Annotated in this window: 40 protein-coding genes and 1 pseudogene; 25 read left to right on the forward strand and 16 right to left on the reverse strand. The window is 74.1% G+C overall.

The genetic code is table 11. The features are described from left to right. Positions 1 to 299: pseudogene (locus HGCM_RS20475) on the reverse strand (hypothetical protein); the annotation flags it as partial. A gap of 256 nt (positions 300 to 555) precedes the next feature. Here HGCM_RS20475 and ctaC point away from each other — a divergent pair. Genes ctaC through HGCM_RS11280 form a run of 3 tightly spaced genes read left to right on the forward strand, consistent with a single transcriptional unit; the run spans position 556 to position 3,667 of the window. Continuing rightward, positions 556 to 1,455, forward strand: a complete 900-nt coding sequence (ctaC, locus tag HGCM_RS11270; protein WP_026075422.1) for an aa3-type cytochrome oxidase subunit II — start codon at positions 556 to 558, stop codon at positions 1,453 to 1,455. Further along, a complete protein-coding gene (gene ctaD, locus HGCM_RS11275; protein ID WP_019136940.1) occupies positions 1,455 to 3,272 on the forward strand; it encodes an aa3-type cytochrome oxidase subunit I in 1,818 nt (605 codons plus the stop codon). Before ctaC ends, ctaD begins: the two co-directional genes overlap by 1 nt. Continuing rightward, positions 3,269 to 3,667 (forward strand): cytochrome c oxidase subunit 4, encoded by a 399-nt coding sequence (locus HGCM_RS11280; protein ID WP_019136941.1) that lies wholly within the window; start codon positions 3,269 to 3,271, stop codon positions 3,665 to 3,667. Before ctaD ends, HGCM_RS11280 begins: the two co-directional genes overlap by 4 nt. Positions 3,668 to 4,032: 365 nt before the next feature. On the opposite strand, the gene HGCM_RS11285 is transcribed toward HGCM_RS11280, so the two are convergent. From HGCM_RS11285 to ctaE, 5 genes are all read right to left on the reverse strand, one after another. Further along, positions 4,033 to 4,662, reverse strand: a complete 630-nt coding sequence (locus HGCM_RS11285) for a superoxide dismutase (protein ID WP_019136942.1) — start codon at positions 4,660 to 4,662, stop codon at positions 4,033 to 4,035. Positions 4,663 to 4,772: 110 nt separating this feature from the next. After that, the gene (gene qcrB / locus HGCM_RS11290; RefSeq protein ID WP_019136943.1) at positions 4,773 to 6,521 is read right to left on the reverse strand and encodes a cytochrome bc1 complex cytochrome b subunit; all 1,749 of its coding nucleotides are present in this window, start codon (positions 6,519 to 6,521) and stop codon (positions 4,773 to 4,775) included. Beyond that, complete coding sequence (qcrA, locus tag HGCM_RS11295) at positions 6,518 to 7,537, reverse strand: cytochrome bc1 complex Rieske iron-sulfur subunit (RefSeq protein ID WP_019136944.1); 1,020 nt, start codon at positions 7,535 to 7,537, stop codon at positions 6,518 to 6,520. The genes qcrB and qcrA overlap by 4 nt, the downstream gene beginning before the upstream one ends. Beyond that, complete coding sequence (gene qcrC / locus HGCM_RS11300) at positions 7,534 to 8,331, reverse strand: cytochrome bc1 complex diheme cytochrome c subunit (protein WP_019136945.1); 798 nt, start codon at positions 8,329 to 8,331, stop codon at positions 7,534 to 7,536. Before qcrC ends, qcrA begins: the two co-directional genes overlap by 4 nt. Before the next feature lie 67 nt (positions 8,332 to 8,398). Next, on the reverse strand, positions 8,399 to 9,046 hold the full coding sequence (gene ctaE, locus HGCM_RS11305; RefSeq protein ID WP_081596395.1) for an aa3-type cytochrome oxidase subunit III: 648 nt from the start codon (positions 9,044 to 9,046) through the stop codon (positions 8,399 to 8,401). A 295-nt stretch (positions 9,047 to 9,341) separates the two neighbouring features. On the opposite strand from ctaE, the gene HGCM_RS20215 reads away from it, so the two are divergent. Next, positions 9,342 to 9,764 (forward strand): response regulator, encoded by a 423-nt coding sequence (locus HGCM_RS20215; RefSeq protein WP_019136948.1) that lies wholly within the window; start codon positions 9,342 to 9,344, stop codon positions 9,762 to 9,764. Then, on the forward strand, positions 9,761 to 10,810 hold the full coding sequence (gene trpD / locus HGCM_RS20220; RefSeq protein ID WP_019136949.1) for an anthranilate phosphoribosyltransferase: 1,050 nt from the start codon (positions 9,761 to 9,763) through the stop codon (positions 10,808 to 10,810). The genes HGCM_RS20215 and trpD overlap by 4 nt, the downstream gene beginning before the upstream one ends. 33 nt (positions 10,811 to 10,843) lie before the next feature. Here the strand turns inward: trpD and HGCM_RS11320 are convergent, their stop codons facing one another. Together HGCM_RS11320 and HGCM_RS11325 are read right to left on the reverse strand one after the other, a co-directional pair. Further along, complete coding sequence (locus HGCM_RS11320; RefSeq protein WP_019136950.1) at positions 10,844 to 11,125, reverse strand: Lrp/AsnC family transcriptional regulator; 282 nt, start codon at positions 11,123 to 11,125, stop codon at positions 10,844 to 10,846. Positions 11,126 to 11,173: 48 nt separating this feature from the next. Continuing rightward, positions 11,174 to 13,024 (reverse strand): DEDD exonuclease domain-containing protein, encoded by a 1,851-nt coding sequence (locus tag HGCM_RS11325; protein WP_019136951.1) that lies wholly within the window; start codon positions 13,022 to 13,024, stop codon positions 11,174 to 11,176. 113 nt (positions 13,025 to 13,137) lie between these two features. Here HGCM_RS11325 and HGCM_RS11330 point away from each other — a divergent pair, with 113 nt between their 5' ends. After that, positions 13,138 to 13,344: a hypothetical protein gene (locus HGCM_RS11330; protein WP_019136952.1), complete on the forward strand. Its 207-nt coding sequence runs from the start codon at positions 13,138 to 13,140 to the stop codon at positions 13,342 to 13,344. A gap of 87 nt (positions 13,345 to 13,431) precedes the next feature. On the opposite strand, the gene HGCM_RS11335 is transcribed toward HGCM_RS11330, so the two are convergent. After that, complete coding sequence (locus HGCM_RS11335; RefSeq protein WP_019136953.1) at positions 13,432 to 15,240, reverse strand: AMP-dependent synthetase/ligase; 1,809 nt, start codon at positions 15,238 to 15,240, stop codon at positions 13,432 to 13,434. A gap of 210 nt (positions 15,241 to 15,450) precedes the next feature. Here HGCM_RS11335 and HGCM_RS11340 point away from each other — a divergent pair, with 210 nt between their 5' ends. Next, positions 15,451 to 16,395, forward strand: a complete 945-nt coding sequence (locus HGCM_RS11340) for an ROK family glucokinase (RefSeq protein WP_019136954.1) — start codon at positions 15,451 to 15,453, stop codon at positions 16,393 to 16,395. A 48-nt stretch (positions 16,396 to 16,443) separates the two neighbouring features. Here the strand turns inward: HGCM_RS11340 and HGCM_RS18885 are convergent, their stop codons facing one another. Then, complete coding sequence (locus tag HGCM_RS18885) at positions 16,444 to 17,028, reverse strand: hypothetical protein (RefSeq protein ID WP_019136955.1); 585 nt, start codon at positions 17,026 to 17,028, stop codon at positions 16,444 to 16,446. 166 nt (positions 17,029 to 17,194) lie between these two features. On the opposite strand from HGCM_RS18885, the gene HGCM_RS11350 reads away from it, so the two are divergent. From HGCM_RS11350 to HGCM_RS11360, 3 genes are all read left to right on the forward strand, one after another. Further along, positions 17,195 to 17,974 carry a lysophospholipid acyltransferase family protein gene (locus tag HGCM_RS11350; RefSeq protein ID WP_040399078.1) on the forward strand — a complete coding sequence of 260 codons (780 nt, stop codon included), beginning with the start codon at positions 17,195 to 17,197 and terminating at the stop codon, positions 17,972 to 17,974. A gap of 124 nt (positions 17,975 to 18,098) precedes the next feature. After that, positions 18,099 to 19,319, forward strand: coding sequence for a pyrophosphate--fructose-6-phosphate 1-phosphotransferase (locus HGCM_RS11355; protein WP_019136957.1), 1,221 nt, complete (start codon positions 18,099 to 18,101; stop codon positions 19,317 to 19,319). Then, positions 19,316 to 20,668 (forward strand): class II 3-deoxy-7-phosphoheptulonate synthase, encoded by a 1,353-nt coding sequence (locus HGCM_RS11360; protein WP_019136958.1) that lies wholly within the window; start codon positions 19,316 to 19,318, stop codon positions 20,666 to 20,668. Before HGCM_RS11355 ends, HGCM_RS11360 begins: the two co-directional genes overlap by 4 nt. Positions 20,669 to 20,761: 93 nt before the next feature. On the opposite strand, the gene pknB is transcribed toward HGCM_RS11360, so the two are convergent. Both pknB and HGCM_RS11370 read right to left on the reverse strand, forming a co-directional pair. Further along, on the reverse strand, positions 20,762 to 22,753 hold the full coding sequence (pknB, locus tag HGCM_RS11365) for a Stk1 family PASTA domain-containing Ser/Thr kinase (protein ID WP_026075425.1): 1,992 nt from the start codon (positions 22,751 to 22,753) through the stop codon (positions 20,762 to 20,764). Between the two features lie 87 nt (positions 22,754 to 22,840). Then, a complete protein-coding gene (locus HGCM_RS11370; RefSeq protein WP_019136960.1) occupies positions 22,841 to 24,013 on the reverse strand; it encodes a LysM peptidoglycan-binding domain-containing protein in 1,173 nt (390 codons plus the stop codon). 155 nt (positions 24,014 to 24,168) lie between these two features. Between HGCM_RS11370 and HGCM_RS11375 the strand changes: the two genes are divergently transcribed. Then, positions 24,169 to 24,570 (forward strand): Rv2175c family DNA-binding protein, encoded by a 402-nt coding sequence (locus tag HGCM_RS11375; protein WP_019136961.1) that lies wholly within the window; start codon positions 24,169 to 24,171, stop codon positions 24,568 to 24,570. Between the two features lie 28 nt (positions 24,571 to 24,598). Here the strand turns inward: HGCM_RS11375 and HGCM_RS11380 are convergent, their stop codons facing one another. Then, complete coding sequence (locus HGCM_RS11380) at positions 24,599 to 25,711, reverse strand: polyprenyl synthetase family protein (protein ID WP_019136962.1); 1,113 nt, start codon at positions 25,709 to 25,711, stop codon at positions 24,599 to 24,601. A 9-nt stretch (positions 25,712 to 25,720) separates the two neighbouring features. Beyond that, positions 25,721 to 26,239, reverse strand: a complete 519-nt coding sequence (locus tag HGCM_RS11385; RefSeq protein ID WP_026075426.1) for a hypothetical protein — start codon at positions 26,237 to 26,239, stop codon at positions 25,721 to 25,723. 133 nt (positions 26,240 to 26,372) lie between these two features. Here HGCM_RS11385 and HGCM_RS11390 point away from each other — a divergent pair, with 133 nt between their 5' ends. The 8 genes from HGCM_RS11390 (at position 26,373) to HGCM_RS11425 (ending at position 32,801) form a co-directional block, all read left to right on the forward strand. Then, on the forward strand, positions 26,373 to 27,491 hold the full coding sequence (locus HGCM_RS11390; RefSeq protein ID WP_019136964.1) for a DUF4192 domain-containing protein: 1,119 nt from the start codon (positions 26,373 to 26,375) through the stop codon (positions 27,489 to 27,491). Between the two features lie 70 nt (positions 27,492 to 27,561). After that, positions 27,562 to 27,954: a universal stress protein gene (locus HGCM_RS11395; protein ID WP_019136965.1), complete on the forward strand. Its 393-nt coding sequence runs from the start codon at positions 27,562 to 27,564 to the stop codon at positions 27,952 to 27,954. Between the two features lie 313 nt (positions 27,955 to 28,267). Continuing rightward, on the forward strand, positions 28,268 to 29,881 hold the full coding sequence (locus tag HGCM_RS11400) for an RNA polymerase sigma factor (protein ID WP_019136966.1): 1,614 nt from the start codon (positions 28,268 to 28,270) through the stop codon (positions 29,879 to 29,881). Positions 29,882 to 30,000: 119 nt separating this feature from the next. Further along, the gene (locus tag HGCM_RS11405; RefSeq protein WP_026075427.1) at positions 30,001 to 30,342 is read left to right on the forward strand and encodes an ArsR/SmtB family transcription factor; all 342 of its coding nucleotides are present in this window, start codon (positions 30,001 to 30,003) and stop codon (positions 30,340 to 30,342) included. Further along, positions 30,329 to 30,886: an SRPBCC domain-containing protein gene (locus tag HGCM_RS11410; protein ID WP_019136968.1), complete on the forward strand. Its 558-nt coding sequence runs from the start codon at positions 30,329 to 30,331 to the stop codon at positions 30,884 to 30,886. The genes HGCM_RS11405 and HGCM_RS11410 overlap by 14 nt, the downstream gene beginning before the upstream one ends. Next, positions 30,883 to 31,164 (forward strand): YciI family protein, encoded by a 282-nt coding sequence (locus HGCM_RS11415; RefSeq protein WP_019136969.1) that lies wholly within the window; start codon positions 30,883 to 30,885, stop codon positions 31,162 to 31,164. Before HGCM_RS11410 ends, HGCM_RS11415 begins: the two co-directional genes overlap by 4 nt. A gap of 52 nt (positions 31,165 to 31,216) precedes the next feature. Further along, the gene (locus HGCM_RS18110) at positions 31,217 to 31,903 is read left to right on the forward strand and encodes a TetR/AcrR family transcriptional regulator (protein WP_147572824.1); all 687 of its coding nucleotides are present in this window, start codon (positions 31,217 to 31,219) and stop codon (positions 31,901 to 31,903) included. Positions 31,904 to 31,913: 10 nt separating this feature from the next. Next, positions 31,914 to 32,801: an alpha/beta fold hydrolase gene (locus HGCM_RS11425; RefSeq protein ID WP_019136971.1), complete on the forward strand. Its 888-nt coding sequence runs from the start codon at positions 31,914 to 31,916 to the stop codon at positions 32,799 to 32,801. A gap of 128 nt (positions 32,802 to 32,929) precedes the next feature. Here the strand turns inward: HGCM_RS11425 and HGCM_RS11430 are convergent, their stop codons facing one another. Next, positions 32,930 to 33,139 carry a DUF7455 domain-containing protein gene (locus tag HGCM_RS11430; RefSeq protein ID WP_019136972.1) on the reverse strand — a complete coding sequence of 70 codons (210 nt, stop codon included), beginning with the start codon at positions 33,137 to 33,139 and terminating at the stop codon, positions 32,930 to 32,932. Between the two features lie 212 nt (positions 33,140 to 33,351). Between HGCM_RS11430 and HGCM_RS11435 the strand changes: the two genes are divergently transcribed. The 4 genes from HGCM_RS11435 to HGCM_RS11450 all read left to right on the forward strand — a co-directional run bounded on the left by HGCM_RS11435 (position 33,352) and on the right by HGCM_RS11450 (position 38,983). Then, positions 33,352 to 35,481: a DNA gyrase/topoisomerase IV subunit B gene (locus tag HGCM_RS11435; RefSeq protein ID WP_019136973.1), complete on the forward strand. Its 2,130-nt coding sequence runs from the start codon at positions 33,352 to 33,354 to the stop codon at positions 35,479 to 35,481. Positions 35,482 to 35,704: 223 nt separating this feature from the next. Next, the gene (locus HGCM_RS11440; RefSeq protein ID WP_019136974.1) at positions 35,705 to 37,012 is read left to right on the forward strand and encodes a peptidoglycan-binding domain-containing protein; all 1,308 of its coding nucleotides are present in this window, start codon (positions 35,705 to 35,707) and stop codon (positions 37,010 to 37,012) included. Between the two features lie 69 nt (positions 37,013 to 37,081). Further along, complete coding sequence (locus HGCM_RS11445) at positions 37,082 to 38,095, forward strand: GNAT family N-acetyltransferase (RefSeq protein ID WP_019136975.1); 1,014 nt, start codon at positions 37,082 to 37,084, stop codon at positions 38,093 to 38,095. Positions 38,096 to 38,215: 120 nt separating this feature from the next. Beyond that, positions 38,216 to 38,983, forward strand: coding sequence for a lysoplasmalogenase (locus HGCM_RS11450; protein ID WP_019136976.1), 768 nt, complete (start codon positions 38,216 to 38,218; stop codon positions 38,981 to 38,983). Between the two features lie 68 nt (positions 38,984 to 39,051). Here the strand turns inward: HGCM_RS11450 and HGCM_RS11455 are convergent, their stop codons facing one another. Beyond that, positions 39,052 to 41,526, reverse strand: coding sequence for a DNA gyrase/topoisomerase IV subunit A (locus tag HGCM_RS11455; RefSeq protein WP_019136977.1), 2,475 nt, complete (start codon positions 41,524 to 41,526; stop codon positions 39,052 to 39,054). 99 nt (positions 41,527 to 41,625) lie between these two features. Here HGCM_RS11455 and HGCM_RS11460 point away from each other — a divergent pair, with 99 nt between their 5' ends. Beyond that, complete coding sequence (locus HGCM_RS11460; RefSeq protein WP_019136978.1) at positions 41,626 to 44,310, forward strand: GNAT family N-acetyltransferase; 2,685 nt, start codon at positions 41,626 to 41,628, stop codon at positions 44,308 to 44,310. A 54-nt stretch (positions 44,311 to 44,364) separates the two neighbouring features. Further along, on the forward strand, positions 44,365 to 44,940 hold the full coding sequence (locus tag HGCM_RS11465; RefSeq protein ID WP_019136979.1) for a DUF5998 family protein: 576 nt from the start codon (positions 44,365 to 44,367) through the stop codon (positions 44,938 to 44,940). Positions 44,941 to 44,945 lie beyond the last annotated feature (5 nt).

Consider the following 44,945-nt stretch of genomic DNA (forward strand, 5'->3'; position numbering starts at 1 on the left):
TCGGTGCGGGCACCGACCACCGCGGCGACGGCCTCGCGGGCGCCGTCGAGCAGCATGCGCGCCCGGCGTCCCTCGGCGTGCAGCCGTCGCGGGTCGGCCCAGCCCTGGTCGAGCGCCTCCACGAACGCGTCGCGCGCGGCCGGCAGGAGGGGCGCGCGCCCGCCGCCGTCGAGCACGACGCGTCGCCGGGGGCCCGACCGGGCCCCGGACGCCGCACCGCCGGCACGGCCGGAGGTGGTCTGCGTCACATCCGCCGGGCCCGCGGTGCGTCCCGACGTCGTGCTGCGCGGCTCGTCCACCCCGGCACGGTAGCCCGAGCGGCGCGTGTCCATGCGGGCCGGGGCCTCGCACCGCCCTGACGCGCCGCGACGGGGCCGCGGCGACGAGGCCTCGGTGTTGATGACATCACGTCGTCATCCCGTGTTGCGCAGGCCGTGTGACCGTTCTGTGCGCGCTAGGCTGCTCGGGTCGAGGACGTAGGTCCCAGGTGCCGTTCGCCCCCGCGTGGTCCACACGAGGAGCGGCGTCGCCCGGGACGCGAGTGGAAGGCCCCCCGTGCACGCGGACACCCCCCGTCGCAAGCGGCGTCCGGTCCTGGCCTGGACCGGACTCGCAGCGATCGTCGTGGTGGCTCTCAGCGGATGTTCCGCCGAGGTCCAGCGAGGATGGCTGCCCGGCAACTCCGAGGCCGAGGTGACCGACCAGACCGGTCGTGTCGTCAGCCTGTGGGTCGGGTCGTGGATCGCCGCCCTGATCGTCGGCCTCATCACGTGGGGCCTCATGCTGTGGTGCGTCGCGGTGTACCGCAAGCGCCGGTCGGACGACCGGCTGCCCGTGCAGCTGCGCTACCACGTGCCGCTCGAGGTCATGTACATCGTCCTGCCGATCCTCATGGTCGGCGTGCTGTTCTTCTACACGAACCGCGACATGACGGCGATGACCGACACCGGCGGTCCCATCGAGAACCACGTGCAGGCCATCGGCAAGCAGTGGAGCTGGGACTTCAACTACCTCGACGACGACGCGTACGAGACGGGCGTGCAGGCGCAGGACGTCGGCGAGGCCCGCACGGGCGTGCTCGCCGAGCAGGTCACGCTGTGGCTCCCGGTCGACGAGCGCACGCAGTTCACGCTGGACTCGCGCGACGTCATCCACTCCTTCTGGGTGCCGGAGTTCCTCTTCAAGCTCGACATGATCCCGGGCCGGACGAACACCTTCGTCGTGACCCCGACGCGCGTCGGGGAGTACCGCGGCAAGTGCGCCGAGCTCTGCGGCGAGTACCACTCGTCGATGCTCTTCAACGTCAAGGTGGTCGAGCGCGCCGAGTACGACGCCCACATCGCGGAGCTCAAGGCCCGGGGGCAGAGTGGTTCCCTCGGCCTGGAGTGGAGCCGCGAGCAGGACCTGAACAGCGTGAACGAGCAGGATCTTCACGACGCGAGCGAGGAGGGCTGATGGTCGCCACGGCCGAGCACGTCCCTGGCCTGACGCCCACCCGGCAGACCCTCGGACGGACGATCGTCAAGTGGATCACCTCCACGGACCACAAGACGATCGGCTACATGTACCTGATCACGTCGTTCGCGTGGTTCGCGATCGGCGGGATCCTGGCGCTGCTGATCCGCGCCGAGCTGTTCATGCCCGGCATGGACGTGTTCGCCTCGCGCGAGCAGTACAACCAGGCGTTCACGATGCACGGCACGATCATGCTGCTGCTGTTCGCGACGCCGCTGTTCGCCGGCTTCGCGAACGTCATCATGCCGCTGCAGATCGGCGCGCCCGACGTGGCGTTCCCGCGGCTGAACATGCTCGCGTTCTGGTTCTTCTTCTTCGGTGGCCTCATCGCCGCCTTCGGGTTCTTCACGCGCGGCGGGGCGGCCTCCTTCGGGTGGTTCGCGTACGCGCCGCTGTCGAACTCGGCGTTCTCGCCCGGCATGGGCGGCGACCTGTGGGTCTTCGGCCTGGCGCTCGGTGGTTTCGGCACGATCCTCGGCGCGGTCAACTTCATCACCACGATCGTCACGATGCGCGCGCCCGGCATGACGATGTTCCGGATGCCGATCTTCACCTGGAACACGCTCGTCACGTCGCTCCTGGTGCTGATGGCGTTCCCGCCGCTGGCCGCCGCGCTGTTCGCGCTCGGCGCCGACCGCACCCTCGGCGCGCAGGTCTTCAACCCGGAGAACGGCGGCGCCATCCTGTGGCAGCACCTGTTCTGGTTCTTCGGCCACCCCGAGGTCTACATCATCGCCCTGCCGTTCTTCGGCATCGCGACCGAGATCCTGCCGGTCTTCAGCCGCAAGCCGATCTTCGGCTACAAGGGTCTGGTCTACGCGACGATCGCGATCGCGGCGCTGTCCGTGACCGTGTGGGCCCACCACATGTACGTGACGGGAGCGGTGCTGCTGCCGTTCTTCTCGTTCATGACGATGCTCATCGCCGTGCCGACAGGCGTGAAGTTCTTCAACTGGATCGGCACGATGTGGCGCGGCAAGCTCACGTTCGAGACGCCGATGCTGTGGACGCTCGGGTTCCTCGTGACGTTCCTGTTCGGCGGGCTGACGGGCATCATCCTGTCCAGCCCGGCGCTCGACTTCCACCTGTCCGACACGTACTTCGTGGTCGCGCACTTCCACTACGTGGTGTTCGGCACGGTCGTGTTCGCGATGTTCGCCGGCTTCTACTACTGGTGGCCGAAGTTCACGGGCCGGATGCTCGACGAGCGCCTGGGCAAGCTGCACTTCTGGACGCTGTTCGTCGGCTTCCACATGACGTTCCTCATCCAGCACTGGCTCGGCGTGCGGGGCTTCCCCCGCCGGTACGCCGACTACGCGGTGGACGACGGCTTCACGTGGATGAACCAGCTCTCGTCCGTCGGCGCGTTCATCCTCGCGGCGTCCACGCTGCCCTTCCTGTGGAACGTCTACACGACCTGGCGCCACGCGCCCAAGGTCGCGGTCGACGACCCGTGGGGGTACGGCGGCTCGCTCGAGTGGGCGACCAGCTGCCCGCCGCCGCGGCACAACTTCACGTCGCTGCCGCGCATCCGCTCCGAGCGTCCCGCGTTCGACCTGCACCACCCCGAGGTCGCCGCGATGGACTACGTCGAGCCGTCGCCCGGCGTCCTCGACTGGGAGGCCGACCGCCGCGGCGAGACGCCGGTCGCGGTCGAGCGGCTCGCGAACGGCACCGGCGAGCCGGAGCAGTCGTCGGCGGTCGTGGTCGAGGACCCGCCCGTGCAGCGCCGTGACGACGAGGAGGGCACCCGATGAAGCTCGAGGCGAAGCTGTTCCTGTACGGGGTCGCCTTCTTCATCCCGGTCGGGCTCATCTACGCCGCCTGGAGCGGCCGCGAGCCCGTCGGCATGATCGGCATCCCGCTCGTCGGGGGCCTGGTCGGCATGATCGGTGCGTACTTCGCGCTCCTCTCGCGACGCATCGACCCCCGCCCCGAGGACGACGAGCACGGGGAGATCGAGCAGGGCGCCGGCGACCAGGGCGTGTACGCGCCGTGGAGCTGGTGGCCGCTGGTCCTCGGCGGTGCGGCCGCCCTCGGGTTCGCCGGGCTCGCCATCGGCTGGTGGCTGACGTTCATCGGCGCCGGGATCGCCGTGATCGGGCTCGTCGGCTGGGTGTTCGAGTTCTCCCGCGGGCAGCACGCGCACTGACAGCGCCTTTCCTCTCAGGACCGCCTGACGGCCCGGCCGGACGAGCTCCGGCCGGGCCGTCGTGCGTCCCGCGCAGGGTGCGTCGCAGCGGCGCCCGCCGACCGCAGCGCCCCGGCACCCAGGTACACGCCGCCGGCGACCGCAGGGCGCTCTCAGAGCACGCTCAGGCGGCGACGGCAGCTCCGAGCGACCGCCCGGATACGTAGGCGGGCCACGCCCTCACGGAGGCCCGCCCACCACCTTGGTGAGCCCGGCTCGAGGTGGAGGAAGACGCGCTCGCGCGTCCAGGAGGGGCGGGGCTCCCCGGACATGACGGAGGCCGCCACGTTGAGCGTGGCGGCCTCCGGTGGTGCAGGGCGCGGCGGTCAGACCGAGGGGACGATGAGTCCTGCGGTCTGCGCCTTCGCGCGGTCGAACCGGGCGCCGGCGTCGGCCCAGCTCACGATGTTCCACCAGGCCTTGACGTAGTCCGCCTTGACGTTGACGTAGTCCAGGTAGAAGGCGTGCTCCCACATGTCGAGCATGACGATCGGCACGAGGCCGAGCGCGAGGTTCGACTGCTGGTCGTACAGCTGGACGATGACGAGCTTCTGGCCCACGGAGTCCCACGCGAGGATCGACCAGCCGGAACCCTGGATGCCGGTGGCGTTCGCGGCGAAGTGCTTCTGGAACGCCTCGAACGAGCCGAAGAACTCGTCGATCGCCGCCGCCAGCTCACCGACCGGCTTGTCGCCGCCGTCGGGGGAGAGGTTCTGCCAGAACACCGTGTGGTTGACGTGCCCGCCGAGGTTGAACGCGAGGTTCTTCTCGTGCAGGTTCACCGCGGCCAGGTCGTCCTTCTCGCGGGCCTCCGCGAGCTTCTCGAGCGCCGTGTTGGCGCCGCCGACGTACGTGGCGTGGTGCTTGTCGTGATGCAGCTCCATGATCCGCCCCGAGATGTGCGGCTCGAGCGCCGCGTAGTCGTAGGGCAGGTCCGGGAGCGTGTAGTCAGCCATGCGTCATACCTCTCCTCGTCGGTCCGGGCACATGTCTGCGCCCGGGAGAAAGGAAGCGGGCGGCCCGCCGGCGATCCGGCGAGCCGCCCGACCTCTGGGACAACTCTGGTTCAGACGGTGTGATTCCGCCCATCGGCCGCCGTCTCGTCGTGCGGGTCCACGAGGTGCTGACCACCGCCCGGGGCGGAGGAGGCGAGCTCCCGCGTGGCCGGTCCCGCCTCGACCGCGTCGTGCGAGCCGTGGCCGTGCGCCTGGGCCGCGGCGAGCTCGCTCGGCGTCACCGGCTCGACGCGGTCCTCGTAGAACAGCTCGGACAGGCGGCGGCGCATCGTGTCGCGGCGGTAGCCCTTGCGGCGCACGCCGCGCGAGTCCTCCGCCGGCTCGATCTCGAGCGGACGGATCGCCTCGTGCTGCACGCGCAGCCAGCGCTCGTGCGCGTCGAGCGGCTTGTGCACCTCGATGTACTCGCCGCTGGCGAACCGCACGATGCGGCCGGTCTCGTGGCCGTGCAGGACCAGCTCGCGATCCTTGCGCTGCAGCCCGAGGCAGATCCGCTTCGTGATGACGAACGCCAGCCAGGGAGCGACGAAGAGCAGCACCCGGAACGCCCACGTGATGTCGTTGATCGACATGTGGAAGTGCGTCGCGATGAGGTCGTTCGACCCGGCGAGCACCAGGATGAAGAACGCCATGAGCAGCGAGACGCCGAACGCCGTGCGGAACGGGCGGTTGCGCGGCCGGTCGAGCACGTGGTGCTCGCGGTCGTCGCCGGTCGCGAAGGCCTCGATGAACGGGTAGAGCGCGAGCAGCGTGAACAGGATCCCGGGCACCACCATCGCGGGGATGATGACGTTGAGCGGGACCGTGTACTGGCCGATGACGAATTCCGCCCCGCCGGGCATGAGGCGCAGGGCCCCTTCCAGGAAGAGCATGTACCAGTCGGGCTGGGCGCCCGCGGACACGGGCGAGGGGTCGTACGGCCCGTAGTTCCACACCGGGTTGATCGACATCGTCCCGGCCATCAGCGCGATGACGCCGAACACCAGGAAGAAGTTGCCGCCGAGGCGCGCGACGTACACCGGCAGGGCGGGGTAGCCGACGACGTTCTTGTCGGAGCGGCCGGAGCCCGGGTACTGCGTGTGCTTGTGCATCACCATCAGCACGAGGTGCAGGCCGATGAGCGCGAGGATCAGGCCCGGCACGAGCAGGATGTGCACGGTGAACAGCCGCGGGATGAGGTCGTGCCCCGGGAACTCGCCGCCGAAGATGAAGTACGACGTGTAGCTGCCGATGATCGGGATCGCGCGGACGACGCCGTCGGTGATGCGCAGGCCGTTGCCGGAGAGCACGTCGTCGGGGAGCGAGTAGCCGGAGAAGCCGGCCGCGAGGCCGAGGATCAGCAGCACGAAGCCGACGACCCAGTTGATCTCGCGGGGCTTGCGGAACGCGCCCGTGAAGAACACGCGCATCATGTGCACGACGATCGACGCCATGAAGATGAGCGCCGCCCAGTGGTGGATCTGCCGCATGAGCAGGCCGCCGCGGACCTCGAACGAGAGCCGGAGGGTCGAGGAGAAGGCCTCGGACATCTCCACGCCGTTGAGCGACGGCCAGGGGCCGTCGTAGTGCGTCTCGCCCATGCTGGGCACGAAGAACATCGTCAGGAAGACGCCCGAGATCAGCAGCGTCACGAAGCTGTAGAGGGCGATCTCACCGAGCATGAAGGACCAGTGGTCCGGGAAGACCTTGCGCGCGAAGTACTTGACGGCGTGCCCGATGCCGGTGCGCTGGTCGAGGTAGTCCGCCGTGGCCGACGCGGCACGCGCCGCGCCGGTGGGGGTCGAGGTCGTCGTCGTCACGTCAGACGCTCCCAGAAGGTCGGGCCGACCGGCTCGACGAAGTCGCCGCGGGCGACGAGGTAGCCCTCGGCGTCGACCTCGATCGGCAGCTGCGGAAGCGGTCGCTTGGCAGGGCCGAAGACGACCTTCGCGCCGTCCGCCACGTCGAACGTGGACTGGTGGCACGGGCACAGCAGGTGGTGGGTCTGCTGCTCGTAGAGCGCCACCGGGCAGCCCACGTGCGTGCAGATCTTCGAGTAGGCGACGATCCCGTCGAAGCCGAAGCCGGGCTCGCGCTCGGACTTCAGGTCACGGGGGTCCATGCGCACGAGGAGGACGACGGCCTTGGCCTTCTCGTCGAGAGGGCTCTCGGCCTCGTGCAGGTCCTCGGGGATGACGTGCGCGATCGAGCCGATCGTGAGGTCCGACGCCTTGATCGGACGGCCGGTCGGGTCGTAGGCGAGGCGGGTGCCCTTGCGCCACATCGTGTGCTTGAACTTCGAGACGTTCCAGTCCTCGCCGACGTTGCCGATGAGCGGCAGGACGATCGAGAGCGGGAACAGCGCGAGCGCCGTGAGGCCGGCGCCCTTGAGCGCGCCGCGCCGGCTGATGCCCGAGTCGGCGGCGCCGTCCTGCAGGGCCTGGATCGCGCCCGCGCGCGTCTCGTCGTCGCTGCGCTGCGGGTGCCGCTCCTCGACGTACTCCTTGTTGCTCATCAGCGTCTTCGCCCAGTGGATGATGGCGGTGCCGATGCCGAGCAGGATGCACGTGAGCGCGAGGCCGAGGACGATGTTCGAGAGCCGCATGGACTCCGGCTTCTCGCCGGGCGGCAGGGCGAAGTACGCCCACACGAACACGATCGTGCCGACGATCGAGACGGTGAAGAGCGCGGCGACCTGACGCTCCGCCTTCTTGGCGGCCTTCTCGTCGAGGTCGCCGAGGCGCGGGTTGGGCTGGTGCACGCCCGGGTCGTCGAAGCGCTCGGGGTGCTCGCCCGCGCCGCGCTGGACGATCTCGGTGCTGTTGTCGTGGCTCACGAGGACTTCGCCCCTCCCCAGACGGCGAGGGCGATGAGCAGGCCGATGCCGACGACCCAGGCCCACAGGCCCTCGCTGACCGGCCCGAGGGAGCCCAGGTCGAGTCCGCCGGGGGCCGCGCCGCCCTGCTGGTCGATGAACGCGATGATGTCCCGCTTCTCGTCCGGCGTGATGATCGCGTCGTTGAAGACCGGCATCGACTGCGGGCCGGTGAGCATGGCCTCGTACAGGTGCGTCGGCGTGGTCTCCCACAGGTTCGGCGCGAACTTGCCGCCCGAGAGCGCGCCGCCGGCGCCGACGGCGTTGTGGCACATCGCGCAGTTGGTGCGGAACAGGGCCATGCCGTTCGCGGGGTCGCCCAGCGCGGGGTCGACCTGCTCGGCCGACGGGATCGCGGGGCCGGTGCCGAGCGACGCGACGTAGGCCGCGAGCTGCGCGATCTGCTCGTCGTTGAACTGCACGGGCTTGGCCGGCGCCTGCGGGCCGTTCGCCTGCATGGGCATCCGGCCGGTGCCGACCTGGAAGTCCACCGCTGCGGCGCCGACGCCGATCAGCGACGGCGCGACGTCGGTGCCGGAGGCCGTCGGGCCGTGGCACGTCGCGCAGTTCGCCTGGAAGAGCGCCTTGCCGGCGGCGATGTCGTCGGTCGTCGCGGTCGCGGCGGCCTGCTCGGGGGTCGCGCCGGCAGGAGCCGGGGCGAACACCGCGTACAGGCCACCGGTGAGCAGCAGCGCCAGCAGGAGCAGGACGACAGGGGCTCTCCTGTCGTGCCTGCGGGCTGCGAGTGCCTTCACGGATCGGTCCTCGTCTCGCACTGGTGGGGGGTGGGGCGTCGCGCGGGCCGTGCGGCCCGGCGGGGGGTCACTTCAGCAGGTAGATCACCGCGAAGAGGGCGATCCAGACGACGTCGACGAAGTGCCAGTAGTACGACGTCACGATCGCCGTCGTCGCCTCGTGGTGGCCGAACCGCTTCGCCGCGAACGAGCGGCCGAGCAGGAACAGGAAGGCGATGAGGCCGCCGACCACGTGCAGGCCGTGGAAGCCGGTCGTCAGGTAGAACACGGACCCGTACGGGCTCGACGCGATCGTCAGGCCCTCGTGCACGAGCTCGGCGTACTCGAAGATCTGGCCGCCGATGAAGAACGCGCCCATCACGTAGGTGAGCGTGATCCACTCGTTCATGCCCCAGCGGCTGACCTGGAAGATCGAGCCGGACCGGACGGGCTGGAAGCGCTCGGCCGCCCAGACCCCGAACTGGCACGTCACCGACGACAGCACCAGCACGGTGGTGTTGATCGCCGCGAAGGTGACGTTGAGCTTGGCGGTCTGCTCGGCCCACTCCCCGGGCACCGCTGCCCGGAGCGTGAAGTACATCGCGAACAGGCCGGCGAAGAACATGAGCTCGCTGGCCAGCCACACGATCGTGCCCACCGACACCGGGTTGGGTCGGTTCACACTGACGTGCGCTGTGGTGCGAGGGGCAGCCATGGCAGTCGACACGTCCGCCATTATGGCGGAGATGTGAAGCGCATGGGCCCTTGGGCCCACGCGTGCCGACGCGGGATATGTCACATCGTCACGATCGCGGGGGCGGGCGCGGGCCCGGGACCAGCACCGATCCGCATTCCCATGCGTCTGGGCCCCCGCGGCGAGGCTCCCGAACTCGTGGAGATCCCGTGTCGCGGCGGGCCGGCGCCCGCGTGTCGTGTGCTAGTGCCGGCGCGGGCCGTGCGTCCCGCCCGCGGGCACGCGGACGTGCCAAGATTCCCTTGCGACGCACGACGACGACGAGTGAGGACGCCCCATGAGCACGGCCCCCCAGCCCGCGACGGCCACCGGCCCCGCGATCCTGCTGTACTCCGACGACGTGGACGTGCGCGAGCAGGTCCGGCTCGCGGTCGGGCGGCGCCTGCGCGCGGGGGAGCCGGACGTCCGCTGGATCGAGGTCGCCACGGCCACCGCCGTCATCACGGTCACGGAGAACGAGCACCCGGACCTGCTGATCCTCGACGGGGAGGCGGACAAGGTCGGCGGCATGGGGCTGTCGCGCCAGCTCAAGGACGAGGTCTACCGCTGCCCCCCGACGCTCGTGCTCACGGGCCGCCCGCAGGACGCGTGGCTCGCCTCGTGGTCGAACGCCGACGGCGTGGTCAGCCGCCCGATCGACCCGCAGGTGCTCCACGACGCCGTCGAGGCGCTCGTGCGGCGCACCGCCACGGCGCGGTGAGCGAGCCCACGCCGACCTGGTCGGACCTGCTCACCACGCTCGTCTCCGGCACCGACCTGTCGGCGGCCCAGACGAGCTGGGCCATGGACGAGATCATGGCCGGCGCGGCGTCGCCCGCGCGCGTCGCGGGCCTGCTCGTCGGGCTGCGGGCCAAGGGCGAGACGGTCGACGAGCTGACCGGCCTCGCCGAGGGGATGCTGGCGCACGCCCTGCGCATCGAGGTGCCGGGACGCACGCTCGACATCGTCGGCACGGGCGGCGACCGGGCGCACACGGTGAACGTGTCCACGATGGCGGCGCTCGTGGTCGCCGGGACGGGGCTCACGGTCGTCAAGCACGGCAACCGCGCGGCGTCGTCGTCGTCCGGCTCGGCCGACGTGCTGGAGGCGCTGGGCATCCGCCTCGACCACCCGCCCGCCCGGGTCGCCGAGATCGCGACCGAGGTCGGCATCACGTTCTGCTTCGCGCAGGTCTTCCACCCGTCCTTCCGGCACGCGGCGACGGCCCGCGGCGAGCTCGGGATCGCGACGGCCTTCAACTTCCTCGGGCCGCTCACCAACCCCGCCCAGCCGCGCTCGACGGCCGTCGGCGTGGCGTCGGCAGGCATGGCGCCGATCGTGGCGGGCGTGTTCGCCTCGCGCGGGTTCTCCGCGATGGTGTTCCGCGGCACGGACGGCCTCGACGAGCTCGCCGGCACGGCGCCCTCCCAGGTGTGGGAGGTGCGGGGCGGCGACGTCACCGAGCACGAGATCGACTGGACGGACGCGCTCGGGCTCACGCCGATCTCCGTCGCGGACCTGCGCGGCGCCGACGCGGTGCACAACGCGGGCGTGGCGCGCGAGGTGCTCGACGGCCGCCCCGGGGTCGTGCGGGAGACCGTGCTGCTCAACGCCGCCGCGGCGATCGTCGCGGACGGGTCGCTGCCCGGCACGGGCGACGGCCCGCTCGTCGAGCGGATGGCCGCGGCCCTCGCGCTGGCGGCGCGGTCGGTCGACACCGGCGCTGCCCGGGACGTGCTCGAGCGCTGGGTCGCGGCGACGGCCTGAGCCGACGGCGCCGTCGCCCGCCGGCTGCGGGCCTCAGTCCTCCAGGCCGAGGGCGAACGCCTGCTCGAGGTCGTGCTGCGAGTACGTGCGGAACGCGATGTACGTCTGCGTGCGCAGCACGCCCTCGATCTTGCTGACCCGGTCGGCGATCACGTCGGCCAGGTCGTCGTGCTCCCGCACCCGGACCATCGCGATGAGGTCGACCTCGCCGGTGACCGAGTAGACCTCGCTCACCCCCTTGATCTCCGCGATCTCCTTGGCGACCTCCGGGATGCGGGAGGCGTCGGTGTCCACGAGCACGATGGCGGTCAGCATGCGGCCATCATGCCCCGGTGCCGGGCACGTGGACGAGCGACGGGCCGGTCAGGCGATGCGCGGCTCGGCCCGGACCGGGACGGCCTCGGGGCGCGGGGCGGCGGGGTCGACGACGCCCGGTGCCGGAGCGCCCGAGACGCGGGCCAGGTGCGCCGCCACCGCGGCGGCCGGGTCCGCCTCGGACAGCGCGCTGCGCACGGGCAGCGCCCACGTCCCGTCCACCTCGACGATCCGGGTGCCCGGCCGCTCGAGCCACTCGAGCAGCAGGTCCGTCTCCTCCGGGTGGGCCGCCGACGAGGGCGGGACGGGAGGCTCCACGTGCTCGCCGCTGGCCTGCAGCGCCGCCACGAGGGGGCGCGGGTCCGTCCGGCGGTCCGCCCGTGCGGTGCCGGCGAGCCGGCCGTGGCGCACCAGGACCAGCTCCCAGCCGCCGTCGTCCGTCCGGCGCGCCGCCACGACCTCCGCGCAGCGCGCGAGGGCGCCGGCCCGCTGCGCCCGCACGGCGCCGCGCAGGAACGCGCCGAGCCGGTCACGGACCGTCGCGGCCTCCTCGAACCGCTGCTGGTCGGACAGCGCCTGGATCCGCTCCGCGTGCGCGGCCACGACGACCGCGGCGTCGCCGAGCATCGTCGCGCGCACCGCGTCGGCGACGCGTGCGTACTCGTCGACCGGCTGCCGGCCCTGGCACGGCGCGCCGCAGCGGCCGAGCTCGGCGAGCACGCAGGCGGAGGCCCCGGGGGCGGCGACGAGGGGCAGCCGGCGGCTGCAGCGGCGGATCGGGTAGGACTCGTGCAGCGCCTCGACCGCCAGCGTGGCGGACGCCGCCGAGCCGAACGGGCCGAGGTAGGCCGCCCCCGGCTCGTCCCGGACCTCGCGCACCACCGACAGCCGGGGGTAGGGCTCGCTCGTCAGGCGGACCCACGGCATGCGCTCGGGGAACCGGGAGCGGCGGTTGTACCGGGGGGCGTGCTCCGCGATGAGGCGCAGCTCGCGCACGCGCGCCTCCAGCGGGGTCGCGCACACGACGGGGTCGACCCGCTCGGCGACGCGCACCATCTCGACGATCCGCCCGCGCTTCTCCGCCGAGGTGAAGTAGGAGCGCACCCGCCGGCGCAGCGAGGTCGTCGACGTCCCGACGTAGAGGACCTCGTCGTGCGGGCCGCGGAAGAGGTACACGCCCGGCGCGTCCGGCAGCCCGTCGGCCAGCGTGCGCTTGCGCCGCACGTCACCCGGGACCGGGTCGGCCGCCGTCGCGAGGTCCTCCAGGTGCGTGACGCCGAGCGGGGCCAGCCGGCCGAGCAGCGCGTGCAGGACGTCGACGGTCGCCCGCGCGTCCGACAGCGCCCGGTGGTTCGGCGTCACCGTCGCCCCGAACGCGGCGGCGAGGGTGCTCAGCTTGTGGTTCGGCACCTCGTCGCGGGTGACGGCGCGCCGCGCGAGCCGGACGGTGTCGACCACCTGGGGGCCGGGCCACGCGTGGCCGGTGCGGGCCGCCGCGGCCTTGAGGAAGCCCACGTCGAACGGCGCGTTGTGGGCGACGAGGACGGCGCCGCGCGCGAACTCCAGGAAGCTGGGCAGCACCTCCTCGATGCGCGGGGCGCCCACGAGCATCGTCGTCGTGATGCCCGTGAGGACCTGGATGTACGGGGGGACCGGGCCGCCCGGGTCCACCAGCGTCTGGAACTCGCCGAGCACCTCGCCGCCCCGGACCTTGACCGCGCCGATCTCGGTGATGCCGCAGTCCGCGGGGGTGCCGCCCGTCGTCTCGAGGTCGACGACGACGAACGTCACGTCCGACAGCGGGGTGCCGACCTCCTCGAGCGTCACCTGCACCGGCGTCCCGGTGGCCGGCGCGACGTCCGCCCACAGCGGGCGTGGCGGGCGCAGCGGGATCGGCATGGCGGGGACGGTAGCCGCGCCCGCCGACACCGAGCGGCTGCCGCGCCGGGGGCCCACGACCCCTCGCGCCGGCCGCACCGAGGCGTGTCAGTCGCCCTGGCTACCGTCGCCGCATGATCATCGACTGCGACACGTGCACCGTGCGCGGCGCGGCCTGCACCGACTGCGTCGTGACCTTCCTGACGGTGCCCGTCCGTCCCGCGCTCCCCGACGAGGCGACGGCGCGACGGGTCGAGCTGGTGGCCGTCGAGCAGCGCGCGATCGACGCGCTGGCCGCCTCCGGCCTCGTCCCGCCGCTGCGCGCCTCCCCGGCCGTCTGACCCGTGGCCCGAGGCGGCCGACCGCGGCCGCCCCCGGGCACGCACGAGGGCCGGTGCCGACGACGCCGGCACCGGCCCTCGTGGAGGTCAGCCCTGGACGGGCCCGTCGTAGAGCGCGTCCACCTCGCCCGCGAAGTCCTTGAGCACGACCGAGCGCTTCACGCTCAGCTTCGGCGTCAGGTAGCCGTTCGCGATCGTCAGGTCCGTCGGCAGGATCCGGTACTTGCGGATCGACTCGGCGCGCGAGACCGCCTTGTTCGCCTTCTCGACGGCCTTGTCGAGCGACTCGAGCACGTCGGGGTCCTTCGCGGCCTCCTCGATGCTCATGGCCGGCTTGCCGTGGGCGGCGAGCCACCCGGGCACGCCCTCGGGGTCGAGCGTCAGCAGCGCGCCGATGAAGGGCCGCTGGTCGCCGACCACGACCACCTGGCTCAGCAGCGGGTGCGCGCGCAGCCGGTCCTCGAGGACCGCCGGCGCGACGTTCTTGCCGCCGGCGGTGACGATGATCTCCTTCTTGCGCCCGGTGATCCGCAGGAAGCCGTCCTCGTCCAGCGTGCCGAGGTCCCCGCTCTTGAACCAGCCGTCCTGGAGCGCCTCCGCCGTCGCGGTCTCGTTGCCGTGGTAGCCGCGGAAGACCTGGACGCCCTTGATCTCGACCTCGCCGTCGGCGGCGATGCGGATGGAGGAGCCGGGCAGCGGCCGCCCGACCGTGCCGATCTTCGTCAGCTCGGGCCGGTTCACGGTCGCCGGCGCGGTCGTCTCCGTCAGGCCGTACCCCTCGAGCACCTTGAGCCCGACGCCCCGGTAGAAGTGGCCGAGCCGCTCGCCGAGCGGCGCCCCGCCCGAGATGGCCCACTCGGCCTGGCCGCCGAGCGCGTTGCGGATCTTGTGCAGCACGAGCAGGTCGGCGACCTTGTGCTGCAGGCGCAGCCACAGCGACGGGCCGCCGGGCGTGTCCAGGGCGCGCGAGTAGACGATCGCCGTCTTGGCGGCGCGCTGGAAGATCGCGGACTTGCCGCCCGCCGCGGCCTTCTGCTCCGAGGAGTTGTAGACCTTCTCGAACACGCGGGGCACCGACAGGATGAACGTCGGCCGGAACGTGCCCATGTCGGCGACGAGCGTGCGGGTGTCGGGCGTGTGCCCCATGACCGCGCCGGCCGGCACGACGAGGACGTGGATGAACCGCGCGAACACGTGCGCGAGCGGCATGAAGAGCAGCGTGCGCGCGTTCTCGCTCGAGACGACGACGCCCAGCTCCTCGATCGCGTTGAGGACGAGGTCGTTGAAGTTGCCGTGCGTCAGCTCGACGCCCTTGGGCCGGCCCGTCGTCCCCGAGGTGTAGATGACGGTCGCGAGGTCGTCGAGGCCCGCCAGCGCGCCGCGGCGGTCGACCTCGTCGTCCGTGACGTCGGCCCCGGCCGCGACGAGCGCGTCGACGGCGCCCTCGTCGATCACGAGCGTCTCGCGGACGTTCGTGTCCGCCAGCACCTCCTCGGCGACCGCCCGGTGCTCCGGCGTCTCGACCACGAGCAGCGACACGTCGGAGTCGGTGAGGATCCACTGCACCTGCTCGGCCGACGACGTCTCGTAGACCGGCACGGGCACCGCGCCCGCGGCCCACGCGGCCCAGTCGAGCAGCGACCACTCGTACCGCGTGCGGGACATGATCGCGACGCGGTCGCCGGGCTGGACGCCCTTCGCGACGAGACCCTTGGCGACCGCGCGGACGCGGGCCTGGACCTCCCGCGCATTGATCGCCGTCCACTCGCTCGCGCCCTCGGGCTTGACCTCGTAGAGGGCCTTCTCGGGCGCCGACGCGACGCGCGCGGCGAGCAGGTCGTTGAGGTTCTTGCCCCGATCGGTCTCGATGAGCAAGGGGGAGGTGAACTCGTCCATGCTGACTCCAGTGGCAGTGGCGAAGGTGACCAGAGGATACGTGACCGAAGGTCCCGCACAGCCGGTACGCGCGTGAGTACCCTCGGACGCCGGAGTAGCACCTACTTCCACCTGCCGGCGCGCGGCCCCGACCGCCAGCGCGTCCGGTTACGGTGAGCACGTCGCCGCTCGGCGGACCTTCCACCACGAGCTCGAGGAGCACGAGGACCCATGCACGCGATCGGTGTGGACATCGGCGGGACGAAGATCGCCGCCGGTGTCGTCGACGAGGACGGCACGCTCCTCGCCAAGACGCGGCGCGACACGTCCCCGGACGACGCCGCGAGCATCGACCGCGCGATCGCCGACGTCTACGCCGAGCTGAGCGCGTCCTACGAGATCGGCGCGATGGGCCTGGCGGCGGCCGGCTTCGTGGCCGCCGACCGCTCCGGCGTCCTCTTCGCGCCGAACATCGCCTGGCGCGACTACCCGCTGCGGGACAACGTCGCGGCGCTCATCGACGACGACGTCCGGATCGTCGTGGAGAACGACGCGAACGCCGCCGGCTGGGCCGAGTTCCGGTTCGGCGCGGCGCGCGACGTCGACGACATGCTCATGCTGACGGTCGGGACCGGGCTCGGGGGCGCGATCGTCGTCTCCGGCGAGCTCGTGCGCGGCGCGTGGGGCGTCGCCGCGGAGATCGGCCACATGCGCGTCGTGCCGGGCGGCCACTACTGCGGCTGCGGCCACGAGGGCTGCTGGGAGCAGTACGCCTCCGGCAGCGCGCTCGTGCGCGACGCGCAGGCGCAGGCGGTCGTCGACCCGGCGGCGGCCGGCCGGCTGCTCGAGCTCGCCGGCGGGGACGCGGAGAAGATCACCGGCCCGCACGTGACGAAGGCCGCCCAGGAGGGCGACCCGCTCGCGGTCCGGCTGCTCGCGGACCTCGGCCGGTGGCTGGGGGAGGGCTCGGCGTCCGTGGCGGCGCTGCTGGACCCCGCCCTCATCGTCGTCGGCGGCGGCGTCGCCTCCGCCGGCGAGCTGCTGCTGGCCCCCGCGCGCAAGGGCTTCGCCGAGCAGCTCTCGGCCCGCGGCCACCGCCCGGAGGCGGCGATCGTCGTCGCCGCGATGGGCAACGACGCCGGCATGGTCGGCGCGGCGGACCTCGCGCGCGTCTGAGCGGCCGCGGCCCAGGGGGCCGTCCTCGGCGGATGCCCGCCGAGGACGCTAGACCTGCGCGCCGGTGTCGTCGTCGGAGGGGTCCCGGTGCGTGGGCATCCGCCACACCAGCACGGCCACGCCCAGCAGGAAGACCACGCACGCCGCCTGCACGAGCGCGCTCGGCGCGCCGCGCCACGCGATGAGCACGACGAGCAGGAAGACCGGCATCCCGGCGACGGCGAGCCACGCCATCGTCAGGAGCGGGTCGCCACCCAGCACGGGACCGGGGTCGGGCGGCACGAAGTGCTCCTGCTCGTCGACCGAGGTCTCGGCCTCGTCGTACTGCGACGTGCCGTCCCAGTCGCGCCCGTCGAGCTCGCGCCCGGGGCCCCCGTCGGCCGGCCCGGCGGGTCGCACGACGCGCTGCTCGACCCACGGGGCGACCGGGAACGAGCCGACCCGCGGCCCGTCCGGCGTCGCGCCGCGCTCCTCGCGGCCCGCGCGCCCGTCGTCGTCGCCGGAGTCGACCTGCTCGAGCCGTGCGACGAGCGACGCCCACGTGTCCTCGTCGTCGCCACCGGGCGCGTCCGACCCCTCGGGCGGCACCGGCTGGTCCGCCGCGTCGTCGTGGTCGTCGGGGCGCGCAGGCATGACAGCACTCTAGAGTCGGACCTACGGCGGCGCCCCGCCCCTCGCGCTCGCGCGGCCCGGGCGCCGGACACGCGGTCCCCGGCTCCGCGCGTCACGTCCGGCGCAGGTCGAGGACGTAGGGTGCGGCGGTCGGCCTCGAAGGGATGAGCGGTTGTTCTACTGGTTGATGAAGCGGGTGTTCGTCGGACCCCTGCTGCACCTGGTCTACCGGCCGTGGGTGCGCGGAGCCGAGAACGTCCCGTCGTCCGGGGCGGCGATCCTGGCGAGCAACCACCTCGCGGTGATCGACTCGTTCTTCCTGCCGCTCGTGCTCGACCGCGAGGTCGTGTTCATCGGCAAGCAGGAGTACTTCACCGGCAAGGGGCTGCGCGGGCGCGTGACCGCGGGGTTCATGCGCGGCGTGGGCACCATCCCGGTCGACCGCAGCGGCGGCAAGGCCAGCGAGGCGGCGCTCAACACCGGCCTGCGCCGGCTGCGCGAGGGCGGCCTGTTCGGCATCTACCCCGAGGGCACCCGCAGCCCCGACGGCCGGCTGTACCGCGGCAAGACCGGCATCGCCCGCCTGGCGCTGGAGTCCGGCGCCCCCGTCGTCCCGATCGCGATGGTCGACACCGACGTCGCCCAGCCCCTCGGCCGCACGATCCCCAAGGTCATGCGGGTGGGCGTCGTGATCGGCGAGCCCCTCGACTTCAGCCGCTACGCCGGCATGGAGAACGACCGCTTCATCCTGCGCTCGGTCACCGACGAGATCATGTACGCGATCATGAGCCTGTCGGGCCAGGAGTACGTGGACGTGTACGCGGCGACCCAGAAGGCGCGCATCGCCGCCGGGCACGGCTCGGCTGAGGAGGACGGCCAGCTGCCGGCCGCTCCCGGGGGCCGTCCCGCCCCGGACGTCCAGGTTCCGGTCCCGCCCGAGGACGAGCCGACGACGTCAGTAGGATGACCCGGGCGCCTGCGCAGGCGCGCGTCGTCCGACCTTCGTCCCGGCGACGGCCCGCGCGCACGGCCCAGGCTGGGTCCTCGCCGGCAACCGTGCCGGCCGTGCTCATCAACGAGAGGTGTGTCTCATGTCGGTTCGTCGCGTCGCTCTCCTGACCGCGGGTGGCTTCGCTCCGTGCCTGTCGTCCGCCGTCGGCGGTCTGATCGAGCGCTACACGGAGATCGCCCCGGACGTCGAGATCATCGCGTACGAGCACGGCTACTACGGGCTGCTGCGCGGCGACAAGATCGTCATCGACGAGGAGACGCGTCGCAAGGCCGGCGTCCTGCACCGCTTCGGCGGCTCGCCCATCGGCAACTCCCGCGTCAAGCTGACGAACGCGAAGGACTGCGTCAAGCGCGGCCTCGTGCAGGAGGGCCAGGACCCGCTGCAGGTCGCGGCCGAGCAGCTCAAGGCCGACGGCGTGGACGTGCTGCACACCATCGGCGGCGACGACACGAACACGACCGCCGCCGACCTCGCCGCGTACCTCGCGGACAACGACTACGGCCTGACCGTCGTCGGCCTGCCGAAGACGATCGACAACGACGTGGTGCCGATCCGCCAGTCGCTGGGCGCGTGGACCGCGGCCGAGGAGGCCGCCCAGTTCGCGGCGAACATCATCGGCGAGCACCGCAGCGGCCCGCGCATGCTCATCGTGCACGAGGTGATGGGGCGCCACTGCGGGTGGCTCACCGCCGCCGCGTCGGTCGAGTACCGCAGGTGGCTCGACCGCCAGGAGTGGGTGCCCAGCATCGGCCTGAGCAAGGAGCGGTGGGACATCCACGCCGTGTTCCTGCCGGAGCTCGCGCTGGACATCGACGCCGAGGCGGAGCGTCTCAAGGCGATCATGGACGAGCAGGGCAACGTCAACATCTTCCTGTCCGAGGGCGCCGGGATGCACGAGATCGTCGAGCAGCTCGAGGCGTCGGGTGAGACGGTCGAGCGCGACCCGTTCGGCCACGTCAAGCTCGACACCATCAACCCGGGCCAGTGGTTCGCGAAGCAGTTCGCCGCCAAGCTCGGCGCCGAGAAGACGATGGTGCAGAAGTCCGGCTACTACTCGCGCGCCGCGGCCGCGAACGCCGAGGACCTGCGCCTCATCAAGTCGATGACCGACCTCGCGGTCGAGTGCGCGCTGCGCGGCGAGTCCGGCGTGATCGGCCACGACGAGGAGCAGGGCGACGTGCTGCGCGCGATCGAGTTCCCGCGCATCGCCGGCGGCAAGCCGTTCGACGTGAGCGTGCCGTGGTTCGGCGAGCTGCTCGCCGACATCGGTCAGCCGCTGGCCCCGGCGAGCCACTCATGAGCGTCGAGCCGGACCCGCAGGTCGTCGCGGGCCTCGACGCCTGGGAGCAGCTCACCGCGGCCCAGCAGCCGCAGTGGCCCGACGCGGAGAGCCTGCGCGCTGCGCGCGGCCGGCTCGCGTCGCTGCCTCCGCTCGTCTTCGCCGGGGAGGCGGACGCGCTGCGCGCGCAGCTCGCCGCCGCCGGCCGGGGCGAGGCCTTCCTGCTGCAGGGCGGCGACTGCGCCGAGACGTTCGCCGAGGCGACGGCCGACAACATCCGCAACAAGGTCAAGACCATCCTGCAGATGGCCGTCGTGCTGACGTACGGCGCCAGCCTGCCGGTGGTCAAGATGGGGCGGATGGCCGGGCAGTACGCCAAGCCGCGCTCGTCCGACAGCGAGACCCGCGACGACGTCACGCTGCCCGCCTTCCGCGGCGACATCATCAACGACCACGCGTTCACGCCCGAGGCCCGCACCCCGGACCCGCAGCGGCTCCTGGAGGCGTACCACACGTCCGCGTCGACGCTGAACCTCATCCGGGCCTTCACCACGGGCGGGTTCGCGTCGCTGCTGCGGGTGCACGAGTGGAACCGCGGCTTCACCACCAACCCGGCGTACAAGCGCTACGACGAGATCGCCGCCGAGATCGACCGTGCCATCCGGTTCATGGCGGCGTGCGGCGCGGACTTCGACGCGCTGCGGACGGTGGACTTCTTCGCGAGCCACGAGGGGCTGCTGCTGGACTACGAGCGCCCGCTCACCCGGATCGACAGCCGCACGGGCCTCCCGTACGACTGCTCGGCGCACTTCCTCTGGATCGGCGAGCGGACGCGCCAGCTCGACGGCGCGCACGTCGACTACTTCTCCCGGGTGCACAACCCGATCGGCGTGAAGCTCGGCCCGACGACCTCGGGCGACGACGCGCTCGCCCTCATCGACCGGCTGAACCCGACGGGGGAGCCCGGGCGCCTGACGTTCATCACCCGCATGGGTGCTTCGCAGGTGCGCGACCGGCTCCCGGCGCTCGTCGAGAAGGTGACGGCCGACGGCCGCCCCGTGACGTGGGTCTGCGACCCGATGCACGGCAACGGCATCACGTCCGCGACCGGGTACAAGACCCGCCGGTTCAGCGACGTGATGGACGAGGTCGCCGGGTTCTTCGAGGTGCACCGCGCGCTGGGCACCGTGCCCGGCGGCCTGCACATCGAGCTCACCGGCGACGACGTCACGGAGGTCCTCGGCGGCTCCGCCGAGATCGACGACGAGGGCCTGGCGCGCCGCTACGAGACGCTGGTGGACCCGCGCCTCAACCACCAGCAGTCGCTCGAGATGGCCTTCCAGGTCGTCGAGCTGCTCCGCGCGGCCTGACGCGGACGACGCAGGGCCCGGTGCCCGGCTCCCGAGAGGGCTGCCGGCGCCGGGCCCTCCGTCGTGCCGGCGGCGCAGGGCGCGCCGCGGGCGTCAGAAGACGTTGATGACGACCGTCGAGCCCTTGGGGGCCTTCTTGCCGTCGCCGCCCTGCGGGTCCTGCGCGTAGACCAGGTTGAGCGGCGAGAAGCCCTGGGGGTAGCGCACCTCGACCTTGAACCCCGCCTCGCGCAGCGTGTCGGTCGCCGCGTCGACGCCCATGCCGTACGTGCTGGGCAGGTCGACCAGCTCGGGTCCCTTCGACACGGTGAGCGTCACGGTGTCGCCGCGGTGGCCCTGGGTGTCGGCCCGCGGGTCCTGCGCGACGACGGAGCCCTTCGGGACCTCGTCGCTGAACACCTCGGTCGTCTTGACCTTCAGGCCGAGCCGGTCGAGGTCCTTCTTGGCGTCCGCGAGCGTGGCGCCGACGACCGAGACGATCGTGACGGGGGCCGGGCCCTTCGAGACGACCAGCGTCACCTCGGTCCCGCGCACCGACTGCGTGCCCGGCTCGGCGGGCTCGCCGCCCGGCAGGGACGCGGAGACGACGAACCCGAGCCCGAGGGAGTCGTGGTACTCCGCAGGCCCGTACGCGACCTCGAAGCCGGCGTCCGCCAGCCGGGCCTCCGCCTGCGCCTGCTGCTTGCCCACCACGCCGGAGGGCACCTGCACGTAGTCCGGACCCTTCGAGACGCTCAGCGCCACGGTGCCGCCCTTGCGGACCTGGTGCCCGACCCCGGGGTCGGTGGCGAAGACGGTGCCCTTGGGGGCCTCGTCGTCGTAGGCGTGGGTCGGGTCGGCCTGCAGACCCGCGGCCTGCAGCGTCCGGGTCGCGTCCTCCAGCGTCGTCCCGAGCACCCGCGGCACGGACGTGTACGCGCCGGGGCCCGCGGAGACGTACCACCACGCGCCGGCCGCGAGCGCGAGCACCACGACGACGAGGGCGACCCACCACCGGCCGCGGCGTCGCGGTGCGGCGGGGGACGGGGCGGCCGCCACGGCGCCGAGCCCGATGGGCAGCGCGACCGTGGTGCCGCGCGGCTCGCCGCCGCCCGACGCGTCGAGCACGGTGGTCGCGAGCGGGTCGACGTCGTGCTCGTCGAGCTCCTCGAGGTCGGTCTCGTCGGGATCGGTCGCCGCGGGCAGGACGATCGTGGGGCGCACGTCCGCCGCGCGGGCCAGCGTCTCGTCGTCCAGGGCGGCGCGGGTGCGGCGCAGCAGCGCGACGGCCGCTGCCGCGTCCGGCGGACGGTCCGCGGGCTCGCGCGCGGCGAGCGCCTGCACGAGCTCGTCGACCTCGACCGGCAGCCAGTCCACGGAATCGGACGGCGCCGGGATGTCGGAGTTCACGTGCTGGTAGGCGACCTGGATCGGCGTCTCGCCGGTGAAGGGCTGGTGGCCCGTGAGCATCTCGTACAGGAGGATCCCGCACGCGTAGACGTCGGTCCGGGCGTCGGTCGTGCCCCGCACCACGAGCTCCGGCGCCAGGTAGGCGACCGTGCCGAGCACCGTGCCGGTGGTCGTGGAGGTCACCTCGGTCACGGCGCGGGCGAGCCCGAAGTCGGCGAGCTTGATGCGGCCGTCCGCGGCGAGCAGGACGTTCTCGGGCTTGATGTCGCGGTGGACCAGCCCCGCGCGGTGGGCCGCCGCGACCGCGTCCAGCACGGACTCGGTCGTCTTGAGCGCCTCGCCCACGGTGAGCGCGCCGCGCTCGCCGAGCCGGCGCCGCAGGTTGGCGCCGTCGACGTACTCCATCGTCAGGTAGCTCGTCTCGCCGTCGACGCCCTGGTCGTAGACGCCGACGAGCCCCGGGTGGGTGAGTCGCGCGGCCGCGCGCGCCTCGCGCCGGAACCGGGCGACGAAGTCGTCCCCGCTCGCCCCGTCCGCGAGGTGCGGGTGCATCACCTTGAGGGCGACCTCGCGGTCGAGCCGGCGGTCGACGGCCAGGTACACCGTCGCCATGCCGCCGCGGGCGATCCGCGAGACGACCTCGTACCGGCCGTCGACGAGACGGCCGACGAGCGGGTCGGTCACGGTGGTTCCCACGCGCAGGAGTCTACGGTCGCGCGTGCGGGGAGCCGGGAGGCGTGCGGTGCGGGCGTCGTGCCGGTCGGGGCGCGCCGCCGCCGCGGGTCAGCGGAACTGGCGCATGAGGGTCTGGACGTTCGCGACGTACCGGCGGGTGTCCGGGTTCATGCCGTTGCGGAGCACGCCGGCCAGGCCCTGGTAGTACCCGGCGATGGCCGTGCGCTGGTCCGGCGCCTGGCGGACGAGCGCCCGCAGGATGGCCACGCCCGCGACGACGTTGTCCTCGGGGTCGAGCAGGTCGAGGTCGCGGCCGACCATCTGCGAGGCCCAGTCGCCGGCGCTGGGGATGACCTGCATGACGCCGACCGCGTTCGCCGGCGAGACCGAGCTCATCTGGAAGCCCGACTCCTGGTAGGCGATCGCGAGCGCGAGCGCGGGGTCGACGCCCATCGCGCGGGCGGTCGCCGCGACCTTCGCCCGCATCTGGGCCTTGCTGGGCAGGTGGCGCGAGAGGAGCTCGGCCTTGTTCGCGTTCGCGGCCCGCACGACGGACGAGGCGTAGGTGCGGCCGGCGAAGGTGCTGCCGACGAGGTCGGTGCGGGTGCTCGCCGGCCGGGAGGCCTGGGCGCCGGGGACCGTGAGGCGCTGGCCGATCCGGATGAGCGCGCGGGCGTCGAGCTTGTTCGCCTGGGTGATCGCGGCCGTCGTCGAGCCGTAGCGCGCCGCGATCCGCGCGACGGTGTCACCGGCGACGACGGTGTGCGTGCGGGTGGTCGTGCGCGGGTGCGCGGAGGGCTTCGCGGCGGTGCCGCCGGCGCCGGGGATGGTCAGCTTCTGGCCCGCGACGATGAGCGCGCGGGCGTCGAGGCGGTTCGCCTTGCTGATCGCGGCCACCGTCGAGCCGTGGCGGTGGGCGATGGCGCTCACCGTGTCACCGGGGCGGACCGTGTACGTCGCGGCCTTGCGGACGGTCGCGGCCTTGCGCGCCGTCGCCGCGTGCGCCTTCGCCGTCGCCGCGGACGACGGGATGCGCAGCACCTGGCCGATGCGGATGGTCGACGGGTCGTGCAGGCCGTTGGCCCGGGCGATCGACGTCACGGAGGCACCGGTGCGCGTGGCGATGTGGCTCACGGTGTCGCCCGACCGCACGGTCCAGCGGTCGTCGGCCTGGGCGGAGCCCGCCGTGGCGGTCAGGGCGACGGCGGCCAGGGCGACCGTGGCGGTCGTGCCGGTCGCGGCGCGGCGGGCGGTGGCGCCGGGGGTGCGGAAGGGCGGCATGGCTCGTGGTCCTCGGTGCAGGAGGCGGGTCGCCTGGTGCGGATGGTGCCTGTGTTACTGCTGTGACAGGAGTGACGCTAACTCGGATCGCCGACCACGGAAACCTCGGTGCGGGAACTACAGGTCTGTCATTCCGGCACCCGTACGCTGGACGGGTGAACGACGTCCCTCGAAAGTCCGAAGCCCTCGTCGACGAGTGGCTGACCCTGCCCGACGTGTCGGAGCGCCTGGGCGTCGACGTGGGCAAGGTCCGGCGGCTGCTGCAGGAGCGCAAGCTCGTCGGCGTGCGCCGGGGGAGCCCGGCCGTGCTGAGCGTCCCCGCGGCGTTCCTCGTCCAGGGGGACCCCGCGGACCCGCGCGCCGACGAGCGTGCGGGCTGGACCGTCCTCGCCTGGCTGCAGGGCACGCTCACGGTGCTGGCCGACGCCGGGTTCGACGACGACGAGGCGATCGCCTGGCTGTTCACCCCGGACCCGTCGCTCCCGGGCACCCCGATCGACGCGCTGCGCGGCGGCCGCAAGACCGAGGTCCGGCGGCGGGCCCAGGCCGAGCTCTAGGCGCTCGACCCGCCGTGCCGCCGCGCCGTCAGGCCCGGCGGTCGACCGCCGCGTGCGCGAGCGCGGCGACGACCCGCCGCGCGGGGTCGGGCCAGCCCGACGACTCGATGCCGGCGAACGCGCGGGACGCGAGCTCGTCGATGAGCTGCTCGACGTCGTCCGGAGCACCGGTCGCGGCGATGGCGTGGGCGAGCGCCGCGACCTCGGCGTCGGGCATGGTGCGGTCGCCGAGGTGGTGCGCCAGCAGACGCACCGTGCCGTCGTCGCCGGCCGCGAGCGCCCGCGCCGCCGCCCGGGCGACGAGCACCGTGCGCTTGCCCTCCCGCAGGTCGTCGCCCGCGGGCTTGCCCGTGCGACGGGGGTCGCCGAACACGCCGAGCAGGTCGTCGCGGAGCTGGAACGCCTCGCCCAGGGGCCGACCGATCGCCTGCACGCGGGCGACCGCGGCCTCGTCCGCGCCCGCGAGCACCGCCCCGATCACGAGCGGGTGCTCCACGCTGTAGCGCGCGGACTTGGCGCGGATCACCTCGCGGGCCCGGTCCTCGTCCCGGGCGGGGTCGTCGCCCCACGGCATGGCCTGGGCGAGCACGTCGAGGTACTGGCCGACGGTCACCTCGGTGCGCATCAGGTCGAACACCGCGCGCGCCGCCTGCTGGTGGGGGTGCCCCGTCGTCGCGTCGGCGAACTGCTGCTCGCTGGCCACCAGGGCGAGGTCGCCGAGGAGGATCGCGGCGGCGACGCCGAACCGCTCGGAGTCGCCGGTCAGCCCGGACGCGCGGTGCCGGCCCTCGAAGACGCGGTGCGCGGACGGCTGCCCGCGGCGCGTGTCGGACGCGTCCATGACGTCGTCGTGGAACAGCGCCGCCGCCTGGAAGAGCTCGAGCGCCGCCCCGACGCGGAGCACGGCCTGCGCCTGCGGTGTGCCGTCCCCGCCGCCGTGGGCGCGGAAGGACCAGTAGCAGAGCGCCGCGCGCATCCGCTTGCCGCCCGCGACCATGCGCTCGAGGGCGTCGGCGAGCGCATCGGCGTCGCGGCTGGTCGCGGCCAGCAGCGCGCGGAGCCGCTCGACGTGGTCGGACAGGGCGTCGTCGACCGCGGAGCGCACTCCCTCGGCGTCGACGAGGTCGCTGAGGTCGGTCACGCGGGCAGCCTAGGCGTCGTCGGCTCGGACCTGCCCGCTGAGCGTCATCGTGCGCGCGTCGTCGGTGTCCAGCACGCCGATCATGACCCACTGGTCCTTCGGGCCGGACAGCGCCGACCGCGCGGCGAGCGCCGGGTCCCGCGTCGGCGCCTTCGTCGGCTCGAAGCCCGCGTCCAGCAGGGGCGCCTCGACGGCGGCGAGCAGCTCCCGCGTCGACTGCGTCGTGCGGACGTTGAGGCTGATCGCGACGAGGCTCGAGCCGGGGACCGGGTCGACCGTGGCGACGAGCACCTCGGCGCCGGGCGGCACCGGCACCAGGGCGGCCGGGAAGCCGTCGGGCAGCTCCCCGACGGCGGAGCCCGTCGACTCGTCGGTCGGCAGGAGCGTGGCGGTGGGGGCGGGGGTCGCGGCCGCGGTCGTGCTCGGCGTCAGCCGCGCCGGCGCGCTCGACGAGCACGCCCCGGCGCCGACGACCGTGGCCACGGCGAGCGCCGCGGCGGCGAGCTGTCGGGGGAGCGGGGGACGCACCGCGTCAGGGTAGCCGCGCGAGCGCCGCAGCGCGGGTGCGACCACCCGCCCACAGGAGCAGCGGGGATCGCCGCCGCCCACAGCCGGGCGACCGGCAGCGGCGCACGGCGCCGCTCTGCGGTGGGCTCCCGGCATGGACACCGACGACATCCTCCGGGTGGGGGAGCCGCGCGAGCTGCTCGCCCTCGTCCCGCACCGGCTCGGCTTCCACCCGGCGGCGAGCGCCGTGGCGATCAGCCTGCGCGGGCCCCGTCGCGCGGTCGGGGTGGTCGCGCGCGTCGACCTGGACGAGCTCGCCGACCCGGACGAGGGCGCGCGCCGCGCGCGCCAGCTGCTCGCGCTGCTCGCGCGGGACGGTGCCAGCGCCGCCGTGCTGGTCCTGTACACGGAGGACGACCCGAGGGAGCGGCCGGGCCCCGCCCGCGACGCCGCCGACGTGTTCCGCGAGGCGGCCGAGCTCGCGCTCGGGTTCGTGCCGGCGTGGGTCGTGACCGCGACCGGGTACCTGTCGCTCGACTGCGCCCAGCCGTGCTGCCCACCGGGCGGCCGGCCGCTGCGCGAGCTCGACTCGACTCTGGTGGGGGCGCGGATGGTGCTCGAGGGGTCGGTGGTCGCGCGGTCGCGGGACGAGCTCGGCGCTGTCGCGCGCGCCGACCCCGGGCGACGGCGTGCGGTCGCACGCGCGCGCCGTCGCTGGGAGCTGCGGCTGGCGGACGCCGCGGACGAGGCGGGGCGGGAGAGCTGGCGGCTGGGGTCGGTGCTCGCCTGGCGCGAGGCGCTCGCGGCGCTGCACGACGGGACCGGACCGGCGGAGCAGGTGCACTGGGGCCGCATCGAGGCGGGGCTGGCGGACCGCCGCGTGCGGGACGCGGTGCTCGTCGGCCTGGTGCCGGGCACGGGGGACCTGCCGGAGCGGTGCGTGCGCGGCGGCCGGATCGCGCCGGACGACGACGCAGCGGTCGCGCGGGCGGTGGCGTCGCTCGTCGACCCCGCCTGCGCGGTGCGCCCGCCGGCGTCCGTCCGGCTGCACGAGCAGGTGCTCGCCGGTGTCGTGGCGCACGGCCGGCTGGGCCGGCAGGCACCGGCCTGGACGCTGCTGTCGCTGCTCGCGTGGTGGGCGGGGGACGGCGCCCGGGCGCGGGTGCTCCTCGACCGCGCGCTGGCGGACGACCCGGCGTACCGGCTCGCCGGGCTGGTCGAGGGGCTGCTGTGCGGGCCGCTCGGCCCGGGCTGGTCGCGTGCCGCGGGATGAGGCCCGGCCACGGCTCCGGTAGCGTCGCGGCGGGACCACCGGTGGTCCGCGCGGACGAGGGGAGACAGCCGTGGGCGTCGTCGTGGGGTACCTGGCCACTCCGGAGGGGCGCGCTGCGCTGGACGCCGCCGTCGTGGAGGCCCGGCAGCGGGGCACCGGCGTCGTCGTGGTCGTCTCGGCCCGCCCGGACGAGCCCGAGGACCGCCGCGCCGCCGCCGAGGCCGAGCTCGCCCGCGTCGACGAGGACCTGCGCGCCGCCGGCGTGGAGCACGAGGTCCGGCTGCTCGACGGCGGGGACGTGGCGGACGACCTCATCGCGACGGCGGAGGAGGTCGACGCCGAGCTCGTCGTCATCGGGCTGCGCCGGCGCAGCCCCGTCGGCAAGCTCATCCTCGGCGTCAACGCCCAGCGCGTGCTGTTCGACGCCCCGTGCCCCGTGCTCACGGTCAAGCCCGCCGCCTGAGCGGCGCAGCCCGCGGCTGGCACCGGCCGCTGCACGGGGTGAACCGGAGAACGGTCTCGGGCGGCGGGAATCCTGCGCGTGCCCCGAGCGTTGTGCCCCTCGACGCGCGAGGTGACGACCAGGCGTCGCCGGACCCGAGGACGGGGTGCGGCGCCGGCAGCCACGCGTGATCTCCGACCGGGGCGGTGACGATCCGCCGCCCGACGCGCCCGGGGTGCCCGTGGCGCGCCACGAGGCCACCGGGGCCTCGGTACAATATCCAGCAGTCTCCCGCGCCCGACCTCCCGGGTGTCGTGCCGCCGAAAGGTGATCCGTGTCGTCTTCCCCCACGTTCAGCACGCTTCCGCGTGAGTTCGAGCACCCCGCCCTGCAGGACCTGGTCCGACGTGGCCGTGCGAGCGGCTCGGTCGACGCGGTCTCCGTGCGCGAGGCGTGCGAGCAGGCCGACGTGTCCAGCGCGTCGCGCCTCAAGGCCGTCGTCCGTGCGCTCGCCACGTCCGGCATCACGGTCGACGCCGCCCCCGCCGCCGAGGCCCCGCGCCCGGCACGGGCGAGCCGCGCCGTGGCCGCTAGCGCCACCCGCTCCGGGGCCACCGTCACGGCCCCCGCCACGCAGGACGACGAGCCGGAGAAGGCCGCCGCGAAGCCCGCCGCCAAGCCGGCGAAGGCCCCCGCGAAGGCCACCGGCAAGGCGGCCGCCAAGCCCGCGGCGAGGTCGACGTCCACGAAGTCGGCGGGCGCGAAGCCCGCCGCGAAGACCACCGGCAAGGCCGAGCCCGTCGAGACGGACGAGGACGGCGCCGAGGTCGAGGACGTCGAGGCCGAGCCGACGGACCTCGAGGAGGTCGAGGTCGAGGACGCCGACGCCGAGGCGACCGAGGGCGAGGAGACCGAGGACGAGGCCACGGAGGCCGCGCCCAAGGCCGCGTCGAGCGAGGAGGAGACCGAGGACACGGGCTTCGTGTACTCGGACGCCGACGACGACGACGCCCCCGCGCAGCAGGTCGTCACGGCCGGCGCGACCGCGGACCCCGTCAAGGACTACCTGAAGCAGATCGGCAAGGTCGCGCTCCTCAACGCGGAGCAGGAGGTCGAGCTCGCCAAGCGCATCGAGGCCGGCCTCTTCGCCGAGGAGCGGCTCAACGCCGGGATCACGATGGAGCCGAAGCTCCGCCGTGAGCTCGAGTGGATCGCGCAGGACGGCCGCCGCGCCAAGAACCACCTGCTCGAGGCGAACCTGCGTCTCGTCGTCTCGCTGGCCAAGCGTTACACGGGCCGCGGCATGCTCTTCCTGGACCTGATCCAGGAGGGCAACCTCGGCCTCATCCGTGCGGTCGAGAAGTTCGACTACACCAAGGGCTACAAGTTCTCGACGTACGCGACGTGGTGGATCCGCCAGGCGATCACCCGCGCGATGGCGGACCAGGCGCGCACCATCCGCATCCCGGTCCACATGGTCGAGGTCATCAACAAGCTGGCGCGCGTGCAGCGGCAGATGCTCCAGGACCTGGGCCGGGAGCCCACGCCCGAGGAGCTCGCCAAGGAGCTCGACATGACCCCGGAGAAGGTCGTCGAGGTCCAGAAGTACGGCCGCGAGCCCATCTCCCTGCACACGCCGCTCGGCGAGGACGGGGACAGCGAGTTCGGTGACCTCATCGAGGACTCCGAGGCGGTCGTGCCCGCCGACGCGGTGAGCTTCACGCTCCTGCAGGAGCAGCTGCACCAGGTGCTCGACACGCTCTCCGAGCGCGAGGCCGGCGTCGTCTCGATGCGGTTCGGCCTGACCGACGGCCAGCCGAAGACGCTCGACGAGATCGGCAAGGTCTACGGCGTCACGCGCGAGCGGATCCGCCAGATCGAGTCCAAGACGATGTCGAAGCTGCGCCACCCGTCGCGCTCGCAGGTGCTGCGCGACTACCTCGACTGATCGCACCGCCCGAGGCCCGGTCCCCGCACGACGGGGGGCCGGGCCTCGTCGCGTTCCCAGGGACCTTCCGTCAGCGCCCACTAACCGTTAGTGTGGACTGACGAAGGCGGGAGGTGGTCATGTCGACGGACGCGGTCCTGCGCGCGCTCGCCGAGCCGCGCCGGCGCGACATCCTGCGGCTGCTGTCGGAGGGGGAGAAGGCCGTCGGCCGGCTCGCCGAGGAGTTCGACGTGACGCGCAGCGCCGTGAGCCAGCACCTGCGCGTCCTGCAGGACGCGGGCCTCGTCGCGCAGCGCACGGTCGGCACGCGCCACCTGTACCGGACGCTCCCCGAGGGGCTCGCCGGCCTGCGGGAGTTCCTCGACGAGACGTGGGCCGCGTCGCTCGACGCGGCACGGCGACTGGCGGAGTCCGAGGCGGACGTCGACGACGACGAGGAGGCGCGTCGTGCGAGCGCCTGACCGCCCGCCGGCTCCCGGCGCGACGCGGGAGGCGAGCGGCAGCTCGGCGAGCAGCTCCTCCGGGGCCGTGCACCGCATCCCGACGCCGCCGGTGCGTCGCGCGACGACCGTGCGCGCGGGGCGCGATCGGACGTTCGACGTGTTCGTGCGCGAGCTCGGTGCGTGGTGGCCGGTGACGCCGTTCTCCCGGGGCGAGGGGAGGGTGCGCGACGTGCGCCTCGAGCGCCGCGCCGGCGGGCTCGTCACCGAGCACTGGGACGACGGGACCGTGCACGCGTGGGGCGAGCTGCTCGCCTGGGACCCGCCGCGCGGCTTCACGATGGCCTGGCGGCTGACGCCGGAGCCGACGGAGGTCGAGCTCCGGTTCCTCGAGCTCGGCCCGTCGCTCACCCGCGTCGAGGTCGAGCACCGGGGCTGGGAGCGGCTGTCGGACGAGCAGCTGGGCGCCGCGTGCGCGCTGCCCGAGGGCTACGCCGGCGGCTCGTTCGACCGTGGGTGGGGCATCGTCCTGGACGCGTTCGCGCGGCGCGTGGGTGCGGCATGAGCCGGGTCCGGCACGTCGTGCTCTACACGTCGGCGGACGACGTCGCCACGCGGGCGGTGCCGGTGATGGCGGCGCACACCGAGCACTACCGGCGGTTCGCCGCCGCCGGCCTGCTCCTCGGCGTCGGCACCTTCGGCGACCCCCAGGCGGAGGGCGCGATGTGCGTGCTGGTGAGCCGGGAGGCCGCGGAGGAGTTCGCCCGCACCGACCCGTTCGTCGTGCAGGGCGTCGTGAGGTCGTACCGGATCCTCGAGTGGACGGACGTGCTCGCGGACTAAGGGGGTCGTCGCTCGGTTGCCGCCTGCGCCCGCGGCGTTTACGATACGGAACGTGGCGTATAGCAATCCGATGCGCCCGTCGCGCGGCCGTCCCCGGGACCCGCGCAAGGAGGCGGCGATCCTCGACGCCGCGCTGGCCCTGCTGGCCGAGGCCGGGTACGAGGGTGTGTCCATGGAGGGGGTGGCGGCGCGCGCCGGCACCTCGAAGGCGACCGTCTACCGCCGATGGGCGACCAGGCGCGACCTCGTGGTCGCGGCGGTGCGCGCGCAGCAGGGCGAGCCGCTCGCGGAGGTGGACACGGGATCGCTGCGGGGCGACCTGCTCGCCCTCTGCGGCCGGCTCGTGGCCATGCTCGGGCGGTCGCCGGGATCCCTCGTCGTGGCGCTGCTCTCCGGAGCCGCCCAGGACCCGGCGCTCGGCGACCTCCTCGAGGAGACCGCGGGGCACACCGGCGCCCGCCTGCCGCCGCAGGTGCTGCGCCGCGCCGTGGACCGGGGCGAGCTCCCCACCGGGGCCCGGGCGTACCCGTTCGACGAGGTGGCGGGGTCGGTGCTCGTCCTGCGGGCGCTGACCGGCGCCCCCGTCGACGACGCGCACCTCGAGCACCTCGTCGACACGGTGCTGCTGCCCGCGCTCGAGCGCAGCGCACGGACCCCGGCGCCACCGAGCCCCGCCGTGTTCGCCGCGGGCCCCGTCAGCGGCCCGGCCGCGCACCCCCACCTGCCCACCGCCGACTGAGAGGCACCCCATGCACATCCCCGGCTCGCACGACCAGCGGCTCCCCGGCGCCGACGGAGTCTCGCTCCACGCCGCCGTCCTCGGGGAGGGTCCGCCCGTCGTGCTGCTGCACGGCTTCCCGCAGACGCACCTCATGTGGCGCCACGTCGCGCCCGCCCTGGCACGGCAGCACACGGTCGTCTGCCTCGACCTGCGCGGCTACGGCGCGAGCGACAAGCCGCTCGCCACGTCGCCGGACACCTACTCCAAGCGCTCGATGGGCCGTGACGTCGTCGCGGCGCTCGAGGCGCTCGGGTTCGAGCGCTTCGCCGTGGTGGGGCACGACCGCGGTGCGCTCGTGGCGCTCCGCACCGCGCTGGACCACCCCGACCGCGTGACGCACCTCGCCACGCTCGACGTCCTGCCGACCCTCGACACGTGGGAGGTCCTGCACGGCGTGCACGCGTCCGTCGCGTGGCACCTGTACCTCATGGCGCAGCCGCCCGGGCTGCCGGAGCGCATGATCGAGGCCGTGGCGGAGGACTTCTTCGCGGGGTTCCTCGACGGGTGGGGAGCGGACGACCGCGCGATCCCGCCGGACGTCCGCGCCGCGTACCTGGCGGCGTCGGCCGCGGCGGTGCCGTCGATCGTCGCCGACTACCGCGCCTCCGCGACCGTCGACGTCGAGCACGACGAGGCGGACAGGCGTGCGGGCCGGCGGCTGACGATGCCGGTGACGGTCGTCCAGCAGGACTGGGGGGCGCGGCTGGGCTACGACGCCGCCGGGCTCTGGGCGGCCTGGGCGGCCGACCTGGAGCACCGGACGATGGACGCGGGGCACTTCATGGCGGAGCAGGAGCCGGCGGCGGTCGTCGACGTCGTGACGTCCCTGCTCGCACGCACGCGCGCCGCCGGCTGAGCAGCCGCAGGTGCCGGCCCGGGACGACGACGGCCCCCTCGGCTGCTCACCTGGAGGATGAGCGCCCGAGGGGGCCGTGGTCCGTTCCCGTCCCGCGCGTCAGGCTGCGGGCGACGGGGGTCGGGGTCTCAGGAGGCGGCGCCTGCGCCGGCGCCGTGCTCGGCGAGAAGGCGGTCCGTCTCGTCCTGCACGTGCGTCGCCAGCTCGGCGAACTTGGGGGCGTGCTCCCGCGCGTGGTGGGCGCAGAAGAGCAGCTCGCCCGCGGGGAGCACGACGCGCACGTACGCCTGGGCGTTGCAGCGGTCGCACCGGTCGGCTGCGGTCAGCGGGGCTGTCATCGTTGCGGTCACGTTGACATAGAACCATCCGTTCCGAGGTTTCATGTCCTCGGGGGCGGGTGGTTCGCTACCCGCGTACAGAACGTCACCGGACGGTGACCTGCCCGTAACACCGGGGCCGTCGCGCGGGCGGTCGAGAGGGCGCGGTCGACCCGTCGCGACGACCGGCATGGTGCCGCGGGTCCGTCAGGCTCGGCGACTACCATGCCCGCGTGACGACAACGGGAGCGCAGTCCGGCTACACCGCCCGGCACCTGTCGGTGCTGGAGGGTCTCGAGGCCGTCCGCAAGCGCCCGGGGATGTACATCGGGACGACGGACAGCCGCGGTCTCATGCACTGCCTCTGGGAGATCATCGACAACTCCGTCGACGAGGCGCTGGCCGGCCACGGCGACCGCATCGAGGTCGTCCTGCACGCCGACGGGTCGGTCGAGGTGCGCGACAACGCCCGCGGCATCCCGGTCGACGTGGAGCCCAAGACGGGCCTGACGGGCGTCGAGGTCGTCTTCACGAAGCTGCACGCCGGCGGCAAGTTCGGCGGCGGGTCGTACGCCGCGTCCGGCGGACTGCACGGCGTCGGCGCGTCGGTCGTCAACGCGCTCTCGGCGCGCCTCGACGTCGAGGTGGACCGCGACGGCCGCACCTACCGCATGACGTTCCACCGCGGCGAGCCGGGGGTCTTCGACGACCGGGAGGGCCGCACGCCGGACGCGCCGTTCGAGCCGTTCGTCTCGGGCTCGGAGCTCGCGGTCGTCGGCAAGGTGCCGCGCGCCCGCACGGGCACGCGCGTGCGCTACTGGGCGGACACCCAGATCTTCCTGGCGACGGCCAGCTTCAGCTACGACGAGCTCGTGACGCGCGCGCGTCAGACGAGCTTCCTCGTGCCGGGGCTGACGATCGTCGTCCGCGACGAGCGCCGGATCCCCGGCACCCCGGGCGCGGACGGGCCGCACGAGGAGACGTTCTGCCACACGGGCGGCGTCGTCGACTTCGTCGACCACCTCGCGCCCGACGCCGCCGTCACGGGGACCTGGCACCTCACGGGAGCGGACCGGTTCACCGAGACGGTGCCGGTGCTGGACGAGCGCGGCCACATGACCCCGCAGGAGGTAGAGCGCGCGTGCGAGGTGGACGTGGCGCTGCGGTGGGGCACGGGCTACGACACCGAGGTGCGCACGTTCGTCAACATCATCTCCACCCCGAAGGGCGGCACCCACCAGGCGGGGTTCGAGGCCGGCCTGCTCAAGGTGCTGCGCAAGCAGGTGGAGCTCAACGCGCGCCGCCTGAAGATCAGCGCCAAGGACGCCGCGACCGAGCGGATCGACAAGGAGGACGTGCTCGCCGGGCTCACCGCCGTCGTCACGGTCCGCCTCGCCGAGCCGCAGTTCGAGGGCCAGACGAAGGAGGTGCTCGGCACGGCCCCCGTGCGGGGCATCGTGGCCAAGGTCGTCGAGCGGGAGCTGGCGGCGGTGTTCGCGTCGCCGAAGCGGGACGACAAGACGCAGTCGTCGCTGCTGCTGGAGAAGGTCGTCGGCGAGATGCGGGCGCGCCTGTCGGCCCGCAAGCAGAAGGAGATCTCGCGGCGGAAGAACGCCCTGGAGTCGTCGTCGCTGCCGGCGAAGCTCGCGGACTGCCGCAGCGACGACGTGGAGCGCAGCGAGCTGTTCATCGTCGAGGGCGACAGCGCGCTCGGCACCGCGAAGCTCGCGCGCAGCTCCGACTTCCAGGCCCTCCTGCCGATCCGGGGCAAGATCCTCAACGTCCAGAAGGCCTCGGTCACGGACATGCTGAAGAACGCGGAGTGCGCCGCGATCATCCAGGTGCTCGGCGCGGGCTCCGGGCGCACGTTCGACCTCGGCGCCGCGCGGTACGGCAAGGTCATCCTCATGACCGACGCCGACGTCGACGGCGCCCACATCCGCACGCTGCTGCTGACGCTGTTCTTCCGCTACATGCGCCCGCTCGTGGAGGAGGGGCGCGTGTACGCCGCCGTCCCGCCGCTGCACCGCATCGAGCTCACCGGGGTCCGGGCCGGCCAGGAGAAGTACGTCTACACGTACTCGGAGGCCGAGCTCGCGCAGACCCTCGCGCGGCTCGACCGCGCGGGGAAGAAGTACAAGGACGACATCCAGCGCTACAAGGGCCTCGGCGAGATGGACGCCGACCAGCTCTCCGAGACGACGATGGACCCGCGCCACCGGACGCTGCGCCGGGTGACCGTCGAGGCGGCGCAGCGCGCCGAGGAGATCTTCGAGCTCCTCATGGGTGCCGAGGTCGCACCGCGCAAGGACTTCATCGTCGCGGGCGCGCAGCAGCTGGACCGCAGCCGCATCGACGCCTGAGCGACCCGCCGGCCGAGGCGCGCGGCGCAGGTCTCGAAGCGGCATCGATCTGACGTCGATCCGGCAGCACCCTGGTGGACGCACCGGACGCGACGGCGCCCGCCGGTACGGTGCGCGTGTCCCGGTCGGGCGGCACCGACGCGCCTCGCTCGTGAGCGGCTCAGGAGCAGCTCGCCGGACCGGGCGCGCCCCGTCGCGACTCGTCCAGAGGTAGGCACCCCGCATGCTCGCCCGACCCCCGCACCGGCTGCTCGGCGCCGCCGCCACCCTGGCGATCACCGCCTCGATGGCCCTGACCACCGCGGGCTCCGCGGTCGCCGACCCGTACACGCCGGGCGCCCCGGTCGTGACCGGTGACACGACCCCGTCGTTCACCCTGCCCGCGGGGACCGATCACACCGTGACGGTGGACGGCCAGGGCGTCGCGCTCACCGGTGGCGCGACCGTCGACCTCCCGGAGCTGGCCGAGGGGGACCACGAGCTCGTCATCGCCTACCTCGACGGCGACGGCGCCCGGCAGAGCGTCACGACACGTCTGGTCGTCGACGTCACGGCCCCGCGCGTCACCCTTCGGGAGTCGGCGCACAACCGCGACTCCACCAAGGTGCGGCTCACGTGGACGACGAGCGAGCCGGCGGCGGTGTACGGCTCGCTCGACGGCGCCGCGCCGCAGCCGCTGACGGGCAGCGCCCTGCTCGTCCGTGCCCCGTTCGGCGCGCACCGCTACGAGGTCTTCGCGCTCGACGCCGCCGGCAACCGTTCCGACCTCTCGCGCGTCAGGTGGACGGCGTCCGACCGCACGCCTCCGGTCGTGACGGGCTTCGACGTGACCTACAACCCCTTCGACGGCCGGCGCGCCTGGCTGTTCTTCGACGCCGCCCCCGACGTCACCGAGGTCGCGGTGTCCTTCGACGGCACTCGCGTGACCGTCCGGCGCGCGCAGGGCATCGCTGAGGTGAGCGGGTTCACCGTCGGTACGCACACCTTCGTCCTCGCCGCGAAGGACGCAGCCGGCAACGTGACCAAGGTCCGCACCACGTTCGTCGCCGAGCCCGCCGTCGTGTACTCCGACATCCCTGCGTCTCGCCTGGCCAAGGGCATCAAGGCCGGATCGCGCAGGGCCGACGTCGCGGCCGTGCAGGCGGGCCTCGAATGGCCGGCGGACGTGAACCCCGGCGTGTACGACAGGGCGACGGTCACGCACGTCACGGCCTGGCAGAAGCGGAACCACCTGTACGCGACGGGAGTCGTGAACGCGCTGACCTGGAGGTCGATGGTGAACGGCGCGGCCGACAGGTCTCCGCGCCGCGTCGTCACGGTCTCGTCGATCTCGGCCGCCCGGTTGGCCGAGGGCATCCGGATGGGCGACAAGGGCCAGGCCGTCGTCGACATCCAGCGCCTGCTCGGCGTCAAGGAGACCGGGACGTACTGGACCCTGACCACCGCGGCCGTGAAGGCGTTCCAGAAGAAGAACGGGCTCGCCGTCACCGGCGTCGTCAACGCCACGACGTGGAGGAAGCTCGTTCGCTGACGATGCTCGGCGAACGCCGCGAGGCGCAAACGGGTTGCCGGGGTGGCGGCCAGCCGGGAGCCTCCTCACGTGACCTCCTCGATCGCCGACCGCCTCCGCCCGCCCGCCCGGCTGCCCGAGCTCCCGCCGGACCTCGGCCTCGCCTGGCGGCCGCTGACGCCCGACGACCTCGACGCGCTCGTCGTCCTCGTCAACCGCACGGAGGAGGCCGACGGGCTGCCGTACCGGCACGCCCGGGAGGAGCTCGCGGAGCTCTTCGACGGCGACTGGAAGCAGCCCGCCCGCGACTCGCTCACCGCCGTGGACGCGGACGGCCGGCTGCGGGCGTGGGCGTGGGTCGACCAGCCGCCGGGAGACACGTCGACGCTGCGGGTCTTCCTCATGGGCGGCGTCGACCCCGACTGGCGCGGGCGGGGGATCGGCCGGGCGGTGCTCGCCTGGTCGCACGCCCGGGCCCGCCAGGTCGCCGCGGGGCGCGGTCGTGACCTGCCGGTCCGCCTCACCGCGTACGCCGACGACACCGCGCCCGGGCCGGCGCGCGCCCTGCGGGCGTCCGGCCTCGAGCCCGTCCGGTACTACAGCGAGATGCGGCGGCGGCTGGACGGCGACCTGCCGGCGGCGCCGGCGCTCGACGGGGTGCGCGTGGTGCCGTGGAGCGAGGAGCTCGACGAGGCGGTCCGGCTCGCGCACAACGAGGCCTTCGCCGACCACTGGGGGAGCGAGCCGCGCACGGCCGAGCAGTGGGCGCTGCGGCCGATGTTCGCCCCGGCCTGGAGCTTCGTCGCCCTCACCGACGCGGGCGAGGTCGCCGGGTACCTGATCTCCGGACGGTACGAGCAGGACTGGGAGCTGGCCGGGTACCGCTCGGGGTACACCGAGCTGCTCGGGGTGCGGCGCCCGTGGCGGGGGCGCGGTGTCGCCGTCGCGCTGCTGGTCGCCGCGATGACCGCCTACCGCGAGTCCGGCATGGACGTCGCGGAGATCGGGGTCGACACCGAGAACCCGACCGGGGCGCACGGCCTCTACGCGCGGCTGGGCTACGAGGTGCACCACGGGCAGACGATGTACGCGCTCACGCTCTGACGCGACGGCCGCGCCGTTCGGCCCGGAGGGGGCCGGCGACCGGCTAGCATCGCGTCGGTCCCGACGACGACGTCGAGGACCGGCTGCGTGCCGGACACCGCTGTCCGGCGAGGAGGTCACGTGGGACGAGAGCTGTCCACGGCCGCCCGGTGCTGGGCGGCTGCGTTCGTCGTCGTCGCGCTCGTGCAGGTCAGCGCCGAGCTCGCCCACGCCGACGCGCTCGCACGGGTCACCCAGTGGATGGTGATGCCGCTGCTCGCGGCGGCGCTCGCGACCGCCACGCGCTGGCCCCGCGGGCGCCGCGTCACGGGCGCGCTGGTCGCCCTCGGGTTCTCCTGGCTGGGCGACCTGCTGCCGTCGTTCGCGGGCGGCTCGGCGTTCCTCACGATGGTCGGGTGCTTCCTGCTGGCGCAGGTGGCGTACGTCGTCGCGTTCCTCCCCGACGTCCGGCGCTCCGTCGTGCACCGGCGGCCGGCGGCCCTCGTCGGCTACGCGCTCGCGCTCGTCCTGCTCGTCGGCCTGTGCGCGCCGCACGCGGGCCCGCTGCTGGTGCCCGTCGCGGTGTACGGGGGCGTCCTGACCGCGATGGCCGTCCTGTCGACCGGGGTCTCCCGCCTCGCGGGCGTCGGCGGTGCCGTCTTCCTGCTGTCGGACGCGCTCATCGCGCTGGACGCGTTCGTGCCCGGGTGGGCGCTGCCCGCCCAGGGCTTCTGGGTGATGAGCACCTACTGCCTGGGCCAGGCGCTCCTGGCGGCCGGTGTGGCGCGTCGCCACGCCGGCGAGCGCCGGGCCCCGCGGCCGCCGGCCGTGCGGGCGGCCGCCGCGGGTGGCCTCGACAACGTCGTGGCGTTCGTCCCGCGGCCGCGCAGCCCGCTGCCCACGCACTGACCGGGCTCTGACCGCGCTCTGACCGCGCTCTGACCGCGCTCTGACGGCCCCCTTGGCGCGCCGCGCCGTCAGCCGACGGCGTGGACCGGCGCGGGCAGGGGCGTGCCGGACATGTCGCGCCGGGGGTCGAGCTCGGGGAGCGGCACGGCCTGCCCGCCCGACCCGCAGGCGCGTGCGGGCGCCGGGCCGACCCACGCCAGCAGCAGCGTGTCCTCGTTCTTGAGGAACCGGTGCGAGCGGACGCCGCCCGTCGCCCGCCCCTTGCCGGGGTAGGCGTCGAACGGGCTCACCTTGGCGGAGCCCGCCTGGGTGCCCGGCAGCGCGCCGCCGGAGCCCGCGACGGTCACGACCACGGCCTCGGCAGCCGCGCCCGCGGGGACGGTCGCGAAGGCGACCACGCGCTGGCCGGCCGCCAGCTTGATGCCGGCCATGCCGCCCGCCGACCGGCCCTGCGGGCGCACCGACGACGCGGCGAAGTGCAGCAGCGACGAGTCGGAGCTGACGAGCACCAGCTCGTCGTCGTCCGCCGCCTGCGCGCAGCCGACGACCTCGTCGCCGTCCTTGAGGGCGACGACCTCCCAGGCCTCGCGGTTGCTCGGCGCGTCGCCCGCCGCGACGCGCTTGACGACCCCCTGCGCGGTCGCGAGGGCCAGCGTGGGCGCGTCGGGAGCGAGCGAGGTGAGCCCCACCACGCGCTCGCGGGGCTCCAGCGCCACGACCTCGCTGAGCGGCACGCCCCCGGAGAGGGACGGCGCGCCGTCGGTGGGCGGCAGCGCGGGCAGGTCCAGCACCGGCACCCGGACGACCCGCCCGAGGGAGGTCACCGCCCCGACGACGCCCCGAGCGGTCGTCGCGACGTCCGAGGCGAGCACGTCGTGCTTGCTCCGCCGCTCCGAGCGCACCGGTGGGGCGTCGTCGCTCGTCCGCGCCAGGAGCCCGGTGCCGGAGAGCAGCACCCGGCACGGCGTGTCGGCGATCTCGAGCGGCGCGGCGGCCGCGGCACGAGCCGCACCCGGGGCACCGGTGACCGACGAGCCGCCGGCGGACTCCAGCAGGATCGTGCGCCGGGGCGTCCCGTAGGTCGCGGCGACGTCGGCCATCTCGTCGGAGACGACCCCCCGCAGGCGCGCGTCGTCGGCGAGGATCGCCTCGAGCTCCTCGATCTCGCGCTGGAGCTCGTCGCGCTCCTTCTCGAGCTCGATGCGGGAGAACTTCGTGAGCCGGCGCAGCCGCAGCTCGAGGATGTACTCGGCCTGCGGCTCGGACAGGTCGAAGACGTCGCGCAGGCGCTGGCGCGCCACGTCGGCGTCGTCGGACGAGCGGATGACCTGGATGACCTCGTCGATGTCGAGGATCGCGACGAGCAGGCCCTCGACGAGGTGCAGGCGGTCGCGCCGCTTCCCCAGCCGGAACCGCGAGCGGCGGCGCACGACGTCGATGCGGTGGTCCACCCAGACCCGCAGCAGCTCGAGCAGGCCGAGCGTGCGCGGCTGGCCGTCGACGAGCGCGACGTTGTTGATGGAGAACGACTCCTCGAGCGGCGTCTGGCGGAACAGCTGCTCGAGCACGGCCTCGGGGTTGAACCCCGTCTTCACCTCGACGACGAGCCGCAGCCCGTTCGTCCGGTCCGTGAGGTCGAGCGCGTCCGCGATGCCCTGGAGCTTCTTCGCGGTCACCCCGTCCTTGATGCTCTTGAGCACCTTCTCGACGCCGACGCCGAAGGGCAGCTCGGTGACGACGATGCCCTTGCGCCGGGACGTCACGTTCTCGATCCGCGTCGTCGCGCGCGTCCGGAAGGCGCCCCGGCCCGACGCGTAGGCGTCGCGCACGCCCTCGAGCCCGACGATCTTGCCGCCCGAGGGCAGGTCGGGGCCGGGGACGAAGCGCATGACGTCCTCGAGCGTCGCGTCCGGGTGGGCCAGCAGGTGGCGCGCCGCGGCGACGACCTCGACGAGGTTGTGCGGCGCCATGTTGGTCGCCATGCCGACGGCGATGCCCGAGGCGCCGTTGACGAGCAGGTTCGGGATCGCCGCGGGCAGCACCTCGGGCTGGGTGAGCTTGTTGTCGTAGTTCGGGACGAAGTCGACGGTGTCCTCGTCGATGTCCGCGACCATCGCCATGGCCGCCGCGGCGAGCCGCGCCTCGGTGTACCGGGCCGCCGCGGGGCCGTCGTCGAGCGAGCCGAAGTTGCCGTGGCCGTCGACGAGGGGCAGCCGCAGGCTGAACGGCTGCGCGAGACGCACCATCGCGTCGTAGATCGCCGCGTCGCCGTGCGGGTGCAGCTTGCCCATGACCTCGCCGACCACGCGCGAGGACTTCACGTAGGGCCGGTCGGGCCGCAGGCCCATCTCGCCCATCTGGAACAGGATCCGGCGCTGCACGGGCTTGAGGCCGTCGCGGGCGTCGGGCAGGGCGCGCGAGTAGATGACGGAGTACGCGTACTCGAGGAACGACGTCTCCATCTCGGCGCCGACGTCGATGTCGACGATGCGCTCGACGAAGTCCTCGGCCGGGGTGTCCGGGGTGCGGGGGCGGCGCGCCATGCAGTGAGCTCCTCGGGTCGTGCGTGCCCTCCATTGTCGCGCGCGCCGCGCGCCGGCCCCGCCACGGCGCGCGGGGCGGCCCCCGCTAGCCTGGCGCTCATGCCCGACGTCGGCGCCGACGCGCGACCCGCCCCGTACCCCGCGGGGTGGGAGGCCGACGTCGTGCTGCAGGACGGGGGCACGGCGCACGTCCGGCCCATCCGCCCCGAGGACGCCGACGCGCTGCAGGCCTTCCACGTCGCACAGTCCGAGCGCTCCACGTACCTGCGGTTCTTCGCGCCGCTCGAGCGGCTGCCCGAGCGCGACCTGCGCCACCTCGTCACGGTGGACCACGTCGACCGGGTGGCGCTCGTCGCGGTGACGGACGGCGCCGAGGACGACGACGTCGAGCACATCATCGGCGTCGCCCGCTACGACCGTGTGGACCCGGAGACGGCGGAGGTCGCGTTCAACGTGTCGGACGCGCACCAGGGGCGCGGTATCGGCTCGGTGCTCCTCGAGCACCTCGCGGCGGCCGCGCGCGAGCGCGGGGTACGGCGGTTCGTCGCCGAGGTGCTGCCGCAGAACGGCCGCATGATCGGAGTGTTCCGGGACGCCGGCTTCGAGGTCCGGCAGCGCACCGAGGACGGCGTGGTGCAGGTCGCGTTCGACATCCACCCGACCGACCGCTCGCTCGCGGTGGTCGCGGACCGCGAGCACCGCGCCGAGGCCCGGTCGATGCGCGCGCTCCTGACCGCCGAGCGCGTCCTCGTCGTCGGCCCGGGGGAGCAGGAGGACACCCTCGACGCCCGGATGGCCGCGGCCGCCCTGGAGCACCTGCGCGACGGCGGCGCGGACGTGCGGGCGGTGGGGCTGCCCGGAGGCGTCGCGCTCGCGGAGGTGCCCGCGCCCGTGGGGCTCGCGGTCCTCGCGCTGCCGCCGGAGCGGGCGGCCGCGGCGCTGCGCGACCTCGCGCGGCTCGGCGTGCACGGCGTCGTCCTGCTCTCCGCGGGCTACGCGGAGCAGGGGCCCGAGGGCCTGGAGCGGCAGCGCGCGCTGCTGCGGGCGGCGCACGCGCGGGGCATGCGGGTGGTGGGGCCGGCCTCGTACGGGATCGTCGCGTCCCGAGCGGGTCGCGTGCTCAACGCCTCGCTCGCCCGGCGGGTGCCGCCGCCGGGCCGGGTGGGCCTGTTCTGCCAGTCGGCGCCCGTCGCGGTCACGTTCCTCGAGGGTGTCGCCGAGCGCGGGCTCGGGCTCGCGGAGCTCGTCTCCGCCGGCCAGCGCGCCGACGTGTCCGGCAACGACCTCATGCAGTACTGGGCGGCCGACGACGGGACGGACGTCGTCGGCCTCTACCTCGAGTCGATCGGCAACCCCCGCAAGTTCGGCCGCGTCGCCCGCCGGCTCGCGCAGCTGAAGCCCGTCGTGGTCGCCACCGCCGGACGCTCGGGGCAGACCGCGCCGCCCGGCCACACGGTCCGGGCCACGCACGCGCCGGCGCGCACCCTCGACGAGGTGATGCGCCGCTCGGGCGTCATCCGCGTGGACTCCACGACCCAGCTGTTGGACGTCGTCCTGCTGCTGGCGCACCAGCCGGTGCCCACCGGCCGGCGGGCCGCCGTGCTGGCCAGCTCGGCGGCCGTCGCCGCGTTCGTGGCGGAGGCGGCGACGGCGGCCGGCCTCGTCGTCGGGCCGACGGTGCGCGTCGTCGCCCAGGACGCGCCGCCCGAGGCGGTCGAGGAGGCCGTCGCCGCCGTCTACGCGGCCCAGGACGTCGACGTCGTGCTCGTCATGCACGTCCCCACGGTGTGCCCGCCGAGCGCGGCCCTCGTGGCGGCGGTGGCTCGGCACGCCGCGACGAGGGGCCGCACCACCGCGGCCTGCGTGCTGGGCCTGCGCGGCGTCACCGAGGACCTGACGGCCGACGACCCGGACGGGCGCCCGTGCACGGTCCCGGCCTACCCGACCCCCGAGGACGCGGCGACCGCGCTCGGCCACGCCGCGCGGTACGCCGTCTGGCGGGCGGGCGACCGGGGCACGCCGGCCCACCCGGCCGACGCCGACCCCCGCGCCGCGCGCCGCCTCGTCGCGTCCTGGTGGAGCCCCGAGGCGGGCCCGCTCGTGCTGGACCCCGCGCGGACGTCGGAGCTGCTCGGCGCGGTCGGCGTGCGCGTCGAGCCCGCGTGGGCGGTGCACGACGCCGACGAGGCCGTGCGCGCCGCGGCGGAGGCGGGCTGGCCCGTCGCGCTCAAGAGCACCGTCCCGGCGCTGCGGCACCGGGCGGACCTCGGCGGCGTGCGGCTCGACGTGGGCGACGAGGCCGAGCTGCGTGCGGACGTCGAGCAGGTGCTGGCGCTCGCGACCTCCTACCCGCCGGTCGAGGGCGCACCCCTGGAGGTGCAGCGCATGGTCGAGCGGGGCGTCTCCTGCGTGCTGCGCACCGTCGAGGACCCGCTCTTCGGCCCGCTCGTCAGCTTCGGCCTGGCCGGCGACGCGAGCGACCTGCTCGGCGACGTCGCGTACGCCGTGCCCCCGCTCACGGACGTGGAGGTGGCGGAGCTCGTGCGCTCGACCCGCGCGTCCGCGCGCCTGTTCGGGTACCGCGGCCTGCCGGCCGTCGACGTCGGCGCGCTGGAGGACGTCGTGGCACGGGTCGCCCTGCTCGCGGACGAGCTGCCGGAGCTGCGCTCGCTCGAGCTCAACCCGGTCGTGGTCTCCGGCACGGGGGCGCGCGTGCTGTCGGCGCGCGCGACGCTGGCGCCCGCCGACCGGGCGGACGTGACCCGGCGGCTCGCGGCCTCCTGAGCCCGGCGCGCCCGTCGGGACCCGGCAGCCCGGCCGGGGTGGAAGGATGGTCCGGTGCCTGCCTCCTCCGTCTCCCTGCACGACGACCTGCTGCGCGCCGGGTACTACCCGCAGCTCGTCTCGGACGTGCTCGACCTGGCGCTCGCCGACGAGCCGGTCACCGCGCACCTGGTCCACCCCGAGACGACGTTCGACGCCGCCGAGGTGCGGCGGCACGTCACGGTGCTCGTCCTGACGCCGACCCGGCTGCTGTGCGCCCACGTCGACGACCACCCCGCCGACTCCGAGCACCCGTCCGCGAGCGCGTCGGCGACGACGGAGTCCGTGCCGCTGAGCGAGCTGCGCTCCGTCGCGGTCACGCACGTCGTCGGGAACCCTGCCGAGCACCGTCCCGGCGAGCCGGCCTCCGAGCTGACGCTGGCGATCGGGTGGGGCGCGGTCTCGCGCATCGACCTCGAGCCCGCCGGCTGCGCCGACCCGTCCTGCGAGGCGGACCACGGCCTGACGGGCACGCTGACGCCCGACGACGTCGTCGTCCGGGTGAGCGCCGCCGCCGAGGGCGCGGAGCACGTCCGGGCGGCCGCGCAGTTCGCGCGCGCCCTGTCCGCCGCGAGCGCGCGCGCCCGATGAGCGCG

This window comes from Cellulomonas massiliensis JC225 (assembly GCF_000312005.1).
GTDB lineage: Bacteria > Actinomycetota > Actinomycetes > Actinomycetales > Cellulomonadaceae > Cellulomonas > Cellulomonas massiliensis.

Excerpts from the sequence above, each read along its gene's own strand:
- ctaD (WP_019136940.1), top strand. The coding sequence starts at position 1,455 with ATGGTCGCCACGGCCGAGCACGTCCCTGGCCTGACGCCCACCCGGCAG.
- HGCM_RS11280 (WP_019136941.1), top strand. The coding sequence starts at position 3,269 with ATGAAGCTCGAGGCGAAGCTGTTCCTGTACGGGGTCGCCTTCTTCATC.
- HGCM_RS11285 (WP_019136942.1), bottom strand. The coding sequence starts at position 4,662 with ATGGCTGACTACACGCTCCCGGACCTGCCCTACGACTACGCGGCGCTC.
- ctaE (WP_081596395.1), bottom strand. The coding sequence starts at position 9,046 with ATGGCGGACGTGTCGACTGCCATGGCTGCCCCTCGCACCACAGCGCAC.
- HGCM_RS20215 (WP_019136948.1), top strand. The coding sequence starts at position 9,342 with ATGAGCACGGCCCCCCAGCCCGCGACGGCCACCGGCCCCGCGATCCTG.
- HGCM_RS11320 (WP_019136950.1), bottom strand. The coding sequence starts at position 11,125 with ATGCTGACCGCCATCGTGCTCGTGGACACCGACGCCTCCCGCATCCCG.
- HGCM_RS11325 (WP_019136951.1), bottom strand. The coding sequence starts at position 13,024 with ATGCCGATCCCGCTGCGCCCGCCACGCCCGCTGTGGGCGGACGTCGCG.
- HGCM_RS11330 (WP_019136952.1), top strand. The coding sequence starts at position 13,138 with ATGATCATCGACTGCGACACGTGCACCGTGCGCGGCGCGGCCTGCACC.
- HGCM_RS11335 (WP_019136953.1), bottom strand. The coding sequence starts at position 15,240 with ATGGACGAGTTCACCTCCCCCTTGCTCATCGAGACCGATCGGGGCAAG.
- HGCM_RS11340 (WP_019136954.1), top strand. The coding sequence starts at position 15,451 with ATGCACGCGATCGGTGTGGACATCGGCGGGACGAAGATCGCCGCCGGT.
- HGCM_RS18885 (WP_019136955.1), bottom strand. The coding sequence starts at position 17,028 with ATGCCTGCGCGCCCCGACGACCACGACGACGCGGCGGACCAGCCGGTG.
- HGCM_RS11350 (WP_040399078.1), top strand. The coding sequence starts at position 17,195 with ATGAAGCGGGTGTTCGTCGGACCCCTGCTGCACCTGGTCTACCGGCCG.
- HGCM_RS11355 (WP_019136957.1), top strand. The coding sequence starts at position 18,099 with ATGTCGGTTCGTCGCGTCGCTCTCCTGACCGCGGGTGGCTTCGCTCCG.
- HGCM_RS11360 (WP_019136958.1), top strand. The coding sequence starts at position 19,316 with ATGAGCGTCGAGCCGGACCCGCAGGTCGTCGCGGGCCTCGACGCCTGG.
- HGCM_RS11370 (WP_019136960.1), bottom strand. The coding sequence starts at position 24,013 with ATGCCGCCCTTCCGCACCCCCGGCGCCACCGCCCGCCGCGCCGCGACC.
- HGCM_RS11390 (WP_019136964.1), top strand. The coding sequence starts at position 26,373 with ATGGACACCGACGACATCCTCCGGGTGGGGGAGCCGCGCGAGCTGCTC.
- HGCM_RS11405 (WP_026075427.1), top strand. The coding sequence starts at position 30,001 with ATGTCGACGGACGCGGTCCTGCGCGCGCTCGCCGAGCCGCGCCGGCGC.
- HGCM_RS11415 (WP_019136969.1), top strand. The coding sequence starts at position 30,883 with ATGAGCCGGGTCCGGCACGTCGTGCTCTACACGTCGGCGGACGACGTC.
- HGCM_RS11425 (WP_019136971.1), top strand. The coding sequence starts at position 31,914 with ATGCACATCCCCGGCTCGCACGACCAGCGGCTCCCCGGCGCCGACGGA.
- HGCM_RS11430 (WP_019136972.1), bottom strand. The coding sequence starts at position 33,139 with ATGACAGCCCCGCTGACCGCAGCCGACCGGTGCGACCGCTGCAACGCC.
- HGCM_RS11440 (WP_019136974.1), top strand. The coding sequence starts at position 35,705 with ATGCTCGCCCGACCCCCGCACCGGCTGCTCGGCGCCGCCGCCACCCTG.
- HGCM_RS11455 (WP_019136977.1), bottom strand. The coding sequence starts at position 41,526 with ATGGCGCGCCGCCCCCGCACCCCGGACACCCCGGCCGAGGACTTCGTC.
- HGCM_RS11460 (WP_019136978.1), top strand. The coding sequence starts at position 41,626 with ATGCCCGACGTCGGCGCCGACGCGCGACCCGCCCCGTACCCCGCGGGG.